We start from the raw sequence: 57,487 nt of genomic DNA, 5'->3' as shown, positions 1-57,487 counted from the left end.
CGTCAGGAATCGAGAGGGAGCGGAACCGTGTCGTACCGGAATCGAACCGCCGCGCTCGCGTCCGTCGCGGCCCTGGCCGGCTCGGCGGTGCTCATGGCCGCCCCCGCGGCCCGGGCCGAGGTCGTCGACGTCAACTACCAGTGCAAGACGCCGATCGGTGACAAGAGCGCCGTATCGCCCATCGACATCAAGGGCGTCGAGAGCGGCGGCGGATACAGGATCACCATGTCCTGGCAGAAGGGCGTCTCCTCCAGCCCGGTCGAGCTGGGCAAGGGCGCGATGAACCCGAGCGCCACCATCAAGCTGGGCGGCGCCGGGAGCGGCACGCTCACGGTGACCGGCCCGGCCAACCAGGAGGCGATCCCCGCCGACACCCCCATCAAGATCAACGACCTCACCGGCACCTGGACCCCGAAGAAGTCCGGCAAGGTCACCTTCACCCCCGGGGTGCTCACCATCAAGGCGCTCGGCACCACGACCACCTGCACCCCGTCCAACAACCCGGGACCGGCGCTCACCCTGGACGTCAAGGCCTCAAGCGGCGGAGGCACCCCGCAGAGCGGCTCGGAATCAGGCTCGGACACCGGATCGGACACGGGATCCGACACCGGCTCCGAACTCCCGCAGACCGGCCCCATGGACTCCGCGGTCGCCCTCGGCACCCTCGGCGGCACCGTGCTCCTCACGGGCGCGGCGGGCGCGCTGTGGCTGACGCGACGCCACCGGACGGTACGCCGCTGACGATCCCGCACCGCGCTTGGAGCCGCCGATGTCCCTGACCGCGCGTGTCCTGCCCCCCGCCCTGCTGCTCCTGCTGGCGGCCGCGCCACCCGCGGCCGCCGCCGACGCGACCTGGTCCGTCGCGCCGGCCGGCGGCGGGCGCCCCTTCCTCTACGCCGAGGGCGCGCCCGGGGCGGTCCGGTCGGACACCGTGTCGGTGACCAACCGGGGCGGCCGTGCGGTCACCGTCCGGCTCACCGGCGCCGGCGCGCGCATCGCCTTCGCCCGCTCCGAGGTCCGCGTCCCGGCCCGCACCCGCGCCGACGTCCCGTTCACGGTGACCGTCCCGGACACCGACCGCTCGGCGGGCATCACCGCCCGCGCCCCGGACGGCCGCACCCAGCGGGTCGCCCTGCACCTGCGGGCCAGGGTCCCGCGGCTGTCCGCGCTGACGGTCGAACGGGTGCGCGTACGCGGCGACCGCATCGCCTACGAGATCGTCAACCGCGGCACCACCCCGCTCGTCCCGCGCCTCGCCGTCCGCGCCGACGGACTGTTCGGCGCGGTCCTGGACCGCCCCGCGCGCACCCTGCCCGTCGAACTCCCGCCGGGCCGCCGGGTGAAGCTCACCGAGCCGTGGCCCGACCGCCCGCCGCTCGACGCGACGACCCTCCGTCTGACGGTGACCGCCGGGGGAGGGGCCCACGACACCGCCCGGGTGTCGGCCCGGTCCGTGCCGTGGGTGCCGGTCGCGAGCGGCGCGGGAGCGGCGGCCTGCCTCGCCCTGGCCGTACGGCGACGGGGGCGCCGTACCCGTATCGCGGGCGAACCACCTTGTACGGACGTCGAGTCGAGGGGAGCGGTGCGGTGAGCGGACGGACGGGGACCTCGGCGCTGCTCGTACTGCTGCTCCTGGCGCTGCTTCCGGCGCCCGCCGCCGCGGCCGACCCGCCCACCGTCGAACTCTCCGAGTCGCAGGCGGGCACCGGCGGTTCGATCACCGTCACCGGGGAGGGCTGGCGGCCGCGCGCGCTGCTGATGATCCTGGTCTGCGGGCAGTCGGTGCCCGCCACGGGGGTGACCGGGGGCACCGACTCCTGCGCCAACGCCGACGGCCGGGCCGTGACGACCGACGCCGAGGGCCGGTTCAGCCGGAGGCTGCCGGTGGCCGAACCGCCGGTGCCCTGCCCCTGCGTGGTGCACGTGGCCACGGTCCAGGGCGCGCGGGCCGAGGCCGACGCGGCGTTCCAGGTGGCCGGGCACGCCGTCGAGCCGCTGCCCGCGGACGCCTCCGGGGGCCGGCTGTCCGTCCTCACCGACACCCGGCTGGACGGCTCCGGAGGACTGCTCACCTGGTTCGGCGCCCCGCCCGCCCGGACCCTGGTCTTCACCGTCGGCAACGTCGGCACCGCGGCGGTGCGGAACCCGGTGTTCCAAGTCGGCACCTCGCACGGCGTGTTCGCCCCCGAGTGGCAGGAACAGCAGTGGCGCGGCACGATCCGGCCCGGCGGGAAGGCGCGCGTCGAGCTGCCCGTCGAACTGGCCGCCGGCGCGCACGGCGACTACACCGTCTCGCTGAAGTACGGCGGCAAGGTGATGGCCGAGCAGCCCTGGGGCGTGGGCCGTCCCTGGGGCGTGACCCTGTTCTGGATCCTGGTCTGCCTGGTCGTGCCGGCCGCGGTGTTCCGCGCCGGGATGGCGGCCGTGGACCGGATACGGCCCCGGCCGCGGGCCCGGCGCCGCCCGCCGCGGCTCTCCGCGCTCGCCCTGCGCCTCCCCGGGCTGAAGCCCCGCCAGGAGGCCAGGCACTCCGTTTCCTCGACCCTGCCGTGGTTCACCCCGGACGCCGATCCGGGCACGGCGGGCCGGCTCTCCGCACCGCACGACGACAGTCCGACGAGTCCCGCGACTCCCACCAGGAAGGGAACTGCGTGAGCAAGCGAAGGAGAGTCATACCGGCCGTGGCGGCGGCGGTGCTGCTGGGTCTGGCCGCCGGTCCGGCCCGGGCCGCCGAGGTGTCGTACGCGACCGAGTGCGTGCCGCCGTCGATCTCGGGGCTGCCGCCGGTCCAGGGCACCACGAAGGTGGAGATCACCGCCCCCGCGACGGCGAAGGTGGGCGACGAGGTCGAGGTGGTGTGGACCTTCGTCCAGGCCGCCTCGAAGAACCCCGACCTCATCGACCTGCCCGCGGACTCGGTGCAGCCGAGCGGCACGCTCAAGGCGGCCGGGGCGCAGACCGCGGACCTCGCGATGAGCGGTCCGCGGGAGAACCCGGCCATCCCCAAGGGGGGCGCCATGGTGCTCTCCGCCATGAAGGGCACGCTGAAGCTGACGGCGCCCGGCGAGGTGACGCTGACGCCGGACGCGTACGCCATCGACGCCATGTCGACGCGGACCAGGTGCACGCCCGAGGAGGCCGTGCGGTCGGCGGCGACGATCACGGTGGCGGCCGGGGACGGGAGCCCGTCGGAGCCGACGCCCGACCCGACGCCGAGCACCACGCCCAGCAACACGCCGAGCCCCTCGCCGTCCCCGTCCGAGAGTGCCGGCGGCGGGCAGACCGACTTCACCGGCAAGGAGGTCCAGGTCGCCTACGCCTGCAAGACGCCCATCGGCGACAAGGACGCGACCTCGCCCGTGCAGATCGACGCGAGGAAGAACGGCGGCAGCTTCGACCTGACGGTGCAGTTCAAGAAGTCGGTGATGGACAGCCCCGCCGACATCCCCGCGGACTCGGTCAAGCCGTCCATGGAGGTGGCCCTCGGCGGCGCCGACACGGGCACCGTCCACGTGGAGGGGCCGATGAACGCCGAGCCGATCAAGTCGGGCGATCCGATGGAGATCCCGGACCTCAAGGGCACCTACAAGCCGGGCGCCAGCGGCCAGTCGACGCTCTCCCCGGGTGTGCTGACCATCGAGGCGCTGGGCACCACGACGACCTGCACCCCCGAGAAGTCCGAGGTCTCCCTGACCCTCGACACGACCGAGCAGGAGGGCGGCGCGTCGGGCGGCGGCTCCACCGGCACGGCGGGCTCCACCGGCACGGCGGGCGGTGCCGCGGGCGGCGGTACGGCCTCGGGCGGCGGGCTCGCGGACACGGGCGCCGGGAACGACGGCGCCCTCAAGGCGCTGGGGCTGGTGGCCGGGACGGCGGTGCTGCTCGGGGCGGCCGTCTTCACCTTCCTGCCGGGGCGAAGGGCACGCTGACGAACGGCGACGGGGCCGCCACGACCCGGGAGGGTCGCGGCGGCCCCGCGGCAGCTCACGGCAGGCGTCAGTTGACGCTGCCCATCAGCTCCTTGACCTTCTTGCGGTACATCCACACCGCCACACCGGCCGCCACGGCGAGCGTGGCCTCCAGGGCGACGACACCGGTCTTGTTGAGGTCCACACCGGCGATGGAGAGCAGGCCGGTCGTGGCGTCACCCGCGGTGACGGCCAGGAACCAGACGCCCATCATCTGCGAGGCGTACTTCGCCGGAGCCATCTTCGTCGTCACCGACAGACCCACCGGGGACAGCAGCAGCTCACCGACGGTCTGGACGAAGTAGATCGCCACCAGCCACATCGCGGCCGCCTTGTGACCGCCCTCGGCGATCGACAGCGGGGCCAGGAAGAGGAAGAAGGACGCGCCGACCAGGACCAGACCCGAGGCGAACTTCACGATCGTGCTCGGCTCCTTGCCGCGCCGGTTCAGCGCGAGCCAGAACCAGGCGAAGACCGGGGCCAGCGCCATGATCAGGACCGGGTTGACCGACTGGTACCAGGAGACCGGGAACTCCCAGCCGAGGACGGAGTTGTCGGCGGAGGAGTCGGCGAAGATCGACAGGGTCGAGCCGCCCTGGTCGTAGATCATCCAGAAGACGGCCGCGGCGACGAAGAACCAGATGTACGCGGACATCGACTTCTGCTCGGTGCGGTCCAGGTCCTTGTCGCGCTTTATGCGCACCAGGACCATCGTCGGGATGATCACGCCGAGCAGGGTCAGCGGAACCAGGATCCAGTTCAGCGTGTAGTGGCCGGAGAAGCCGACGATCGCGTAGAAGACCACGGCGATACCGGCCCAGATCGCGGCCTTGCGCAGGGTGGCGGACTTCTCCGCGGCCGACAGCGGCGTCGGGACGACGCTGGAGCGTGCGGCGAGGTTGCGGCTGCCGATCAGGAACTGGGCGAGGCCGAGCGCCATGCCGAGCGCGGCGAGCGCGAAGCCGAGGTGCCAGTTCACGTTCTCGCCGATGGTGCCGATGATCAGCGGCGCGGCGAAGGCACCGAGGTTGATGCCCATGTAGAAGACGGTGAAGCCACCGTCGCGGCGGGGGTCGTCCGGGCCGTCGTAGAGGTGGCCGACCATCGTGGAGATGTTGGCCTTCAGCAGACCCGAGCCGATCGCGACCAGTCCCAGACCGGCGAAGAAGGTGCCCGAGGAGGGCAGGGCCAGCGTGAGGTGGCCGAGCATGATCACCGCGCCGGCGACCGCGACGGTCTTGCGCGGACCCCAGACCCGGTCGCCGAACCAGCCGCCGGGCATGGCGAGCAGGTACACGAGCGACACGTACACGGAGTAGATCGCGGTGGCCGTCGCCGCGTCGAGGTGGAGGCCACCCGGCGCCACGAGGTACAGCGGGAGCAGGGCCCTCATGCCGTAGTAGGAGAACCTCTCCCACATCTCGGTCATGAAGAGAGTGGCCAGTCCGCGGGGGTGGCCGAAGAAGGTCTTCTCGGAACCGGGGGTGCCCGGGGTGACCGAGTCCTTCGTCAGGCTGGACGCCATGGTCGTTCCTTGCTGGTCGGGACGCGCTGCTGGAGCGTTGCGCGCCCGGTGGGGGGCGGCCGGCACCGGCGGAGTCGCACACGTCCACCCCACGCCCAGGGGAGTCCGCTCCGGGTCACGGAGCGGCGGACGCCGACCACCGGGATCCACGCCTCCCGCGCGTCGATGCGCGGTGAGGCCCGGCCACAGGTCATTCCTTTCGAGGCCGGCGCGAACCGGCCCGCACACAAAAGAGACCCTCAGCGTCAGATACGTCGCCGAAGGTCCCCGTGGTGCTACAGGCGTTCAATCACCATACGGCAGGACAGCGCCTGAAATGGAAGGACTTGAGACACGGATCACAGGTGTCGCCGGAACCGCGCACACTCTTTCGAAGGTCTCACGCATCATGTCACCTCAGGACCAATGGTCTGGACCAAGGTAAGAGCCCGGTGAGGGGGAGGTGTGAATCACTCCCGGCCGTCCCATCCCGGCTCTTGTCCCGGGCGGACTACCATCAGCTCATGACCCGTGTACTGCTCGCCGAGGACGACGCGTCCATCTCGGAGCCGCTGGCCCGCGCACTGCGCCGGGAAGGGTACGAGGTCGAGGTGCGCGAGGACGGACCCACGGCGCTCGAAGCCGGTATGCAGGGCGGCGTCGACCTGGTGGTGCTCGACCTCGGGCTGCCCGGCATGGACGGTCTGGAGGTGGCGCGGCGGCTGCGGGCCGAGGGCCACAGCGTCCCGATCCTCATCCTGACCGCGCGTGCCGACGAGGTGGACACCGTCGTCGGCCTCGACGCGGGCGCCGACGACTACGTCACCAAGCCCTTCCGCCTCGCCGAGCTGCTCGCCCGGGTCCGGGCCCTGCTCCGGCGCGGCGCCGCCGAGCCGCCGCAGCCCCCGGCCACCCACGGGGTCCGCATCGACGTCGAGTCGCACCGCGCCTGGATGGGCGAGGAGGAGCTCCAGCTCACCGCCAAGGAGTTCGACCTGCTGCGGGTCCTGGTCCGGGACGCCGGCCGGGTCGTCACGCGCGACCAGCTGATGCGCGAGGTCTGGGACACCACCTGGTGGTCGTCGACCAAGACCCTCGACATGCACATCTCCTGGCTGCGCAAGAAGCTCGGCGACGACGCGGCGAACCCCCGCTACATCGCGACCGTGCGCGGTGTGGGATTCCGGTTCGAGAAGAGCTGAGCCCCGCGCGATGAGTAGGACGGGGCCATGCGCCGCCGACTGATCCAGTCCACGCTCGCCGTGGTGCTCGTGGTGATCGCCGTCTTCGGGGTCTCCCTGGTCATCGTCGAGACCCGCACGATCAGCAGCACCGCCCAGGAGCGCGTCGACTCCGAGGCGGTGCGGCTCGCGTCCATCGTGGACAGCCGGCTGATCGCGACCGGGGCCGTCACCGCGGACATGCTCCGCGACCAGGTGCCCGAGGACCGGTACGCGGTGATCCGGGTGCCCGGGGAGAAGCCCATCGCGCTCGGCACCAGGCCGACCGGCGACACCATCACCGCCAGCCGCATGGGCGAGGAGGGCGAGACGGTCACCGTCCAGGAGCCCCGCTCCGCGGTGACCCGCGAGGTCGGACGGACCCTGCTGATCATCGGCGCGGTCGCGCTGCTCGCGGTGATCGCGGCCGTCCTGCTCGCCCTGCGGCAGGCGAACCGGCTGGCCTCCCCGCTCACCGACCTCGCCGAGACCGCCGAACGCCTCGGCTCCGGCGACCCCCGGCCCCGGCACAAGCGCTACGGCGTCCATGAGCTGGACCGGGTCGCGGACGTGCTGGACGCCAGCGCGGAGCGGATCGCCCGGATGCTCACGGCGGAACGGCGGCTCGCCGCGGACGCCTCCCACCAGCTGCGGACGCCGCTGACCGCGCTGTCGATGCGCCTGGAGGAGATCACCCTCACCGACGACCCCGACACGGTGAAGGAGGAGGCCACGATCGCGCTGACCCAGGTGGAACGCCTGACCGACGTGGTCGAGCGGCTGCTGACGAACTCCCGCGACCCGCGTACCGGCTCCGCCGTCACCTTCGACCTCGACGAGGTCATCCAGCAGCAGCTCGCCGAGTGGCGGCCCGCCTACCGCAGCGCCGGGCGGGCGGTCGTCAGCTCCGGCAAGCGGCACCTGGAGGCGGTGGGCACGCCCGGGGCGGTCGCCCAGGTGCTCGCGGCGCTCATCGAGAACTCCCTGATGCACGGGGGCGGCACGGTGGCGCTGCGGACCCGGGTGACCGGGAACCAGGCGGTGATCGAGGTGACCGACGAGGGGCCCGGGGTTCCGGCGGACCTCGGGGCGCGGATCTTCGAGCGGGCGATCAGCGGGCGGAACTCCACGGGGATCGGGCTCGCGGTGGCGCGGGATCTCGCCGAGGCGGACGGGGGGCGGCTGGAGATGCTCCAGGCGACACCGCCGGTGTTCGGGCTGTTCCTGTCGCGTACGCCGGCTCGGCCGACGGGGGACGCGGCGCCCACCGTCCGATAGCGCCGGGGCGTTCTTCGGGCGCGGCGCCGTGAGGGCTGGTCGCGCAGTTCCCCGCGCCCCTTGGGGTGGTCGGGCGGCGTGTTCGGGTGCGGCTGTGTGGGGGCTTGTCGCGCAGTTCCTCGCGCCCCTGGGCCGGGGTTACGGGCGGCGGCCGGCTGTCTGCGGGGTGCGGGGGCTGGGGCGTACGGGGGTTTCCGTGGGCTGGTCGTGGGTGGGGAGGGCCCGGAAGACCCAGGTGCGGTACGACCAGAACCGGAACAGGGTCGCGATGCCGATGCCGAGGAACTTGAAGACGTTGCTCTGCACCGGGGTGTCCCAGTGGAAGCCGTACGTCGCGGCGTACAGGACACCGTTCTCGATGACCAGCCCGACACCGCTGAACAGCAGGAACAGGGTCAGTTCCTTGGTGCGCCGGGTCTTGTCGCGGTCGCGGTAGGTGAAGTACCGGAAGCCCACGTAGTTGAAGGCGATGGCCACCACCGTGGCGATGACGCTGGCCCGGACGACCTGGAGGTCGGTGAGATGCCGGACCAGGTTGAACACGCCCAGGTTGACGAGCAGCCCGGCTCCGCCCACGGCGCCGAACTTCGCGGCCTCGCGCGCAAGGCGGCGCACCAGCTCGGAGGAACCACCACGTCCCATGGAGTGAAAGCCCCCGTCGGTCGGTTTCGTCAACCAAGCCATGCTAACCACCCGCCCGAGCCGGTGCCTGTGGACCCGAACACAGGCGCGGAATCCGGCCGCCCCGGCGTGGCCGATACGCTAGGGGTGTGACGTTCCCGGTAGTCGGCATGATCGGCGGCGGCCAGCTCGCTCGTATGACACACGAGGCTGGCATCCCGCTGGGCATCAGGTTCAAGCTCCTCAGTGACACCCCTCAGGATTCCGCGGCCCAGGTGGTGAGCGAAGTCGTCATCGGCGACTACCGCGACCTGGACACGCTGCGTGACTTCGCGCGCGGGTGCGATGTGATCACCTTCGATCACGAACACGTACCCACCGAGCACCTCAGGGCCCTGGAGGCGGACGGCATCCCCGTGCGCCCCGGCCCCGACGCGCTGGTGCACGCCCAGGACAAGGGGGTGATGCGGGCGAAGCTGGACGCCATCGGTGTGCCCTGCCCACGGCACCGCATCGTCTCCGACCCCGCGGACGTGGCGGCCTTCGCGGCGGAGGGCGACGGATTCCCCGTCGTCCTGAAGACCGTGCGCGGCGGCTATGACGGCAAGGGCGTGTGGGTGGTCGACGACGAGACGGAGGCCGAGGCCCCCTTCAAGGCCGGCGTGCCCGTCCTCGCCGAGGAGAAGGTCGACTTCGTCCGCGAACTCGCCGCCAACGTCGTCCGGTCCCCGCACGGCCAGGCCGTCGCCTACCCGGTCGTCGAGTCCCGCCAGGTCGGCGGCGTCTGCGACACCGTGATCGCCCCGGCGCCCGACCTCGACCACGCCCTCGCCCTCGAAGCCGAGGAGATGGCCCTGCGGATCGCCAAGGAACTCGGCGTCGTCGGCCACCTCGCCGTCGAGCTGTTCCAGACCCGCGACGGCCGCGTCCTCGTCAACGAACTGGCGATGCGCCCGCACAACTCCGGCCACTGGACCCAGGACGGCGCGATCACCAGCCAGTTCGCCAACCATGTGCGGGCCGTCCTCGACCTCCCGCTCGGCGACCCGCGGCCCCGCGCCCCCTGGACGGTGATGGTCAACGTCCTCGGCGGCGACTACCCGGACATGTACTCCGCGTACCTGCACTGCATGGCCCGCGACCCCCGGCTGAAGATCCACATGTACGGCAAGGACGTGAAGCACGGCCGCAAGGTCGGCCATGTCAACACCTACGGCGACGACCTGGACGACGTGCTGGAGCGCGCCCGTCACGCTGCCGGCTACCTGAGAGGCACGATCACCGAATGAGCCCGCTTGTTGGCATCGTCATGGGGTCGGACAGCGACTGGCCGGTCATGGAGGCCGCCGCGCAGGCGCTCGACGAGTTCGAGATCTCGTACGAGGTCGACGTCGTCTCCGCGCACCGCATGCCGCGCGAGATGGTCGCGTACGGGGAGCAGGCCGCCGAGCGCGGACTGAAGGTGATCATCGCCGGCGCGGGCGGTGCCGCCCACCTGCCCGGCATGCTCGCCTCCGTGACCCCGCTGCCCGTCATCGGCGTGCCGGTCCCGCTGAAGTACCTGGACGGCATGGACAGCCTGCTCTCCATCGTGCAGATGCCGGCCGGTGTCCCCGTCGCGACCGTCTCGGTCGCCGGTGCCCGCAACGCCGGTCTGCTGGCCGCCCGGATCCTCGGCGCCCACGACGAGGAGCTGCTCGGCCGGATGCGGGAGTTCCAGCAGGAGCTGAACGACCAGGCCACCGAGAAGGGCAAGCGGCTGCGGGCCAAGGTCGAGGGGTCCAACGGCTTCGGCTTCGGGAAGTGACGGCCGTGGGTTCCCTGGACGCGGCCCGCGAGCTGCTGCGCGAGTTCCCCGTGGTCGACGGGCACAACGACCTGCCCTGGGCGTTGCGCGAGCAGGTCCGCTACGACCTCGCCGCCCGTGACATCGCCGTTGACCAGAGCGCTCACCTCCACACCGACCTCGGCCGTCTGCGTGCGGGCGGGGTCGGCGCGCAGTACTGGTCGGTGTACGTCCGCTCGGACCTGCCGGACCCGGTCCCGGCCACACTGGAGCAGATCGACTGCGTACGGCAGCTGATCGAGCGCCACCCGGCCGACCTGCGGGCCGCGCTGACCGCCGCCGACCTGGAGACGGCGCGCCGGGAGGGGCGGATCGCCTCGCTCATGGGCGCGGAGGGCGGGCACTCGATCGCCAACTCCCTCGGCACCCTGCGCGGCCTGTACGCCCTCGGCGTGCGCTACCTGACCCTCACCCACAACGACAACGTCGACTGGGCGGACTCGGCGACAGACGAGCCCGGCGTGGGCGGCCTGTCGCCGTTCGGCCGTGAGGTCGTGCGGGAGATGAACCGGCTCGGCATGCTGGTCGACCTCTCCCATGTCGCGGCGACCACCATGCGCGACGCGCTGGACGCCACCTCGGCGCCGGTGATCTTCTCGCACTCCTCGGCGCGCGCCGTCTGCGACCACCCGCGCAACATCCCCGACGACGTGCTGGAGCGGCTGCCCGCCAACGGCGGCGTGGCGATGGTGACCTTCGTGCCGAAGTTCGTGCTCCAGGCGGCGGTGGACTGGACGGCCGCGGCGGACGAGAACATGCGCGCCCACGGCTTCCACCACCTGGAGACCACCGCGGAGGCGATGCGGGTGCACCGCGCCTTCGAGGAGAGCAACCCGCGCCCGGTCGCCACGGCGGCCACGGTGGCCGACCACCTCGACCACATGCGGGAGGTGGCGGGCATCGACCACCTCGGCATCGGCGGCGACTACGACGGCACCGCCTTCACCCCGGACGGCCTCGACGACGTCTCCGGCTACCCGAACCTGATCGCGGAGCTGCTGGACCGCGGCTGGTCGGCCGCCGACCTGGCCAAGCTGACCTGGAAGAACTCGGTGCGCGTGCTGAGCGCGGCGGAGGACGTCGCGCGCGGTCTCCAGGCCGCGGTCGGGCCCTCCAACGCCACCATCGAGGCACTGGACGGCTGAGCGGCAGCGGGGGCGGGGCATCCGGTTCGGCCGGCGGCCCCGCCCCGGCGCTTCCCGCCCGTACCGTGGAACCCGGCGTCCGCGTGGATCGCGCGGCTTCGAGGCGAGGTGTTCATGCGGATCGGTGAACTGGCCCGGCGCACCGGAGTGAGCGAACGCTCGCTGCGCTACTACGAGACCCAGGGGCTGCTGCCCGCCGACCGCACCCCCGGCGGCCACCGCGACTACCCGGAGACGGCCGTGGACCGGGTCATCCGGATCCAGGAACTGTTCGCGGCCGGACTCCACAGCGGCCGTATCGCCCACCTCCTGCCCTGTATGCGCGACAGCGACGGCGGACCCGCGGCCGCGGCCACGCCCCGCCTCGTCCAGGACCTCACCGAGGAGCGGGAACGCCTCGACCGGATGATCGCCGACCTGGAGCGGTCCCGGGAGACGCTGGACGAGGTGATCGAGGCCGCGGGAGGCAACTGACCCGGCGGGCCCCCGAACGCCCCGGGAGCCGTCCACGGCGCGGAGCGCCGAACCGGACGGCCGAACCCGGACCGGGCCCGGCGCCCGCTCAAGGGTGGTCTATGCGGCACAGGCAGAACGGGTGCCCCGCCGGGTCGGCGAAGACCCGGGCGTCCTCCGTCACCGGGTCCTGCTCGCGTCTGAGCAGCCGGGCCCCCAGCGCCAGCACCCGGCGCTCCGCCGCGTCGACCTCCGCCCAGGTCGCCCCGGCGTCCAGGTCGAGGTGGAACTGCTGGGCGTCCCCGCCCTCCCGGGGCCAGGCCGGCGGCCTGAACCCCGGCTCGCGGTTGAAGGCCAGCCGGGGCACTCCCGGCGCCTCCAGCACCACCCAGTCCTCGTCCTGCACGTGGGGAGTGCCGCCCACGAGGGCCGCGTAGAACTCGGCGAGCGCGAGCGGCTCGGGGCAGTCGATCACGACGGAACGGAAGCGGGCGACGGTCATGCCTCGCCCTCCCGGCCCGGTCGGCACACGGCCACGGTCATGGAGCCGTCCCCCTCAGCAGGCGCACAGGCAGAACGGGTGCCCGGCCGGGTCGGCGTACACCCGGAAGGCGCGCGACCGGTCCTCGGTGTCCAGCGGCCGGGCGCCCAGCTCCAGCACGCCCTTCTCGGCGGTGTCCAGGTCGTCCACGGTCAGGTCGAGGTGGAACTGCTGCGAGTCCTCCGGCGAGGGCCACTTCGGCGGTACGAAGCCGGGGGCCGCCTGGAAGGAGAGCCGGAGTCCGCCCGGCGTGTTGAGGTCCACCCAGTCGTCCTCGCCCTCCACGGTGCCGCCGAGGACACCGGCGTAGAAGTCGGCCAGGGCGCGGGGGTCGGGGCAGTCCAGGACGACGACGTCCAGTCGGGCGAGAGCCATGACGTTGCTCCTCGGGTCAGTGTTACTGGAAAGGGGCTTCATGCGGTAACGCCGTTACTGCATGCTCCCGCATAGGAGGTAACGTCGCAAGCATGAATGCGCGTTCGCCCGCCCCCGGCGGCCTGGAACTGGTCGAGGCCCTGGTCAACACGGCGGACCTCGAATCGGGTGCCGACCGGCTGGACACCCCGGAGGGCCGGGCCGAACTGGGGCTGCGGGAGGACGAGGTCCCGGCCGCCCGGGAGCTGCGCGAGTCCCTGCGGGCGGCCCTCCTGGCCCACGCCGGTCACTCCGCCCACCGCACGGTGACCCCGCTGACGGACCTCCTCGCGCCGGCCCCGCTGCGCCTCGTCTTCGACGCCGGCGACGGCTCGGCGGCCCTCACTCCGGCCGGCCCGCCCACGCTGGCCTCCCGGGTCGCCTCGGCGGTGGCCCAGGCGCTGATCGCCGGCACCTGGGACCGGCTCAAGGCGTGCGAGGCGGCCGACTGCCACTGGGCGTACTACGACCGCAGCCCCGCGGGACGGGGCCGCTGGTGCTCGATGCAGGTGTGCGGGGCGCGCGCCAAGATGCGCCGGTACCGGGCCAAGTAGGCACCGGGCCGAGCAGCGGTACGCAGGAGTCGCTTGAGCACTCCTGGGTCGCCGCGCCCCGGTGTGCGGCAGAATGCGGGCAGACGCCGTTTCGGCCGACTGAGCCTCGGCCGAAGCGGCGTCGCCCGACCGGCGCCCGCTCAGCCCCTCAGGCAGGCCCGGCCCGCTCAGGCCCTCAGGCCGGCCCGGCCCCGCTCAGCCCCTCAGGCTGGCCCGGCCCCCCTCAGCCCCTCAGGCAGCCTCAGCCCCTCGGGCCGTACCCGCCTCTTCAGGCCGTCGGGCGGCCCATCGCCCGGTACGTCCAGCCCGCGGCCCGCCACCGGGCCGGGTCGAGGGCGTTGCGGCCGTCCAGCACGAGCCGGTCCGCCGCGACCGCGCCGAGCGCCGCCGGGTCCAGCTCGCGGAACTCGCGCCACTCCGTCAGATGCAGCACCACGTCCGCGCCGCGGACCGCGTCCACCGCCGAGTCGGCGTAGCCGAGCGTGGGGAAGAGCCGGCGCGCGTTGGCCATGCCCTTGGGGTCGTAGACGGTCACCTGGCCGCCCTGGAGGTGGATCTGCCCGGCGACGTTCAGCGCGGGCGAGTCCCGTACGTCGTCCGAGTCCGGCTTGAAGGTCGCGCCGAGCACCGCGACCCGCTTGCCGAGGAAGGAGCCGCCGCCCAGCGCCTGCCGGGTCAGCTCCACCATCTGGCCGCGCTGGCGCATGTTGATGGAGTCGATCTCGCGCAGGAAGGTCAGCGCCTGGTCGGCGCCCAGCTCACCGGCGCGGGCCATGAAGGCCCGGATGTCCTTGGGCAGGCAGCCGCCGCCGAAGCCGATCCCGGCCCGCAGGAACTTCTTCCCGATCCGGTCGTCGTGCCCGATGGCCTCCGCGAGCCTCGCGACGTCGCCGCCCGCGGCCTCGCACACCTCCGCCATCGCGTTGATGAACGAGATCTTCGTGGCGAGGAACGAGTTCGCCGAGGTCTTCACCAGCTCGGCGGTCGGGAAGTCGGTGACCACGAAGGGCGTGCCCTCGCCGAGGGGTGTCGCGTACACCTCGCGCAGCAGCTTCTCGGCCCGTTCGCTGCGTACCCCGGCCACGATCCGGTCGGGGTGCAGGGTGTCGTTCACGGCGAAGCCCTCGCGCAGGAACTCGGGGTTCCAGGCCAGCTCAGCGCCCTCTCCGGCCGGCGCGTGCTCGGCCAGGTAGGTGGCGAGCCGGTCCGCCGAGCCGACCGGCACCGTCGACTTGCCGACCACCAGCGCAGCTTCCCGCAGGTGCGGGGCGAGCGAGGCGAAGGCGGCGTCGACGTAGCTCATGTCGCAGGCGTACTCGCCGTGCCGCTGCGGGGTGTTCACGCAGACGAAGTGCACGTCGCCGAAGGCGCCGACCTCGGCGAAGTCCATGGTGAAGCGCAGCCGGCCGGTGGAGCCCTCGATGCCGGCGACGTGCTTGCGCAGCAGCTCCTCCAGGCCCGGCTCGAACATCGGGACCTCACCCCGCTGGAGCATCTCGATCTTCTCGGGCACGACATCGAGCCCCAGGACCTCGAAACCGAGTTCCGCCATGGCCGCGGCGTGGGTCGCGCCGAGATAGCCGGTGCCGATCACGGTGATCCTGAGGGCCATGGGTACTCCATTGAGTGGTACGGCAGCGGTGCGCGCCCGAGCATAGTCGGGGCACGGGAGTGCGCCCTACCGGGCACTTTCCCGCTGTCGCCAAGCTCACGTATCACCAGCGTGGGCGGGGCTCTAAAATTTGAGTTACTTAACGGTAGTTAGCGTCAGCATTGCAGCGTCTTTGGAGCGTGAGAGACCTTGGCCGGATCGGCTGACTTCGACCTGTACCGCCCGTCCGAGGAGCACGACATGCTCCGCGACGCCGTCCGCTCCCTGGCCGAGGCGAAGATCTCGCCGTTCGCCACCGCGGTGGACGAGGAGGCGCGCTTCCCGCAGGAGGCGCACGACGCGCTGGTCGCCAACGACCTGCACGCCGTCCACGTGCCCGAGGAGTACGGCGGCGCCGGCGCCGACGCGCTCGCCACGGTCATCGTGATCGAGGAGGTGGCCCGCGTCTGCGCGTCCTCCTCGCTGATCCCGGCCGTGAACAAGCTGGGCTCCCTGCCGGTGATCATCTCCGGCTCCGAGGACCTGAAGAAGAAGTACATGTCGCCGCTGGCCAAGGGCGAGGGCATGTTCTCCTACTGCCTCTCCGAGCCGGACGCGGGCTCGGACGCGGCCGGCATGAAGACCAAGGCGGTCCGCGACGGCGACCACTACGTCCTCAACGGCGTGAAGCGCTGGATCACCAACGCGGGCGTCAGCGAGTTCTACACGGTCATGGCGGTCACCGACCCCACCAAGCGCTCCAAGGGCATCTCCGCCTTCGTGGTGGAGAAGGGCGACGAGGGCGTCTCCTTCGGCGCCCCGGAGAAGAAGCTCGGCATCAAGGGCTCCCCGACCCGCGAGGTCTACCTCGACAACGTCCGCATCCCCGCCGACCGCATGATCGGCGAGGAGGGCACGGGCTTCGCCACCGCGATGAAGACCCTGGACCACACCCGCATCACCATCGCGGCCCAGGCCCTCGGCATCGCCCAGGGCGCCCTGGACTACGCCAAGGGCTACGTCCAGGAGCGCAAGCAGTTCGGCAAGCCGATCGCCGACTTCCAGGGCATCCAGTTCATGCTCGCCGACATGGCGATGAAGATCTCGGCCGCCCGCGCCCTGACCTACCAGGCCGCCGCCGCCTCCGAGCGCGGCGACGCCGACCTGACCTACCTGGGCGCCGCCGCCAAGTGCTTCGCCTCGGACGCGGCCATGGACGTCACCACCGACGCCGTCCAACTCCTCGGCGGCTACGGCTACACCCGCGACTACCCGCTGGAGCGCATGATGCGCGACGCGAAGATCACGCAAATCTATGAAGGCACGAACCAAGTGCAGCGGATCGTGATGGCCAGGAACCTTCCCTAGCTGCGTTTTCGCAGGTCAGAAGCTGTTTCGAAGATCCGGAGGGAGACCCTCGGCTTTCTGCCCGTTGCGGCCCGAGCAGGGCCGTTCCTGGGCGTCATGCTGGGGGAATCCTGGGCAGATGCCGGGCTGAAAACGGCCACTGACCTGTACAAACAACACAGCCCCCGGCATGACGCCGGGGGCTGTTGTCGTACGCGGATCAGGCGACCTCTGACGCCTCCGCGGAGTCGTCGGCGCCGGGTGTCAGCGGTGTAGCCGTTCTTGGCTGATGTGCGCCCCCAGCTCGCCACCGCGTCGCCCCTGGTGAACCGCTCGTGCGCCCTGAACGAGGACGGGCCATCGTGCAACTCGCCGCGGTGAACGGAAGCGGCCGGAAGCGGTCGCAGACTCCAACCCCTTCCGCACACTGCTCCAACCAACCAAAGAAGCAGCCCCGGCCACACGCCGGGGCTGCTTTGTTGCTTCGATCACTGGGCAGGACAACTCAGTTCAGGCTTCGAGCGATTCGGGGAGCACGTCACCACAGCCAGGGACAGGTACGAGGGGCGTTCGAGGTAGAAGCCGCACGACGCATCGGCACCCGAGTGCAGTTGTTCGGCAGCAGCGTTCACCAACTGGGCCAGACACGTGGTGCCCCGGTCCCTCTCCGACGCGAACCGGGGCGCGTACTCCGCCAATCGCTCCCCGAGCCAGGCCGCCGCTTCCTTCGCCTCATCCCACGTGCCACGAACAAGGGAACGGGGCTTGACGAGCCAGAACGCCGTTTCCAGCGGCGGCAGGTCAACGGTTGGGAACTCCGCCGCCACTTCCCGGTAGCGCTGGATCAGTTCCGGCCTACTTCCGGCCGGAGGCGGCTCAGGATGTGGGGGCCGCCGTAGGGCTTCCTGGTCGAAGCGGTCTTTCGGGCCGGTCCATAGATAGCCGTGGTGGTGCACAAGTCGTTCCCGTTCGAGAGGTACCAACCGGGTCGGACCCAGGGACGGGGGACGGACCCGGCCCGGCTGGCGGGAGGGGGAGGAGCAGACGTTGAGGCCGAACCGCGCCGGGTCGATCCCGGCCGCGTCCAGTTCCTCCGTGGTGAACCGCAGCGGCTCATCGCCCGGCCGCTTGCTGTCACCGAGCGCCCAGACGTCCTCACCGATCCGGGCCAGGGTCACGCACCCTTCGGTACAGGGGCCGCCGCACGCCTTCACGAACGCGGCCCCGTCGATGTCGAGCGCGTACAGGTCGGTTCCGTTCAGCATCACTGCACCTTCCTGCTCAACTGATCGCGGCCATGGCTGACCGCCGCCGCCCATGTCGGGCGGGAGTTCAAGGGAGGAGAGGCAGAGACTTCAGCGTCCGGAACCTTGGCCGCGTTCCGCGCAGCGCCAGCACTCGCATGGCGGCCATGCGCTCGTGAGCAGGGGCGGAAGGTCGTCCGTTGTGGCCACGGCTTGCTCCGGCCCCCAGGTCTGCCCTGAGTCGCGAGAGACTCGCATGGTCATCAGGGGGCGGTCCGTGAATAGCCTTGAGCCCGTTCCCTTGCTCATGACGCATGCGCTTCTGCGTGGTGCTGGCGCATCCGTACGTTGGCGTCGGATACGGCGCTGTAGTCAAACGTGGAGCGGGCGTTCTCGCGGGCTACCGATAGGGACAGGCAGTCAGCGCAACCGGGTTTGGGTGACGGCTCGCGAGGTGACTCCGACAGGCACGTCCGTGCTGTCGTGTGGGTTTCAGGATCGGAGGTTCTCTCTTCGCTCTCCATGGCGCCATCTTCGGCGGGCCACGGATGCGGCTCTAGCCTGTTTCCTGTTCCCGCAAGAAGTCATCGCGGATGCCCTCGACCAGGGTGCGCATGTCGTCACCGGACAGCGCCACTCGGGAGAAGCCGTTGAACTTCCTTACGTAGATATCTACGTCCCTGGGGTCGGTAACGAGTACCTCAGCATGGACCGTTTCCACGGTGACCATCCGGTTGTCCCGAATGGAAAAGGAGTGGTTCGCCATGTCCTGCTGCTGAATACTCAGAGGGACCACGCGGATGTCGACATGGGAGAGCCGTGATACGGAAACAATCCGGTCCAGTTGGGCGGCCATCATAGGGGGCGGGACGATCCGCCACCGCAACACGGGTTCTGTGATGACGAACCGCAGTGACTTGGAGCTGTCGTAGAGAACGGCTTGGCGTTCCAGCCGACCGCTGATCGTGCGGGCCAGTGTGTCATCGCTCAGCTCGTGGCGTTGCAGCACGGTTCGGATGTACTCGGGAGTCTGGAGCAGTCCGGGAACCAGGGCCGGTTGGAACATCCGCAGTACTGACATCTGGGCTTCGAGGGCCTTGACCTCCTGCTGACCCTTGTGAACGCCAACCCGCTTCAGCAGCCGCCACTCTGTCGTCTCCGTGCCGGCTGACCGAGCGGCCTCGGTGTACTCGGCCTTGATCTCGGGAGAGACGCCGATGGCAATGAGGATGCGTTCTACGTCCGTCGCGCTGGGCGCCAGCTTCGCGTTCTCGATCTTGGAGAGCTTCGATGGAGACATGAGTGCGCCACGGGCGACTGCTTTGGCCTCCTTTCCCGATGCCTGGCGCAGTGCCCGCAGCGCAGCCCCCAGCTGTGCCCTGTTCACGCCCCGTACTTGGCCCACCATTCGGTGAACGGTTCCGCGTGGGCGAGCGCCGCGTCACGGTGCCCGGTGAATTCCGCGGTTCGTTCCGGTGGTAGGACTTCCGAGCCCAGGTACTTTCCGACGCCGTCATAGTTCATCACGGCCACGGACTGGGAGTCGAAGAGCCAGAAGTCAGGTACGTTCGCCAGGGGGTTCGGCCTGTCGGTGATGTCCAGAATGAAGAACTCCTCACCTCCGGACATATTCCTCTGGTATCCCCATCCGAGTTCGAACCTAAGATAGTCCGTGAGTGGACGACGCAGAATGTGAACGCGGTAGACCCGTTTTCCTTCTCCGGTGTGTGAGCGGAGTTTTTCGACCCAGCCCGTGTTGTAGTCGTCCGGCTGTCGCTCCCCGGCCAGGAACGCGTGATAGGCATCGACGTTCCCGGACTTGCTGTAGTCGTCGAGGGTTTCCAGCCGGAACGCCTCATGCTGGAACGTGTCGAAGAGGTCGCCGAGGGCCCTAGATGAGGTTGTCACGGATGGCCTTCTGGATCAGTTCGATCGGGATCTCGACCAGGGTTTCGTGGGCGGGAATCTGAAGCCCGTGGTCGGTCGGAGTCTCCCCCTGGACCAAGAGCGTGCCGCGATCCGTCGCGTAGATCGTCGGGCAGTCCGTGATGTCGCACGTGCTGACCAGCTTGGTGACCTTCATGGTCTGGGTTTCCCTCTCCCGTGCTGCTGCCAGTACCCCGCATCTGGGTTGATGCTCCCGACGCCAGGGCGCGCGGGTCAAGCGATCACGGTTGACGGAACGGGAAACCGCGTAATCTCCCCGGAGCCTGCCGCTCCTCCGACCGGTCGGTGCGCTGCCGCCAGTACCGCGCCGACCTGGGCAGACTCCTGACGATCATGGGGAAATGCTGAGGAGCGCTCTGTCAAGAGGGGTGTCTGTACAGGTCAGCGCCGTACTACCTGCAAAGCACGCAGATCTACGAGGGCACCAGACAGGTCCAGCGCATCCTCATGGCGCGGAACTTGCCGTAACCCCGCGACCCCGCGACCCCGCCACGACGAGAGGGGCCCCCGGCGCCACGCCGGGGGCCCCTCTCTCGTGTGTCCGTGCCGCTCAGTTCCCGGAGACGGTGACCTTCTCGTCGTTGTTCAGCTGCTGGACCAGCTTCTTCACCTTCGCCTTGTCCCAGACGAGGTTGCCGCCCGTGGAGCCGGAGATCGGCATGTTCATCGACTTGCCCTCGCCGCCCGTGACGCCCTTCATGCCCCAGAACATCGAGGCCAGGTCGAACAGCCCCATCTCCTTGTCCACGATGAGGGTGTCCAGGCCGGCGCTCATCGTCGGGTACAGCTTGAAGGGGTTCAGCACGGTGCTCGGCGTCGCGGTCTGGTTGGCCAGGGCCGCGAGGAACTTCTGCTGGTTCTTCGTACGGTCCAGGTCGGAGCCGGCCAGCGCGTACCGGGTGCGGACGAAGGCGAGCGCCTCCTCGCCGTTCAGGGTCTGCTTGCCCTTCTTCAGGTCCGCGCCGGACTTGGTGTCCTTGATGTCCTGCGGGATGTCGATCTCGACGCCGCCGACCGCGTCCACGATGTTCGCGAAGCCCGCGAAGCCGATCTCGACGTAGTGGTCGATGTGCAGGCCGGTGTTGAACTCCACCGTCCGTACGAGCAGTTCGGGGCCGTCCTCGGCGTAGGCGGCGTTCAGCTTCACCTGCCGGCCCGTGCCCTCGTAGGTCTTGCCGGACTCCGAGCCGACGAAGGTCGGGATCTCCACGTTCGAGTCGCGCGGCAGCGAGATCAGGGTGGGCCCGTTGTCGCCGGTGTGCAGGATCATCATCGAGTCCGTGCGCTTGCCCTCGGCGGAGCCGGTGTGCAGCTTCTTCTTCTCCTCGGCGGTCATGCCCGCGCGGCTGTCGGAGCCGACGATCAGGTAGTTCGTGCCCTCGCCCGCCTCCGGCCGGTCGATGACCTTGGACAGGTCGACCTCGCGGTTGAGCTTGGAGTCGGCCCAGAAGTAGGTGCCGACGGTGGTGACGACGAGCACGGTGACGACCGTGATCGCTGTCCACTTGATCCGGCGCCGCCAGTCCGGGGCCGGCCGCGGCCCGTAGGTGCCGGAGCCGCCGTCGCCGCCACCGGGGGGCGAGCCGTAGACCTGCCCGGTGTTGTACCCGCTGTCGTAACCGCCGTAGCCGTCCTGGCCCCGGTCGTACGACTGCTGGGGCGGCACACCGTGCGGCGGTGCCGACTGGCCCCCGCCCGGACCGCGACGGACCTGCCGCATGACGCGCGCGCCTTCCGGCTCCGCGCCGGCGCTGCCGTAGCCGCTGCCGCGGTTGTCGTCGGACCATCCCTGAGGCCAGTTGTTCATGCGCCCCAGTGTGCAGGGAACGACTGTGCGTCTTACAGGGTCCGGGGGAAATAGCAGCGCGGCTGTTGCGAACCCAACACAAAGTCCGGGGTCGAGGGGCTCGGCATAAGGTGGAGGCCATGACAGACCAGGTCCCCACAGCGGAAGCGGACACCTCGGACATCCCGGGCAAGCCGACTTCCGCGTCCCGCACCACCCTGAGCCACATCATGACCCACAACGACACCAACCTGCTGGGTACGGTGCACGGCGGTGTGATCATGAAGCTGGTCGACGACGCGGCGGGCGCCGTGGCCGGCCGGCACAGCGGGGGCCCCGCCGTGACGGCGTCCATGGACGAGATGGCGTTCCTGGAGCCGGTGCGGGTCGGCGACCTGGTCCATGTGAAGGCGCAGGTCAACTGGACCGGCCGGACCTCGATGGAGGTGGGTGTGCGGGTCCTGGCGGAGCGCTGGAACGAGTCCACCGCGCCCACCCAGGTCGGCTCGGCCTATCTGGTCTTCGCGGCGGTGGACGCCGACGGCAAGCCCCGCAGGGTCCCCCAGGTCGTCCCGGAGACCGAGCGGGACAAGCGCCGCTGGCAGGAGGCGCAGATCCGCCGCACCCACCGCCTGGCCCGCCGCCGGGCCATCATGGAACTGAGGGCGAAGCGCGCGGCCGACGGCATCGAGGACTAGAGCCCGGCCGGGGCGCCGGTACCTACTTGCACCCCACCTCGTCCCCCCGCACCACCCCGGGCTCGCCGCTCTGCGCGGGTGCCGCCGCGCGGACCTTGCGGACCCGTTCGAAGTCCGAGCCCGCGATCACCTTCAGCGTCGCGCCCAGGCCCTTCACGGCCCGCAGCTCGCTGCCCGGCAGCGCCGTCGCCAGCGACTTGGCGGAGCGGTCCCAGCGCGGGTCGTAGGCCACCACGGTCCGCCGTACCGTCCGCTCCTTGGCGTTCACCGGCATCCGGGTGGTACGGAAGCCGGTGGACGCCAGCGCCGCGTCCACCCGCTTGCCCAGGCCCGCCGTGCCGGTGCCGTTCTCCACCTGCACCCGGATCTGCTGCGGGGCCACGTCCACCGTCACCGCGTCGCCCCTGGCGCGGTGCGCGGTGAGCGGCCGGTCCTCGCGCAGCGCGGCGAACAGGCCGGCCGCCTTCTCCTGGTCCCAGCGCAGCGTCGAGCCGACACCCTTGACCACGTAGCCCATCCGCCCGATGGGGACCGTGGTGAACTCCGACGACGAGGGGGAGAAGTTCCGCATCGCCCGCCCGAGGTCGAGCAGCTCGTCCGTGCCGAACCCCTTGTCCGCCCGTACCGATCCGAGCACCGCCCGGGTCACGTCCCGGAACTTCATCGGGTTCAGCAGGATCCCGGACGACGTGGCCCGCTCCACCAGCGCCGCCATGAACCGCTGCTGCCGCTGCATCCGCCCGAGGTCCGAGGCCCCGTCGACATGCCGGGCGCGGACGTACTGGAGGGCCTCGCCGCCCTTGAGGTCGTGGGTGCCGGCGGGCAGGTCGAGCCCGGTGTAGGAGTCCTTCAGCGGCTGCGAGGTGCAGATCTTCACCCCGCCCAGCACGTCCACCGTCTTCATGAAGCTGGTGAAGTCGACCTCCAGATAGTGGTCGATCTTCACCTTCGTCATCGCCTCGACCGTCCGCACGGTCAGCTGCGGCCCGCCCTCCGCGTACGCCGCGTTCAGCTTGAGCGGGTGCCCGTGATGCTGCTTGCCGCTCGTGGCGTCGCGGTGCGCCGGCGTCATCGCGTACGAGTCGCGGGGCAGGCTCACCACGCTCGCCCGGTTCCGGTCCTCCGAGATGTGCACGATCATGATCGTGTCCGTGCAGTGGCAGGGCGCCCCGCCCAGCCGGTACGCGCGCCGCTCGGCCTGCGAGATCCGGTCCCGGCCGTCGGTGCCGACCAGCAGCACGTTCATCCCGTGCCCGGCCCGCGGCCGGTTCTTCATGTCCTTGAACGGGTCCACCCGCGCGATGTCCGCGTCCAGGCTGGTCACCACCGCGTGCCCGATGCCGGCGGAGGCCAGCACCACCACCGACAGCGAGGTCACCGCCCGCATGGCCCAGCGCGGCCTCCGTTTCCGCGGCTGGGGCGGCCGCGGGGGACGTCTGCGGCGCTGAGGGGGTCGGGATGCGGGGGATGCGGGCACGGCGACACCTCCGCCAAGGCCGTACTACGGGGACGTGGGATTGTGAGCACCGTAGGCCGATACGATCTCCCGCCCGGTGCACCGCCCCGGGCGGGCGCGAGCGTGTCCCCCGTTCGCGGTAACGTGAGCCCCCTATGAACGCCAATCCCGACGTGCAGCTCCCCGCCGTGTCCGTCATCATGCCCGTCCTCAACGAGGAGCGGCATCTGCGCGGCGCCATCGAAGCGATCCTCGCGCAGCGCTACGCCGGCGAGATGGAGGTCGTGATCGCCCTCGGTCCGTCCACCGACCGCACGGACGAGATCGCGGCCCAGCTGGTCCGGGAGGACCCGCGCGTGCACACGGTGCCCAACCCCACCGGCCGCACGCCCGCCGCCCTCAACGCCGCGATCAAGGCGTCCCGCCATCCGATCGTCGTCCGCGTCGACGGCCACGGCATGCTCTCGCCGGGCTACATCGAGACCGCCGTGCGCCTGCTGGAGGAGACCGGCGCGCAGAACGTCGGCGGCATCATGCACGCCGAGGGCGAGAACGACTGGGAGCACGCGGTCGCCGCCGCGATGACCTCGAAGATCGGCGTCGGCAACGCCGCCTTCCACACCGGCGGCACGGCCGGCCCGGCCGAGACCGTCTATCTCGGGGTCTTCCGCCGGGAGGCGCTGGAGCGCCAGGACGGCTACAACGTGGAGTTCATCCGCGCCCAGGACTGGGAGCTGAACTTCCGGATCCGTGAGGCCGGCGGGCTGATCTGGTTCTCGCCCGAGCTGAAGGTGTCGTACCGCCCGCGCCCGAGCGTGAAGGCGCTGGCCAAGCAGTACAAGGACTACGGCCGCTGGCGGCATGTCGTCGCCCGCTACCACGAGGGCTCCATCAACCTGCGCTACCTGGCCCCGCCGACCGCGGTCTGCGCCATCCTGGCCGGGCTGCTGGTGGGGGTCACGCTGAGCCCGCTCGGGTTCGTGATCCCCGGCGGCTACCTCGCGGCGATCGTCCTCGGCTCCCTGCCCGCGGGCAAGGGGCTGCCGCTGAAGGCGCGGCTCCAGATCCCCGTGGCCCTCGCCACCATGCACATGTCGTGGGGCTGGGGCTTCCTGACCAGCCCCCGCGCCCTCGCCCGCAAGGTGATCGCCTCGCGCCGTCCCGCCGTGCTCAGCACCGGAAGCTGAGCCCGGCGGCTCGACCGCACCGCGGCCCCGCGGGGCCGCCGCCCGGAACCCGGCCTAGGGCTGGCCCTAGAAGGTGAAGGCCGGGTTCACGTGCATACAGGCCGACTCGTCGGCGCCGTTGAGCGCCTTGTCGGCCTCGGGCAGCTTGTCGTCCTGCTCGGGCGCCTTGTACGCGGTGCCCTCCCGCCAGTCCGCGCCCACCACGAGCGTGACACCGGTGACCGATGTGGACTGCTTCACCGAACCCAGCGGGATTCCGAGGGACTTGGCCACTCGCTGGGCGTCGCCCTCCAGCTCCGCGCTCGGGTAGCGGACGACCGTGACGTCCTCGCTCCGGATCACCGTGGCGTCGGAGACGGCCCGCGTGAAGCCCTCGGCCCGGAGCAGCCCGGCCACCGTGCCGGCCCGTCCGTTGGCGGGCCCCAGGGCGTCGGTGGCGGTGCCGTTCTGGACCTGCACGCCGATCTCGGCGTCGTCGGCCGCGGGGTCGTCGGAGAGCTCCTCCGTCGCCTTCTTCTTCTTGTCCTTGCCGTCCAGCGCGATGTCCTCGCGCACCAGCCGGAACAACTGCTCGGCCTCCTCGGTCGGCTCCACCCGGGCGCCCACGTACCGGTTCGGCATCGTGGTCATGGTGATCCGCTCCGGCTTCACCTTGCGCAGCTCGTTGCTGAGGTCGTAGAGCTTCTTGACGTCGCCGAGGCCGGGGTCGACGGTGAGCGCGTCGGTGGCCTCCTCGGCGAGCCGGCGCAGCTTCATCGGGCTGCCGAGGGTGGCGTTCTCGCGCAGCTCACGGACCATCGAGGTCATGTACATGTGCTGTGCCTTGGCGCGGGCGAGGTCGCTGCCGTCCTCGAAGCCGTACCGGGTGCGCAGCCACTGGAGGGCCTGCTTGCCCTTGATGGGGTGCGTGCCCTCCTCCAGCTTCAGACCGGAGCCGTGCCCCTGGCTGTCGCGGGAGTGGATGTTGGCGTCCACGCACACCGGCACGCCCCCGATGGCGTCCGCCATCGACACCACGCCGGAGAAGTCGACCATGACGAAGTGGTCGATGTGGATGCCGGTCAGCTCCTGCCAGGTGGCCACCGTGCAGCCGGGGCCGCCGTGGCCGAGGCTCTGGTTGGTCATGGTCCGGCCGTCGCTCGCCGGGTAGACCTCGTCGTCGTCCGGGTCGGTGCACTTGGGGATCTGGACGAGGGTGTCGCGCGGCATGCTGACCACCGACATGTTGGAGCGGTCGGCCGACAGGTGCAGCAGCATCTGGACGTCCGCCAGGGGCGCCGACCCGAAGGTCTCCTTGGCGCCCCCGAGCTTCTGGTTCTCCTCGGTGTCCCGCGCGTCGGATCCGATCAGCAGGATGTTCAGCGGGGTCTGCCCGGCCGCGTTCGGCGTGGGCTGGGCGACCTTGTTGTCCCCGAGGTTGAGGTCGTCGTGCTTGATGTTGCCGTTCAGGTGCCGGTAGTAGAGGTAGCCGGCCCCGGCCGTGCCCACTATCAGGACCGCGAGGACCGTCGCGGACCACTTCAGGAACCGCCGTCCACGGGCCGGCCGCTGTCCGCGGCGCCCGCCCATGCCCTCCCCGCCGTCGGCCGCTCCCGTGCCGCCCCCCTCGGCGACCGGTGCGGCCTCCCGCACACTGCTCTGCGTCACTGCTCGTCCCTCCCCACCCATGCCGGTCGAACCACCCCACCCTTGTGCCATGCAACGGGGCCCGCCACACGTCGGTTCAGACGTGCGGCAGGCCCGTAAGGTCACCTCAGAGGCTCAACCGGAGCACTGGACCTTGTCGGCCGTCGACTTCTCCACATCCGGCGTCTCCGCCGAGGAGGCGTCGAGCTTCACTCCCGCTCCCTTGAAGTCCTTGCCCAGGATCAGTGTCATCGTCGGCAGACCCTGTGCGTTCGGCTCGCTCTCGCCGGGCTTCATCGCGGAACCGGACAGACCGAGGATCTCAGCCAGCCGACGCGCCTGATCTGCCTGGTCAGGAGCGTACTCCAGGGTGGTCCTGGCCTGTTCGGCGTCCGCGTTGCCGCCGTTCTCGGACTTGGCCACGCCGGCCTCGGTCTGGAGCCAGGTCAGCTCGGCCTGCGCGCTGCCGGAGGGCGCGCCGCCGTTGAGGATCCGCACGCGCACCTCGGAGGCGTCGGACCTGGTGCCCTTCAGGCGGGCCGCGACGGCCGCCTTCTCCTTCTTCTTCTGCGCCTTCACCTCGGTGAACGACACATCGCTCTTGATCATGTCGAAGACCTGGGGTGCCGTCGCCTCGTTGACGACGACGGTCGCCTTGACCACCTCGGCCGGGTTGTCCTTGACCGGCACGGTGGTGAAGGTGATGTTCTTCGGCGGCACCTTCTTCAGTTCCAGGGCGATGTCCTTGAGCGTGCCCACCTTGCCTATGGCCTTGTCGACGGTGAGCGCCTCGGTGGCCGCCTCGGCCAGCTTCAGCAGCTTGGTCGGGCTGGTGAGGGTGTCGCTGGAGGACATCTTGCGCATCAGTGAGCCCAGGAACTGCTGCTGGGCCTTGATGCGGTCCAGGTCGCCGCTGTTGCCGAAGCTCTTGCGGGTCCGCAGGAAGGCGAGCGCCTCCTCGCCCTCCACCGTCGACTCGCCCGCGGGCAGCTTGAGGTGGGAGTCGTCGTCGTCGACGGCGCGCTCCAGGCACACCTCGACCCCGTCCACGGCCGTCGTCAGCGTCTTCACGGCGTTGAAGTCGGCCATCATGAAGTGGTCGACCTGGATGCCGCTGAACTCCTTGACGGTCTGCATGGTGCAGCCGGGGTCGCGGCCGCTCTCCCCGAGACTGCGGTTGAAACGGACGCCCTGGAGCCCGGGGACCGTGTCCTTGGAGCCGTCCTCCAGCGTGGTCTCGCACTCCGGGATGTCGACGATCAGGTCCCGCGGGATGCTGAGCGCGGTCGCGTTCGACCGGTCCTCGGCGACGTGCAGCAGGATGGTGGTGTCGGCGTGGCCGGAGCTGCCCTTGTCGCCGTAGCCCTCGTTGCCCTCACCGGTGCGCTTGTCGGTACCGATGATCAGGATGTTGAAGGCCTCGTCCTTCTTGAAGCTGCTCGCCCCCGCGGAGCCCACGTCGATGGTGTCGACGTTGCCCTCCAGGTGCTTGAGGTAGAGGTAGCCGCCGGCTCCGGCGGCCACCAGCACGAAGGCCATCGTGCCGCCGGTCCACAGCAGCACCTTCTTCGTCCGGGACCTGCCCGGCCCGCGCCGGCCCGGCGGCTCCTCGGGGGCCGAACGGCGTCTGCGCTGCGGGGGTACCTGGCGGCCGGGGGCCGCGGGCGGGGCGGTGCCCGCGCCCGGATCCGGAACCGCGCGTCTGCGCGGGCCGGGGACGGGCCTCTGCGGCGCATACGGTGACTGCGGTGCGGAATTGCTCAGTCGCAGTTCGTATTCGCCGGTTTCCGGATTGAGCACCCATTGGTCTGCGGGGTCGATGTTCTCCGACCGCCCACGGCCTGCGTCCACGGTTGTCCGAATCCTCCGTCGGGAAGGCGACGCGCGGGACTTGCCGCGCGGCCCGATGCACCGGATCGCTCACACTATCCGCACACTTCGGCGTCAAGGGGCCGTCGGTGAGATTTTCCACGGGAGGGCAACCAAAAGGCATGTCCCTACAAGCGGTCAATTCGCTCCATTTCCCTGAACTGACCGCTCACGTCGGGTCACTTGGCGCACTGCACCTCATCGGCGGTGGACTTCTCCACACCCTCCGGGGTCGTCCCGGACGAGGAGGCGTTGAGCTTCACTCCCGCTTCCTTGAAGTCCTTGCCCAGGATCAGCGTCATGGTGGGCAGGCCCTGGGAGTTGGTGACGCTCTCGCCGGGCTTCATCGCCGAACCGGACAGCCCCATGATGGCGGCCAACCGCCGTGCCTGGTCGGCCTGTTCGGGCGCGTACTCCAGGGTGGTCTTGGCCTGTTCGGCGTCCGCGTTGCCGCCGTTCTCGGACTTGGTGACGCCGGCCTCGGTCTGGAGCCAGGTCAGCTCGGTCTGCGCGCTGCCGGAGGGCGCGCCGCCGTTGAGGATCCGCACGCGTACCTCGGAGGCGTCGGACTTGGTGCCCTTCAGGCGGGCCGCGACGGCCGCCTTCTCCTTCTTCTTCTGGGCCTTGACCGCGGTGAACGACACATCGTTCTTGATCATGTCGAAGACCTCGGGGGCGGTCGTCTCATTGACCACGACCGTCGACTTCACCGTCTCGGCCGGGTTGTCGATGACCGGCACGGTGGTGAACGTCAGGTTCTTGGTGTTGAGCTTGCCCATCTCCAGCCCCAGGTCCTTCAGTTTCCCGATGGAGTCGAGGTTGGAGTCGACGGTGAGCGCCTCGGTGGCCGCCTCCGCCAGCTTCACCATCTTGGTCGGGCTGGTGAGGGTGTCGTTGGACTTCAGCTTGCGCATCAGCGAGCTGAGGAACTGCTGCTGGAGCCCGATCCGGCTGAGGTCGCCGCCGAAGCCGACGGAGTGCCGGGTGCGCACGAAGGCCAGCGCCTCCTCGCCCTCGATGGTGTGGGTGCCCTTGGACAGCTTCAGATGCGAGTCCGGGTCGTCGATGTCCTTGTCCAGGCACACCTCGACCCCGCCGACCGCGCTGCTCAGTGTCTTGACCGCGTTGAAGTCGGCGACCACGAAGTTGTCCGGGGTGATCCCGGTCAGTTCGGTGACGGTCCGCATGGTGCAGCTGGGGGTACGGCCGCCCTGGCCGAGGCTGGTGTTGAAGCGGACCCCGGCGGAACCGGCGATGACCTCCTTGGTGCCGTCCTCCTGCGTGGTCTCGCAGTCCGGGACGTCGACGATGAGGTCGCGCGGGATGCTGAGCGCGGTGGCGTTCGACCGGTCCTTGGAGACGTGCAGCAGGATCGTGGTGTCCGCGTGCCCCACACTGCCGCTGTCGCCGTAGTTCTCGTTGCCCGCGCCGGTGCGCTTGTCGGTGCCGATGACCAGGATGTTGATGGCCTGGTCCGTCTTGAAGCCACCGGTGCTCGCGCCGTCGTCGGAGACGCTGTCGATGTTGTCGTTGAGGTGCTCCAGGTACAGGTACCCGGCCCCGGCCCCGGCGACGAGCAGGAAGGCCATGGACCCACCCGTCCACAGCAGGAACTTCTTGACCCCGGAACCCTTTTTCGCGGGCCGCCGCGAACGGCGTCCGGGCGGCGGCTCCTCGGGCGCGCCGCGCCGCCTGCGCGGCGGCGGGACATCACGCGCCGGACGCGGCTCGCGCACGGGGGCGGAGGTCCGGGAGGCGGTTCTGCGGGGAGTCGGTACGGGTGACTGCGGTGCGGAATTACTCAGTCGCAGTTCGTATTCACCGGTGTTCGGATTGAGCACCCACTGGTCTGCGGGGTCGATGTTCTCCGCCCGCCCACGGCTTTGCGCGTCCACGGTTGTACGAATCCTCCGTCGGGGCCACGCGGCGCCTTCCCCCTTCAGGCGCTCGGGTCACGGTCAGACAGTGCGCGACCTGGTGGCCGGTGCACCGAGGCGCTCACCCTAGCCGCCCTCTTCGACCTGGAACGACGTCGGTGAGAAATTCCACGCCCCTACAACCGGTCAATACGGAGCATTTCCCTGAACAAAGGTTCGCCACCTTGGTGAGCGCTTTACCCACAGCTGTCCTGGGCGGCGGTGTTGCCACTGAAAGTGGGGGCGGGGGACGAGGTGTCGGGGGAGGAGTCCGTCTTCTCGCCACTCGCCTGCGCGCGGGCCTTTTGACTGACTTCGACGGGCGTGTCGGTCCGCAGGCGCTCGAACAGTCGTTCTGCCTCGGGTTCGACGAGCTGGTCGCGGTTGGCGTTGTAGACGTACGACTCCCGCGGCACGGTCAGAAATTGCACACGTTCGGTGGGGATGTCGCGCACCCCTCGGACGAGTTCGTACAAACCGCGCAAACTGGCCAGTCCGGGGTCGGTGGTCAGTGACGAGGTCGCCGCATCGAGCACGGGGTAAAGGCGTACCGGGTTCAGCAGGACGTCATTGCTCTTCACCTTGTTGACGAGGGCGCCGAGGAACCGCTGCTGGCGGTCCATCCGGTCGGTGTCACTTCCGTTCCCGAGGGTCTTGCGGGCGCGGACGTACCCGAGCGCCTGCTCCCCGTTGAGCTCGACGCGCCCGGCGGGCAGCCGGAGCTTGGCGTCCTTGTCGTTGATGGGCTTCTTCAGGCACACCTCGACCCCGCCCACCGCGTCGACCATCTCCTTGAACCCCTGGAAGTCGACGACCATGTGGTGGTCGATCCGCACACCGGTGAGCTTCTCGACGGTACGGATGCTGCACGCCGAACCGCCCATCTCGAAGGCGTAGTTGAACATCGCGAACATCGGCTCGGTACGGCCCCCGTCGGGCCGCCGGCACGAGGGGATGTCCACCATCAGGTCCCGGGGCAGGGAGACGGCGGTGGCGCTGCGCCGCCCGGCCGACAGATGGAGCAGGATCGTGGTGTCGGACCGCTCGGTCCCGGAGTCCCGGCCGTAGCGCCGGTTGCCCTCGCCGGCCCGGGAGTCGGAACCGATGAGCAGGATGTTCTGCGCGTCCTTCACCAGGGAGGTCGGCCGCTCGCTCTCGTACCGGGCCAGTTCCGCCGCCGCCGCGCTGTCCGGCGTGATGTTCCCGTCGAGCTTCACATAGACGGCCCACCCCGCCCCGAGAGCCGCCAGCACCAGCACACCCGCCCCGATCCCGACCCCCCGGACCCAGCGCCGTCGCCGCCGGCGTATGAGCCCCACACCACTGGCGCGGGCCCCTGCTCTCTCGCTCACGACTAGGTCCACCCCTTCCCTGGTCTCCCTCACGACCATGCCGCGAAAGCCCCGGGGAAGCGGGATGCAACTAGGCCGAACGAGTTACGCCTTCCAGCCCGTCCGGCGTGGTCTTTCAGCCTGTCCGGCGTTTGAGGACAAGGCCCTTTCGGGGCCGAAGGGGGGTCCGGGGGCGGCAGCCCCCGGGGGCGGGACGGGAAGGGGCGGCGGGGGCGAAACAAACCCGGCGCCCGCCACACCGCCCCGCTCCCCAAAGGATCGGCGAACCGCCGAACCTCACCGCACCACGGCAGTGACCCGCTCACTCTCGATCCGCCGGGCGAGCGCCTCCTCGCCCACCTCCCCGAGGTTCCGGCACAACACCACGGACCCCCCGGTGGCCAGCGCCCCGTACAACCCCGCGCTCAGCCCCTCCCACGTCTCGAACCCGTCCCCGGACAGAATCCGGGACCCGGGCCCGGTCAGCCCGAGCCCCTCGGCATCGCGTCGAGCCCGCTCGACCACCTCCGCCCCCGTGAACTCCCGCCCGGCGACGATCAGCGCGGCCTCCTCGGGATCCACCGGCGAGAACGGTACGAACCGGTCCCCCTGCCCCGGCACCTCCACCGCGTAGTCCACGAACCCCTCGGGCACCTGGGGGAACCGCCCGCCCAGCGGCCGCAGCGCGAGCGCCACCCGCTCTCCGCCGCAGGCCCGCGCCGCGTCCAGCGCGTCCGGACCGCTCACCACGACATCCGCGGCCGCCGCGTCCCCGGCCATGTCGGCCACGGTTCCGACGGACGAACAGGCCAGCAGCCACACGGCCGTCTGCCAGTGCGCGGGCAGCAGCAGGGCGACCCGGTCCCCGGGCCCGGCGCCGAGATCGCCCTGGAGCAGGTTCGCGGTCTTGGCCACCCAATTGGCGAAGGTGGCCACGGACAATTCGACCCGCTCGCCGGTCGCGTCGTCGTAGAAGGTCACAAGGGGGCGCCCGGGATCCGCGGCGAGCGCGGAACGCAGCAGGTCGGCAGGGGTGCGATCGGTGGCATTCACCCGAGTCAGCGTACGCGCGCCCCGCGCCGCACAGGTCCCGCGCCCGCCACCGTTCGGCCGAACACGGTCCGACAGACCGTCAATTCACCGATAGAAAGATATGTATGACTATGCCCAACATAGGTGGCATGCGTGGATTCCTTGCCTCCTCGATCGGTGTCACCTGCGCGGCCGCCCTGGCCCTTCCCCTGACCCCAACCGCGGTCGCGGCGTCGACGAGACCCGCCTCCACGGCGGAAGCGGCCACGATCCCCGGTGACAGACCGTCCCCCGGCCACACCGAGTCCCTCCCCCTCGAACCCCTCGGCTCCACCCGGGCGACCCCCTCCGCCCCCGGCGCCCCCGAGCAGGGCCTGTCCCGCCGGGACGTGCGGCGCTTCTCGATGGTCGGCGTCATCTGGGACGACCCCGACGTCGAACTCCACGGCCAGGTGCAGGTCCGCACCCGCGCGGCCGACACCGGCGAGTGGTCCGCCTGGCAGGACGTCGAGACCCACAACGCCGAACACGCGGCCGACCCGGACACCGCCGAACGCGCCTCCGGCCGGGTCCGCGGCGCCACCGCCCCCCTGTGGGTCGGCGACTCGGACGGAGTGGAGGTGCGGGTCCGCGCCGAGTCGACGGAGAAGACCGCCCCCGTGCTCCCCGAGGGCCTGCGTCTGGAACTCGTGGACCCGGGCGCCGAGGCGTCCACCGCCACCGCGACCCGTGCGGCCGCCCTCCCCGCGGACGCCCCCGGAACCAACGCCCTCACCTCCGGAACCAGCGCCCTCGCCCCCGGGACCGCCGCCCTCACCGCCGAGGCCGCGGCCGCCTCCGCCGCCAACGCCGAACTCGCCCCGCCGGGCGCGCTGGAGATCCCCGAGCTGAGCGCCGACGGGACCCGCGCGGAGCTGTTCGCGCTGCGCGGCGCGCAGCTGACGGAGGAACAGCGGGCGCAGCCGTACATCGGCCCCCGCCCGAAGATCGTCACCCGCAAGGGCTGGGGCGCCAACGAGTCGTGGCGGGAGAAGGCGTTCGTCTACACCAAGAAGGTGAAGGCGGCCTTCGTCCACCACACGGCGTCCGGCAACGGATACAAGTGCTCGCAGGCCCCCTCCGTCATTCGCGGTATCTACCGCTACCACGTGGTGAGCATGGGCTGGCGGGACATCGGCTACAACTTCGTCGTCGACAAGTGCGGAAACATCTACGAGGGCCGTGCCGGTGGCGTGGCGAAGGCCGTTCTCGGCGCACACACGCTCGGTTTCAACAGCGACAGCATGGGGATCGCCCTCCTCGGCAGCCACGCCACGGCCAAGCCCTCCGCCGCCTCGGTGACGGCCGTGGCCCGGCTCACGGCCTGGAAGCTCGGTCTCTTCGGCGCCAATCCCAAGGGAAAGACATACCTGAAGTCCGGGGGTGGCAATCTGTACGCAAAAGGCAAGAACGTACGACTCAATGTGATCTCCGGTCACCGTGACGGCTTCGCCACGGAGTGCCCGGGAGCGCAGCTCTACAAGAAGCTCGGCACCGCCCGTTCGAAGGCGGCCGGACTTCAGGGCCGCTGACCCCGGGAACCGCCGGACGAACACAGGTACCGCCATCGGGGGGGAAGGCGGATCAATGACGAACTCCGCACTGCCGTCGACGGCACCAGACACGGTCCGCACACCACGGTCTGCATACACTGACCGGCCGAAAGACAGTTCGGCCGGTCCCGGCAGGAAGCGGAGACAACAGGTGACAGAAGCGATCCTCCTGGTCGGCGGCAAGGGCACACGGCTGCGTCCGCTCACGGTGTACACGCCCAAGCCCATGGTCCGGGCGGCAGGCGTCCCCTTCCTCACCCACCAGCTCGCGAGAGCCAGAGCGGCGGGCGTCGACCACATCATCCTGGCCACCTCGTACCTGGCCGACGTCTTCGAGCCGTACTTCGGCGACGGATCGTCGCTCGGGCTGCACATCGAGTACGTCACCGAGGAGGAGCCCCTCGGCACGGGCGGGGCGATACGCAACGTCGCCTCGCGTCTCCACTCCGCCCCCGACGACCCCGTACTGATCTTCAACGGCGACATCCTGACCGGCCTGGACATCCGGGCCCTGGTCGACACCCACCAGCGCACCGCGGCCGATGTCTCCCTGCACCTGACCAAGGTGACGGACCCCCGGGCCTACGGCCTGGTCCCCACGGACGAGACGGGCCGGGTGACGGCCTTCCTGGAGAAGCCGCAGACGCCCGAGGAGATCGTCACCGACCAGATCAACGCCGGCGCCTACGTCTTCCGGCGCTCGGTCATCGACGCGATCCCCAGCGGCCGCCCGGTGTCGGTCGAACGCGAGACCTTCCCCGACCTCCTCTCGGCCGGCGCCCATCTCCAGGGCATGGTCGACTCCACGTACTGGCTGGACCTGGGCACGCCCGCGGCCTTCGTGCGCGGTTCCGCCGACCTGGTCCTCGGCAGGGCCCCGTCCCCGGCGGTGCCCGGCCGCTGCGGCGACCGTCTGATCCTCCCGACGGCCCGGGTCGCCCCGGACGCGAAGCTCGCGGGCGGCACCGTGGTGGGCGAGGGGGCGTTCGTGGCGGAGGGTGCCCGTGTCTTCGGCAGCACGATCCTGCCCGGCGCGGTGATAGAGCCCGGCGCGGTCATCACCGACTCCCTGATCGGCACCCGGGCCCGCGTCGGCGAACGCTCCGTCCTCACCGGCACGGTCATAGGCGACGGCGCGGTGGTGGGCCCCGACAACGAGCTGACGATCGGCGCCAGAGTCTGGTGCGACGCCCAGATCCCCCCAGCCTCCCTCCGCTTCTCCCCGGACCGGTAGCCGACCCGCAAGACGCCGTCGCCCGCACCGACGGCGTGGTCCTTCAGCCCGTCCGGCGTGGTCCTTCAGCCCGTCCGGCGTTTGAGGACAAGGCCCTTTCGGGGCCGGAAGGGGGGTCCGGGGGCACAGCCCCCGGGGACGGGACGGGACGGGACGGGGCGGCGGGGGCGAGAACCCTCGGCGGAGGCCCCGCTCACAACCGCCCGATATCCCCCCGAGGCATCCGCGGCGCCCGCCGCCCCGGCACCCGCCCACTCAACAGAATCAACCGAGCGGCCCGATGCCGCTGCCCCGCATAAGGCTCCAGCAACGACAACATCACGGAGTCGTCCGCATCCCGGTCCCCGGCCAACGCGAACCCCACGATCCCCGGCAGATGCAGATCCCCGGTCGTCACCGCGTCCGCCGCCCCATGACTGCGCTGCACCACCTCCGCCGAAGTCCACGGCCCCACCCCCGGCACGACCTCCAACCGCGCCCGCGCCGCCTCCGGCACCAGCCCCACCGCCTCCTCCATCCGCGAAGCGACCCGCACGGCCCGCAGAATCGTCGACGCCCGCTTGTTGTCGACCCCCGCCCGATGCCACTCCCACGACGGGATCAGCGCCCACGTCCGCGGCTCCGGCATCACGGACATCCGCTCGGGCGCGGGCCCGGGAGCGGGCTCCCCGAACTTCCGCACCAGCGCCCGCCACGCCCGGTACGCCTCGTCGGTGGTGACCTTCTGCTCCAGGATCGAGGGGATCAGCGACTCCAGCACCAGCCCGGTGCGGGTCAGCCGCAGCCCCGGCCGCCGGTGCCGGGCGAGAGCGACCACCCGGTGCCGCGGCACGAACGCCTCCGGATCGTCCTCGGCCCCCAGCAGCCGGGGCACCCCGTCCAGCAGCCACTGGGCCCCCGGCCCCCACGCCTCGGCGTGCACGGTCGTGCCCCGCAGGGCGACGCGCAGCGTGCCGGGCCCCGCCGGCGTCCGGCTGACCCGCCACACGGAGCCGTCCGGCGTCGCGCGGAACGTCGGATCCCCGGGCCCGCGCCGCAACGGCCCGAGCACCAGCCCCAGATCCAGCGGCCCCTCGGGCACCCAGGTCCGCGCCCGCCCGGCCACCGCGGCCTGCCGCGGCACCCCGGCGGGCACACCGACATGCCCACCGCGCACGGTCGTACGGGTGGGCCGAGGGGGGAAGCGTCCAGCCACGAATGAGGTCCCGGGGGTGAGGGGGTCGGCCCTACGAGGTTAGGCCGAGGCCGCCGTACGTCAGCGCACCTCGATGAAGTCCCCGGCGTCCCGCTCCGGGCGGGGCCGCGGCTCCTCCGCGGGATGCCCCACGGCCACCGCGCCCATCGGATCCCAGTCCCCGGGCAGCCCCAGCACCTCGCGCACGACGTCCCGGCAGAACATCGTCGAGGAGACCCAGGCCGAGCCCAGCCGTTCACCGGCCAGCGCCACCAGGAAGTTCTGCACCCCGGCGCCGGCCGCCACCACGAACATCTCCCGCTCGGCCGCGTCCCGCCGGGCGTGGTCGTAGGTGTGCGAGCCGTCCATGACGAGGCACGGCACCACCAGGTAGGGCGCGTTGCGCAGGACGTCCCCGCGCCGCACCCGCTTGGCGATCGACTCCTCGCTCTTGCCGTCCCGCCGCAGGTCCGCGATCCACGCGTCCCGCATCGCGTCCAGCAGCCGGACCCGGGACTCCGCCGACTCCAGCAGGACGAACCGCCAGGGCGTGGTGTGGTGCGGCGCGGGCGCGGTGACGGCCGCGGCGACCGCCCGCCGCACCGCACCGGGGTCGACGGGCTCACCGGTGAAGGCCCGGACCGTACGGCGCTGGGTCACCGCCAGCCGTACCGCCTCCGAGGTACCGAGCCGGAACATGTCGTCGTGGCCGCCGCGCACCATGGCCCGCGCCCCCGTGCCGTGCCCGTCGCCGTCCCCGGTCACCACGTGCGGCAGTCCGCGCACCACGGCGACGGGCAGCCCGGCGGCCTTGCCCTTGACGAGGTCGCCCGCTGCGGCCAGTTCGTCGGCGGTCGCCACGACGGTCGCGCTGAGCGGATTGCCGTACCCGTCGGTGCCCCCGCGCAGATCGTCGAGGACGCGCACCCCGGCGGCGCCGATCGCCACGTCCGTGAGCCCCGAGCGCCAGGGACGTCCGAAGGTGTCGGTGACGATCACCCCGACCTCGACGCCGAGGGCGTCGCGCAGCCCCTCCCGGACCGCCCGCGCGGACGCGTCCGGGTCCTCGGGCAGCAACAGGACCGTCCCGGCCGGGGTGTTGGAGGCGTCGACGCCGGCCGCGGCCATGACCAGGCCCTGCCGGTTCTCCACGATCCGCAGCGTGCCGCGCCGGGCCACGACCCGGACGGTCTCGGCGTCGATCGCGGCCTCCCGGTCGACGGCCTCGACGATCCGGCCCTCGGCCTTGGAGACGATCTTGGAGGTGACGAGCAGCACGTCACCGTCGGCCAGCGCGGGCTCGGCCGCCGCGATCAGCTTGGCGAGGTCGTCGCCCGCCGCGACCTCGGGGATCCCGGGCACGGCCCAGACGCGGTACCCGCCGGAGGACGCCTCGCTCACGCTCCCCGCACCTCCTCGGCCAGGTCCAGCGCCTCCCGGGCCATCCGCGCGGTCGCGTCGAGGTCGGTCATCATCAGCGGCACGGCCCGGCAGCGGATGCCGGCCGCCTCGATCCGCTCCACGGAAGCCGCGTCCACGGTGTCGACGAGCCAGCCGTCGAGCAGCCCCGAGCCGTAGTGCTCGGCGACCGCCGCGGCCGTCGACTCCACGCCGACCGCCGCGAGCACCTTGTCGGCCATCCCGCGCACGGGCGCGTCCCCGACGATGGGGGAGAGGCCGACCACCGGCACGCCCGCCTCCGCGATCGCCTCGCGGACGCCGGGCACGGCGAGGATCGTCCCGACGGAGACGACGGGGTTGGACGGCGGGAACAGCACGACGTCGGCCTCGGCGATCGCCTCCAGCACGCCCGGCGCCGGCTTGGCCTGCTCGGCGCCCACCGGCACCACGGCCTCGGCGGGGACGGAGGCCCGCAGCCGCACCCAGTACTCCTGGAAGTGGATGGCCCTGCGCTCGCCGTCGATCTCGACGGCGACATGGGTCTCGACCCGGTCGTCGGTCATCGGGATGAGCCGCACCCCGGGCTTCCAGCGGTCGCACAGCGCCTCGGTCACCGCGCTCAGCGGGAACCCGGCACCGATCATCTGGGTCCGCACGATGTGCGTGGCGAAGTCCCGGTCGCCGAGCCCGAACCACTCCGGGCCCACGCCGTAGGCCGCGAGCTCCTCCTTGAGGTGGAAGGTCTCCTCGGCCCGCCCCCAGCCCTGCTCCTCGTTGATGCCGCCGCCGAGGGTGTACATCACCGTGTCGAGGTCGGGGCAGACCTTCAGCCCGAAGAGGTGAATGTCGTCGCCGGTGTTGCCGATGACGGTGATGTCCGCGTCCGGCGCGGCCTGCTTCAGACCACGCAGGAACCGGGCACCGCCGATGCCGCCTGCCAGAACCACAATGCGCATGGGAGCAAGCATGGCAGGCGGGTCCGACAGCGCGACGGGCGGTCAGGGGACCCGGACGGCCTCCGCGGCGCACCGGCTGTGCATCGGCATCTCGGTCAGGCCGGGGAAGTAGACGTGCAGGCTGACCGCGGGCTCCAGCGCGTCATTGATCACCTCGTGCGCGTACCCCGGTGCGAACACCCGCTGCGATCCCGGAGCGAGGGTGCGCGTGCCGCGGTCGGTGCGCTCGGTGAGGGTGCCCTCCAGGACGGTCAGGACACCGGAGGAGGGGCCGTGGTCGTGCAGTCCGCTGCCCTGTCCGGGCACCCAGGACAGCAGCCAGACCTCGTAGCCGGGGCCGGTGCGCAGCCGGTGGTACCAGCGGGTGGTGGCGTCGTAGCGGACGAGGTGCTCCCACTGGGAGCGGTCGGCGGCGACGGAGCGGGCCAGGCCGGCGAACTCGGCGACGGTGGCCGGGTGCTCGCGCGGAGCCTGGAGGAGGTGCGGGACTTCGAGGATGTCGCCGGCGATCTGGAGGTCGCTGTCGCTGTTCATGGGTGCGGTGGTTCCTCGGCGGAGAGTGGGGGGTGGCTGGGTGTCACGGACCGTCTGCCCGGATCACGGGCGACAGGGGTGCCCGGGTCCGGGCGTGGGGAACAAGCAGCCGAGTCACGGTGGACTCAGGGCGGCCGGAGCGCGATGGGCTCAACAGCCGGGACAGCAACAACAGCTACGGCGAACGTGGGCAGCACCGGTGGACCCGGCGGTGCGGGTCGAGGTGAGTGCCAAGTTCGCGAGCATGCCCACAAGGACAGCGGCTCACACCTTCACTGTCAACTCGACGCCCGGTATGTGGGACATGTTTCACCTCATCCGGTTCATCTGGCTGGCGAAAGGTTTGTTCATGGGGTGGCCGGGACACATGGCGCACAACCGGGTGCGCGAACCCCGCTGTCGTCCCGTGATCCGACTGTGATCCGGTTCGCTTCGTCGCGCGTGTCGGAACGAGATCGAACGCCTGGGCGTCCTTCTCCGTACTAGGTCTGTACGGCCCGGAGCCCTCGTGGGTTCTGTCTGCATGTCAAGGTTTATGCCGATTTGAACACTTTCCGCTAGGCCTTGGTTCCGCAGAGTGAATAAGGGACCCAATAGCAGATCTCGGCTTGACTCGCCCGGAGCAGCACACTTGTAATTTCACTCGTGTCGTTCAGCCGACTTCGGTAACGGCTACATCACGGGGACGCGAAAGACAGACGAGGGGCGCAGCATGACCGAGCTGGTGCAGCAACTGCTGGTCGACGACGCGGACGAGGAACTCGGCTGGCAGGAGCGCGCGCTGTGCGCCCAGACCGACCCCGAGTCCTTTTTCCCCGAGAAGGGCGGCTCCACCCGCGAGGCCAAGAAGGTCTGCCTCGCCTGCGAGGTCCGCTCCGAATGCCTTGAGTACGCCCTCGCCAACGACGAACGCTTCGGCATCTGGGGCGGCCTGTCCGAACGGGAACGCCGCAGGCTGAAGAAGGCCGCCGTCTGACCGGACGGCACGGGCGAACGGCACACAGGGACGTGATCAGCGGCCCGTCGCAGGTGGGTTGTCCACAGGCGGCGGGCCGCCGTCATGCCCAGCCGATAGTGTGGGCGCTCGTCCGAGACGCCCCGCTGCCCTCCTGGGGCACAGGCGTCCACCACAGTCCACCGAACCGGGGCCCGTACCTCGATGTCCGTGCACAGCCACTCGGCAGCCCATCAAGACGCCGCTGCCACGCCAGAGTTCCCGCGTCACGTGGTGACCGCGGTCCTCGTCACCCACGACGGTGCCCGCTGGCTCCCCGACGCGCTCGCCGGGCTGCTCGGCCAGGACCGCCCGGTGCAGTCCGTGGTGGCCGCCGACACCGGCAGCGCGGACGACTCCGCCCAGCTGGTCACCGAGGCCCTCGGCGCCGACAGCGTGCTGCACCTCGCCCGGCGCACCGGCTTCGGCCAGGCCGTCGAGGAGGCGGCCCGCACCGCGCCGGTCCTCACCCCCGACGACCTGCCGTACCTGAAGCGGCCGAGCGGCTGGGACCCGGTCACCCGCTCCTGGCGCGACGACGCCTACGACATGCCGGAGCTGCCGCACGGCGAGCCCGTGCAGTGGCTGTGGCTGCTGCACGACGACAGCGCGCCCGAACCCGACGCCCTCGCCCAGCTGCTGCGCGTCGTGGAGAACGAACTCGAACTGGGCCGCGACGACGTCGCCGTGGTCGGCCCCAAGCTGCGCGGCTGGTACGACCGCCGCCAGTTGCTGGAGGTCGGCGTCTCCATCGCCCACTCCGGCCGCCGTTGGACCGGCATCGACCGCCGCGAGCAGGACCAGGGCCAGCACGACCACGTACGGTCCGTGCTGTCGGTGTCCACCGCGGGCATGCTGATCCGGCGCGACGTCTTCGAGCAGCTCGGCGGCTTCGACCGGCGGCTGCCCCTGATGCGTGACGACGTCGACCTGTGCTGGCGCGCCCAGTCGGCCGGCCACCGCGTCCTGATCGCCCCCGAGGCGGTCGTACGCCACGCCGAGGCGGCCTCCCGCGAGCGCCGCGCGGTCGACTGCGCGGGCCGCACCACGGCCTCCCCGCACAAGGTCGACAAGGCGGGCGCCGTCTACACCCTCCTCGTCAACAGCCGCTCGGCGGTGCTGCCCTGGGTGCTGCTGCGCCTGGTCGTCGGCACCCTGCTCAGAACCGTCGCCTACCTGGTGGGCAAGGTGCCCGGACAGGCCGTCGACGAGATCCGCGGTCTGCTCGGCGTGCTGCTGCGGCCCGAGCGGATCATCGCCGGACGGCGCGGCCGGGGCCGCCCGGTCGTCGACAAGGACGAACTGCGGCCCCTGTTCCCGCCGCCCGGCGCGACCGTCAGGGCCACCGTGGAACAGGCCGCGGGCAGCCTCTTCGGCAGCTCCGACGCGGAGGCGACCTCCGGTGCCGGACGGCACGGCGGCGGCATCGAGTCCGGACCCGGCGGCGACGACGCCGACTTCCTGGAGATCGAGCAGTTCGCCCGGCTCAAGCGCGTCGCACGCAAGCCCGGCCCGGTGCTCTTCCTCGCGCTGCTGCTCGTCTCCCTCGCCGCCTGCCGTGAACTGTTCGCCGCAGGCTCCCTCGCGGGCGGCTCCCTGCTGCCCGCGCCGGCCGACGCGGCGGACCTGTGGTCGCGCTACCTCGACTCCTGGCACCCGGTCGGCGCCGGCGGCACCGCGGCCGCGCCCCCGTACCTGGCGGTCGTGGCCGCGCTGGCCTCCCTGCTGTTCGGCTCGACCGGACTCGCGATGACCGTGCTGCTCGTCTGCTCGGTGCCGCTGGCCGGCCTCACCGCCTACTTCGCCTCCCGCCCGCTCGTCGAGTCCCGGCTGCTGCGCGCCTGGGCCGCGGTCGCCTACGCCTTCCTGCCCGCGACGACCGGCGCGCTGGCCGGCGGCCGGATCGGCACCGCCGTCCTCGCCGTCCTGCTGCCGCTCCTGGCGCGCGCGGGCGTCGCCGCGGCCGGCCTGGCGAACACCTCCCAGGCACGCGGCAGTTGGCGCGCCACCTGGGCGTACGCCCTGCTGCTGACCGTGACCACCGCGTTCACGCCGATCGTGTGGCCGATCGCGCTGGTGCTCGGCGTGGCCCTGCTGGCCGTCCGCCGCGGTGACCTGGCCGCCTACGGCGTGCGTTTCCTCGCCCAGTTCGGCACCCCGCTGCTGGTCCTCGCGCCCTGGTCGCTGACCCTGCTCCCGTTCGGCTTCTTCGAAGAGGCCGGCCTGGAGTACGGCTCGTCCGCGGCCTCCGCGCTCGACCTGCTCGGCGCGGTCCCCGGCGGCCCCGGCACGGTCAGCGGCCTGATGCTGATCGGCGTCGTGCTGGCCGCGCTGGCCGCGCTGCTGCGCGCGGAGCGTCAGTTCGGGATCTGGGCCGCCTGGGCGGTCGCCCTGGTCGGCCTGGTCTTCGCGGTCCTGTCCAACGGCTCCACCTGGGCCGGCCCGGCCACCCTCGTCTACGGCATCGCGCTGCTGGCGGCCGCCGTGCTCGGCGCAGACGGGGCACGCTCGCGTGTGGCGGAGCAGAGCTTCGGCTGGCGCCAGCCGGTCGCCGCGCTGATCGCCTTCGCGGCCGCGGCGGGCCCGCTGCTGCTCGCCGCCGGCTGGATGATCCGCGGTGCCGACGGGCCGCTGGAGCGCCGCGACCCGGTGCAGGTGCCCGCGTTCGTCGCCGAGGAGAGCGGCAGCCGCGACCAGGCCCGCACCCTCGTCCTCGACAGCGACTCCGCTTCCCATGTGAGCTACACCCTGGTCCGCGGCTCCGGCGCCCGCCTCGGCGACGCCGAACTCGCCGCCGCCGCGGGGGGGAACAGCGGACTGGACAAGGTCGTCGCCAACCTCGTCGCCGGCTCCGGCGCCGACCAGGCCGACCAGCTCGGCCAGTTCGCCGTGGCCTACGTCCTCGTCCACAAGGGCGCGCCCCGCGACGTCACCCGGGTGCTGGACGCCACGCCGGGCCTGAACCGGCTCAGCGAGCAGAACGGCAGCGCGCTGTGGCGGGTCGACCAGGAGGTCGCCCGCGCCACGATCGTCACCGACTCCGGCGAACCGCAGCCCATCGCCGCGGGCCCGGTGGAGATCCACACCGACCTTCCCGCGGGATCGGACGGCCGGACCCTGCGCCTGGCCGACACGGCCGACGAGGGCTGGACGGCCACCCTGGACGGCAAGCCGCTCACCCGCACCACCGTCGACGGCTGGGCCCAGGGCTTCGAACTCCCCGCCTCCGGCGGGCGGCTGGACGTCACCTTCGAGGACTCCTTCGGGCACACCGCCTGGCTGTGGACGCAGGGCTCGCTCGCCCTGGTCCTGGTCGTCCTCGCGCTGCCCGGCCGTCGCCGCGACATCGACGACGACCTCCCGGAGGAGCCGTCCCTCCCCGCCCAAGATGTCACCGGTGACGGCCGCCGCGCCCGCCGCCTGCGCGCCCAGGCCGAGGCGGAGGCCGAGGAGCGGGACGGGTCCGAGGAGTTCCCCGCCCCGGAGCGGCCGGACACCCCCGCTCCGATCCCGCAGCAGCAGTCCTACGGCGACTACGACGGCCCCAGCTACGCGGACGCCCCCGGGTACGGCGACTACGGCGACCAGTACCAGCAGGGCCAGGCCTACCCGGCGGGCGGCTACGACCAGAACTACCCGGCCGACCCGTACCAGGCCGGCCAGTACGACCCGTACGGGTACGGCGGTCCGGGGCAGCAGGGCGGGTACGACCGGACCACGTACGACGGGTCCTACCAGCAGGGCTACGACACCGGGTACGACCCGGCGCAGCAGCCGCACCAGCACGGGGCCGAGCGTCCGGACGGGAGCCAGCAGTGAACCGCACCACCCTCTCCCTGATCGCCGGCGCGACCGCGCTCGCCGCCGTCACCGGCTTCGCCTCGATGAGCGCCCCGGAGGCGTCCGGCGAGGACCGCGCCGAGGCGGCCGCGGTCCTGCCCGTGGAGCGCACGAGCCTGCTCTGCCCCTCGCCCAGCAGCTCCGACCTCGCCGAGACGACGTACACCTCGTTCACGCCCGTCACGAAGGGCACGGACGGCGAGGGCGAGGCCGAACTCCGCGCCGCGGGAGACGCGGAGGCCACGGAGGACGCGGACGCCCAGGACGCCCAGGACGCCGAGGACGCCGAGGACAAGGACAGCAAGAAGGACAAGCCCGTCCTGGCGCCGAAGGAACCCGGCAAGCCGGTGGCCGAGGACGTCTCCGGCGCCGACGCGCCCGCGCTCGTGGGCACCGCCGAGGGCAGGTTCGCACCCGGCTGGACCGTGCAGCAGACCACGGAGGTCGCGGCCGGTACCGGACGCGGCCTCCAGGGACTCAACTGCGCCGCGCCCGACACGGAGTTCTGGTTCCCCGGCGCCAGCACGGCACCGGACCGCACGGACTACGTGCACCTGACCAACCCGGACGACTCGGCGGCCGTCGTCGACATCAAGCTGTACAGCAAGGACGGCGCGCTGGAGACGACCATTCCGGACGGCATCACGGTCAAGCCGCACTCCACCGAGCCGGTCCTGCTCTCCACGCTCACCGCCGAGAAGCAGACCAACCTCACCGCGCACGTCACCGTCCGCAGCGGGCGGGTCGGAGCCGCGGTGCAGGCCCTGGACGACAAACTCGGCGGCGACTGGCTGACCGCCTCCACGGACCCCGCAGGCAGCCTGGTCCTGCCCGGCATCCCCGAGGACGCCACCGCGGTCCGTCTGATCGCCTTCACTCCCGACGGCTCCGACGCCGACCTGAAGGTCCAGCTGGCCTCCCCGACCGGCCTGATCACCCCGGCCGGCCACGAGACGCTGCACGTGAAGGAGGGCATGACGGCCGCGGTCGACCTCGGCGACGTGACCCGCGGCGAGGCCGGCTCGCTGGTCCTGACCCCCACCTCCCGGTCGGTTCCGGTGGTGGCCGCCCTGCGCGTGGTGCGCGGCAAGGGCGGGGCCCAGGAGACGGCGTTCATCCCGGCCACCCGGCCGGTCGGCACCCGCGCGAGCTCGGCGGAGAACACCGCCAAGGGCACCACCCTGTCCGTGACGGCCCCGACCGCCACGGCCCAGGTGAAGGTCACGGCCTCGGCGGGCACCGAGGGGGGCGAGGCGGCGACCAAGACGTTCACCGTCAAGAAGGGCACGACCCAGAAGATCGGCGTCCCGGTCCCGAGCGGACTGAAGGGCACCTACGCCCTGACCGTCGAGACGGTCTCGGGCGGCCCGGTGTACGCCTCCCGCACCCTGACGTCCGCCCAGGGCGACGTCCCCGCCTTCACCACCCAGACCCTCCCGGACGACCGGGGCATGGTGAAGGTGCCCGAGGCGGACGAGGACCTGTCGGTCCTTCAGGAGTAGCCGGGCCGGGGGCGCCCGCGGCCGTCGGGCCGTCGGCGCCCCGGCTCAGTCCTCCCCGTAGCGGGGATCCACGGTCTCCGGAGTGAGGCCGAGCAGTTCCGCCACCTGCTCCACGACCACCTCGTGCACCAGTGCCGCGCGCTCGTCGCGTCCCTTGGTGCGGATCTCGACCGGGCGCCGGTAGACGACCACGCGCGCGGGGCGTCCCTCCCGGGCCGCGATCGAGCCGCCGAGCGGGACGGCCTCGTCGTTCCAGGTCTGTCCCGACCCGCCGGCGGGCGGCACTTCGAGCACCAGGAAGTCGAACTCGGCCAGTTGTGGCCAACGGCGCTCCAGGCGCTCCACGGAGTCCTGCACCAGATCGGCGAACGCCTCGGCCCGGCTCGCGGCCAGCGGCACCTGCGGCGGAGCGATCGGCCCCCGCATGCCCCGGCCGTGACGATCACGACGGCGGGGCCCGGGGCCTGCGGCACGGGGCGGTACGGGGTTGTCCATCACCGGTGAAGCCTAGTCCTCGCCGCGACGGCGCGCCCCGCCCCACACGGCCGCGAGGCCATGATCCGTACCGGTCGAAGCCGATGTCGCCCCATGACCATTCCAGCCAAGGTTGGGCTCGATTCCATATCGCTCAGTGACCGGTGATTCAAGTCAAATGACGTTGTTTGTACCGACTGTTGACTGGACCAGATCCGGCCCGATCGGCTGAAAATCGCTGTTACCGCAGGTCAGGCAGGTGTGCCGGACGGGCTGAGGGAGGTGTTTCGCGGCACGACACGGTGGAGTGACCTGAGGGAGAGTCGTCGCGGCCCGCTCAAGAGTGCGGTACCGTCCAACGTCGTGAGCCCTGTACGTCGCTGTTCGCGCACCGCTTGCGGCCGTCCCGCCGTAGCGACGCTGACGTACGTCTACGCCGACTCGACCGCGGTCCTCGGCCCGCTCGCCACCTACGCCGAACCCCACTGCTACGACCTGTGCGCCGAGCACTCCGAGCGCCTCACCGCACCGCGCGGCTGGGAGGTCGTCCGGCTCCTCGACGGCTCCGCTCCGGCCCGCCCCAGCGGCGACGACCTGGAAGCGCTTGCCAACGCCGTGCGCGAGGCGGCCCGCCCGCAGGAACGTGCCGCGGAGGCCGGCGGCGGGGCCCGTACGGCGGACCCGATGGAGGTCGCCCGCCGAGGTCACCTCAGGGTCCTGCGCTCCCCGGACAACTGACCCGCCTTCGTTCCGCCCGATTCAGGATGCCGCCCCGACGTTACGGCTGCGGGTCCACTCGGTGATCGCTCGTCGCCCGCCCGGCCGGTGAAGGTAGTTTGGGCAGTCCGATGGGACTTTTCAGGAAGGTTGGCCGTGGCTGCTGATCTGTCACAGCTCGTGAAGGCTTACGACGTGCGCGGAGTCGTCCCCGACCAGTGGGACGAGGCGCTCGCCGAGCTGTTCGGGGCCGCCTTCGCCCGGGTGACCGGCGCGGACGCCATCGTGACCGGGCACGACATGCGCCCCTCGTCCCCCGGACTGTCCGCCGCCTTCGCGCGCGGCGCGGCCGCCCAGGGCGTCGACGTCACCGAGATCGGCCTGTGCTCCACCGACCAGCTGTACTACGCCTCCGGCGCCCTCGACCTGCCCGGCGCGATGTTCACCGCCTCGCACAACCCGGCCCAGTACAACGGCATCAAGATGTGCCGCGCCGGAGCCGCCCCGGTCGGCCAGGACACCGGCCTGAGCGAGATCCGCGCCCTGGTGGAGGAGTGGAGCGAGACGGGCGCCCCGCCGGCCGCCGACCGCACCGGCACGGTCACCCGGCGCGAGACGCTGGACGACTACGCCGCCCACCTGCGCTCCCTCGTCGACCTGACCTCCATCCGCCCCCTGAAGGTCGTCGTCGACGCGGGCAACGGCATGGGCGGCCACACCGTGCCCACCGTCCTCGCCGGGCTGCCGCTGGACGTCGTACCCATGTACTTCGAGCTGGACGGCACCTTCCCCAACCACGAGGCCAACCCGCTCGACCCGGCCAACCTCGTCGACCTCCAGCGGCGCGTCCGCGAGGAGTCCGCCGACCTCGGCATCGCCTTCGACGGCGACGCCGACCGCTGCTTCGTCGTGGACGCCCAGGGCGAACCGGTCTCCCCCTCCGCCATCACCGCCCTGGTCGCCTCCCGCGAACTCGCCCGCAACGGCGGCAAGGGCACCGTCATCCACAACCTGATCACCTCCTGGTCGGTCCCCGAGGTGGTCCGGGAACACGGCGGCACCCCGGTGCGCACCCGCGTCGGCCACTCCTTCATCAAGGCCGAGATGGCCAAGTCCGGCGCGATCTTCGGCGGCGAGCACTCCGCGCACTACTACTTCGCCGACTTCTGGAACGCGGACACCGGCATGCTCGCCGCCCTCCACGTCCTCGCCGCCCTCGGCGGGCAGGACGGCCCGCTCTCGGCGCTGGTCGAGCAGTACGACCGCTACGTCGGCTCCGGGGAGATCAACTCCACCGTCGCCGACCAGCAGGCCCGCCTGGCCGCGATCCGCGAGACCTACGGCGGCCGGGACGACGTCACCCTCGACGAGCTCGACGGCCTCACCGTCACCTCCGCCGACTGGTGGTTCAACGTCCGCCCCTCCAACACCGAACCCCTCCTGCGGCTGAACGCGGAGGCCCGGGACGAGGCGACCATGACGAAGATCCGCGACGAGGTCCTGGCACTGATCAGGGTCTGACCGTCCCCGACGGGTGCCCCTCGGCGGCGGCGCCCGTCCCGGCGGCACCCCCCTGCAAACCCCTGCACCCCCCGAGGAACCCGTCCCGGCGGTAACCTGACCAGGCACGTCCGCGACACCGAAACCCCGGAAGGGACCACCCATGCCGCTCGAAGCCGGTCTCCTGGAGATCCTCGCCTGCCCGGCCTGCCGCGCCCCGCTCACCGAGCAGGAGGCCGAGCTGATCTGCACCGGCCAGGACTGCGGCCTGGCGTACCCCGTCCGCGACGGCATCCCGGTCCTCCTCGTCGACGAGGCCCGCCGACCCGCGTAACCCACCCGGCGATCGGAGGCTGCCGACCGTGCTCGACGAATCGCTGCTCGACACCCCCGAGGCCCTCTCGGAGGCCGACCGCCGCGGACTGCTCCGCGGCGCCGCCGAGGCGGGCGCCAGGGTCCGCACCGCCGCCCGGCTCGCCGCCGAGGCGGGCGTGAAGGACCTCAAACCCGACGGCCGCCCCCGAGCCGTCCTCATCGCGGGCCCCGGCGCCGCCGCCACCTGCGCCGCCGACCTCCTCGGCACCCTCGCCGGGGCGGGCAGCCCCGTCACCCGGCTGGCCCCCACCGGCGTGGCCCCCGCCGCCGGCGCCCTGCGCTGGGAGCTGCCCGGCTGGGCCGGCTCCGTCGACCTGCTCCTCATCGCCACCCCGGACGGCACCGAACCGGGCCTGTCCCTCCTCGCCGAGCAGGCCTACCGCCGCGGCTGCACCGTCGTCGCCGTGGCCCCGGCCCGCACCCCGCTCGCCGAGGCACTGGCCGCCGCGCACGGCCTCTTCGTACCGATGGCCACCGCGCCGTACGAGCAGGACACCCCGCTCGCCGCCTCCGCGCCCGGCGTCCTGTGGGCGCTGCTCACCCCGCTGCTCGCGCTGCTCGACCGCGTCGGGCTGCTGACCGCGCCCGCCGAGGCCCTGGAGAAGGCCGCCGACCGCCTCGACCGCGTCGCCGAGCGCTGCGGGCCCGCCCTCGCGACCTACGGCAACCCCGCCAAGACCCTGGCCGCGGAGCTGGCCGACGCCCTCCCGGTGATCTGGACCGAGGGCACCTCGGCCGGTCCGGCCGGCCGCCGGTTCGCCGCCGCCCTCGCCGAACTCTCCGGCCGCCCCGCGGTCGTCGCCGAACTCCCCGAGGCACTCGACGCCCACAGCGCCCTCCTCGCCGGCCCGCTGGCCGCCAGCGCCGACCCCGACGACTTCTTCCGCGACCGCGTGGAGGAGGCACCCGCGCTGCACGCCTGCGTGGTGCTGCTCAGGGACCGCCCCAGCGGCGGGCTCAGTGCCGCACCCGGCGCCCGCGAGCTGGCCCTGAGCCACGACACGCCGATCAGCGAGCTGGAACCGGAGGCCGGCGACGAACTGGAGACGCTCGCCGAGCTGATCGCCATCACGGATTTCGCCGCCGTTTACCTGGCGCTCGCCTCGGGCGCCTGATCTGGCCCGGACGCCCCGACCGACGCACGCGGAGCACCCCCGCGTCGTACGCAGAGAGAACCGCATGGACCGCCTCGACAACACCGTCCGCCCCTACGCCTGGGGTTCCACCACCCTGATCCCGCACCTGCTCGGGACCGAACCGACCGGCGAACCCCAGGCGGAGATGTGGATGGGCGCCCACCCGGGCGCACCCTCGCACACCGGCCGCGGCACGCTCGTCGACCTCGTCGACGCGGACCCGGAGAAGGAACTCGGCAAGGCGGGCGTGGCCAAGTTCGGCCCGCGCCTGCCCTTCCTGCTGAAACTGCTCGCCGCCGGCGCGCCCCTCTCCCTCCAGGTCCACCCCGACCTCACCCAGGCGCGGGAGGGCTACGCCGACGAGGAGCGCCGCGGCGTCCCCCTCGACGCCGCCCACCGCAACTACAAGGACACCAACCACAAGCCCGAACTGATCTGCGCCCTCACCGAGTTCGACGGCCTGTGCGGCTTCCGCGACCCGGTCCGTGCCGCCGACCTGATCGACGGCCTCGGCGTGGACTCCCTCAAGCCCTACGTCGACCTGCTGCACGCCCACCCCGAGGAAGCGGCCCTGCGCGAGGTGCTCACCGCGATCCTCTCCGCGGACCGCGAGGACATGGCCCGCACGGTCACCGAGGCCGCGGCCGCCTGCGACCGCCTGGGCGGCCCCTACACGCCGTACGCCGCACTCGCCCACCACTACCCGGGCGACCCCGGCGTCATCGCCGCGATGCTCCTCAACCACGTCCGGCTCCAGCCCGGCGAGGCACTCTTCCTCGGCGCGGGCATCCCGCACGCCTACATCAGCGGCCTCGGCGTCGAGATCATGGCCAACTCCGACAACGTCCTGCGCTGCGGACTGACCCCCAAGCACGTCGACGTCCCCGAACTCCTGCGCATCGTCCGCTTCGAGGCCGCCGACCCGGGCGTCCTGCGCCCCGAGGCGTCCCCGGACGGCGAGGAGGTCTACGAAACCCCCATCGACGAGTTCCGGCTCTCCCGCTACGTCCTGCCCGAGGACTCCGCCGTACACGACCTCACCCGCGACACCGCACAGATCCTGCTGTGCACCGCGGGCTCGGTGCGCGCGGGCGAACTCACCCTCGCCCCGGGCGAGTCCGTGTTCGTCCCCGCGGGCGAAAAGGCCCAAGTGTCCGGCACCGGCACGGTCTTCCGGGCCACCGTCGTCGCCTGACCCGGGCCGGAGGTCACAAAGCGGTTGCCCCGCCGGGCCCTTGGGGCGGACCGGCGTCCGACCGCCTCACCGGGCTGCAACAATGACCCACCGGCAAAGGCCCGGCAAAGCCCCCGACGGGGCGACCGGCCCCGCGAGGCGTACGTACGAAGGGACAACGCGAACACATGAGCGCGTCAGGCGGCACCAAGGCAATCGTCGCGGCACTCGCCGCCAACCTCGCGATCGCCGTAGCGAAGTTCGTGGCGTTCCTGTTCAGCGGCTCGTCCTCGATGCTCGCCGAGTCGGTCCACTCGCTGGCCGACTCCGGCAACCAGGGCCTGCTGCTCGTCGGCGGCAAGAAGGCCCAGCGCGAGGCGACCCCGCAGCACCCCTTCGGCTACGGCCGCGAACGCTACATCTACGCCTTCCTCGTCTCGATCATCCTCTTCTCCGTCGGCGGCATGTTCGCCCTCTACGAGGGCTACGAGAAGATCAAGCACCCGCACGAGATCGAGCACTGGTACTGGCCGGTGGGCGTCCTCGTCTTCGCGATCATCGCCGAGACCTTCTCCTTCCGGACGGCCATCAAGGAGTCCAACGTCCTGCGCGGCAAGAAGTCCTGGAAGGAGTTCGTCCGGCACGCCAAGGCGCCCGAGCTGCCCGTCGTCCTCCTGGAGGACCTCGGCGCCCTGGTCGGCCTGGTCCTCGCCCTCGGCGGTGTCGGCCTCGCCCTCGCCACCGGCGACGGCGTCTGGGACGGCATCGGCACCCTGTGCATCGGTGTGCTCCTCATCCTGATCGCGGTCGTCCTCGCCGTCGAGACCAAGTCCCTGCTGCTCGGCGAGGCCGCCGGCGTCGAGAACGTCCACCGCATCGAGGCCGCGATCGTCGACGGCGACACCGTCACCCGCATCATCCACATGCGCACGCTGCACCTCGGCCCCGAGGAACTGCTCGTCGCCGCCAAGATCGCCGTCCGGCACGACGAGACGGCCGCCGAGGTCGCCGCCGCCATCGACGCCGCCGAGGCCCGTATCCGCGAGGCGGTCCCGATCGCCCGTGTGATCTACCTGGAGCCCGACGTCTACAGCGAGACCGAGGCCGCCCGCGGCTCCGACCCCGAGGCCAGCCCCGGCGGCCCGGCCCCGGAAGGCGCCGGTCACTGACACCTCGCACGGACCGAAGGGCCCGCCGGAACACTCCGGCGGGCCCTTCGCCGTCCCCACGGCAACCCGCCGAGGGCCCACACCCCGCCCGGAACGGCTTGATCCGCTCCGAGGCGGACTGGGGCGCCCGCGCCGACCGGTGTAGCTTGGGACGGAGCCAGACGTCGCTGCTGATGGCGGTCGGGCGGTCCCGACACGGACCGGCCGAGGGAGAGAGGGCCTCCGACGGACTGCGCTGCGCGCACGCGGGCATGCCTGTGTCCTCTTTCGGCACCCCTGTGTCCGCCGCCGCGCAGAACAGCCCTACCCACCTCGCCCCGATTCCGAGGAGCAGCTCGCAATGACGACTGTCGACAGCCGACAGGACTTCAAGGTCGCCGACCTCTCCCTGGCCGAGTTCGGCCGCAAGGAGATCACCCTCGCCGAGCACGAGATGCCCGGCCTGATGTCGATCCGCAAGGAGTACGCCGAGGCCCAGCCCCTCGCCGGCGCCCGCGTCACCGGCTCCCTGCACATGACCGTGCAGACCGCCGTCCTCATCGAGACCCTCGTCGCCCTCGGCGCCGAGGTCCGCTGGGCCTCCTGCAACATCTTCTCCACCCAGGACCACGCGGCCGCCGCCATCGCCGTCGGCCCGAACGGCACGCCCGACAACCCGCAGGGCGTCCCGGTCTTCGCCTGGAAGGGCGAGACCCTGGAGGAGTACTGGTGGTGCACGGAGCAGGCGCTGACCTGGCCGAACAGCCCCACCGGCGGCCCGAACATGATCCTCGACGACGGCGGTGACGCCACCCTCCTCGTCCACAAGGGCGTCCAGTACGAGAAGGACGGCAAGGTTCCCGCCGTCGACACCGCCGAGAACGACGAGCACCGCGTCATCCTCGAACTCCTGCACCGCACCATCACGGACGGCTCGCAGAAGTGGACCCAGCTGGCCTCCGAGATCCGCGGCGTCACCGAGGAGACCACGACCGGCGTCCACCGCCTGTACGAGATGCAGCGCGACGGCCAGCTGCTGTTCCCGGCGATCAACGTGAACGACGCCGTCACCAAGTCGAAGTTCGACAACAAGTACGGCTGCCGCCACTCCCTGATCGACGGCATCAACCGCGCCACCGACGTCCTGATCGGCGGCAAGACCGCCGTCGTCTGCGGCTACGGCGACGTGGGCAAGGGCTGCGCGGAGTCCCTGCGCGGCCAGGGCGCCCGCGTCATCGTCACCGAGATCGACCCGATCTGCGCCCTCCAGGCGGCGATGGACGGCTACCAGGTCACGACCCTGGACGAGGTCGTCGACAAGGCCGACATCTTCATCACCACGACCGGCAACAAGGACATCATCATGGCCGCCGACATGGCCAAGATGAAGCACCAGGCCATCGTCGGGAACATCGGCCACTTCGACAACGAGATCGACATGGCCGGCCTCGCCAAGGTCCCGGGCATCGTCAAGGACGAGGTCAAGCCGCAGGTCCACACCTGGACCTACCCCGACGGCAAGGTCATCATCGTCCTGTCCGAGGGCCGCCTGCTGAACCTGGGCAACGCCACCGGCCACCCCTCGTTCGTCATGTCCAACTCCTTCGCGGACCAGACCCTGGCCCAGATCGAGCTGTTCACCAAGCAGGCCGAGTACCCCATCGGCGTCTACACGCTGCCCAAGCACCTCGACGAGAAGGTCGCCCGCCTCCACCTCGACTCGCTCGGCGTGAAGCTCACGACCCTCCGCCCGGAGCAGGCCTCGTACATCGGCGTCGAGGTCGACGGCCCGTACAAGTCCGACCACTACCGCTACTGACCCGAACTCCGTGACGGACGCGCCCACCCACGGCGGCGCGTCCGTCCCGCAGCAGGTCCTTCAGGGCAGGCCCCCGCACCCCCGTGTCGGGGGCCTGCCCGTCTGGCGTGCGCGGCCGGAGCACCCCGTCAAGACCCAGGACTCCCATGCCCCGCGGCCGTTATTCGCTCCACGATCCGCACGATCACACCCCCCTCGCGGAAGAGCACTTCCACTGCGCCCCCGGTCCCTCCGGCTGGCGCTACGTCTCCCAGCTGACCGCCCCCACGGGCGATCACAGCGGCTCCGTCGACCTCGCCCTCGACGAACTCGGCCGCCCCATCCGCCTCGAACTGCACGCCGGCGGCTGGCAGGTGCGCGGCGCCGCCCTCGACGGCGTCACCTGGGTCCGCACGGACCCCACCGGCGCCCACGCCACGGAAGGCAATGTGCGCGCGCACGCCTTCACCGGCACGTCCCCCGCGTTCCTGATCGCCACCACCCGTCTGCTGCGCCTCACCCCTTCCGGATCCGCCACCCGCGTACGCCTCGTCGCCTTCACGGACCCGGTGCTCGCCCCACGCACCGTCGACCAGTCCTGGGCCCTGCTGAAGAGAGAAGCACACGCCACTGACAACGGCCCCCTGACCGTGGAGGAATACCAGGTCACCGCCCTGGACACCGGCGAACAGCACGCCGTGCACATCGCGGGCGACGTGGTCCTCGCGGCGCCCGGCATCGAGCTGGAGGACCTCGAAACCCCGCCCTCGACCTTCGCCTGAGCCGGACGGCCCGGATCAGGCGGGCGGAACGAACCCGGTGCCCGGCCGGGTGGAGGAGGAACCCTCCCCGGACTCCGGAACGGGATGCGAGGGAGCGCCCCCGGGGGCCGTGGGCGCGACGAAAGCGGGCCCGGACCGGTCCTCGTACGCGGGACCGGCCGGAGCCGAGGGGACCGCGGCCTGCGCCTGCGCCTGCCCGGCCTGAGGGCTCGCCACCGGCGCCGGCGCGAAGGCCCGACGAGCCTCCCGCGCCTGCCGCTCCTGCAACAAGGCGGCCAGGTACGCCGCGGCCGGCACCCCCTGCGGCACCGGAACACCCGTACGGCCGGCCAGATCGGCCGAGAGCCGCTCCGCCATCGACCACCCCACCTGCGGATCCAGCTGCCGCATCCGCGTCAGGTACTGCCGGACGGCGAGCCACAGCCCATCGGGGACCGCGGAGAGGTCCAGCTCCGAGAACCGACCCGCCAGCCACGGCGGGGGCGGCGGCACAGAACCGTTCCGGGCCATCGGCACCCGCTCCCGCACGACGAGGGTCCCCGCGAAGACGTCCCCGAGCCGCCGCCCCCGCGCCGACACCAGCGACGCGACACACGCGACGACGCCGAAGGTCAGCAGAATCTCGATGACACCGATCGCACCCCGCACCAGCGCGTGCCGGAACCTGATCGGCCCGCCGTCGTCCCGTACCACCCGAAGCCCGCAGGCCAGCTTCCCGAGCGAGCGGCCCTGGCTGAGCGTCTCCACCGCGATGGGAGCACCCACGAGCACCAGGACGAACGTCGCGATCGACACCGCGATCCGAGCCGCCTCGTCCAGCGAAGCCGTGGCCGCGACCAGGGCGATCGTCACGGCGACATAGACGGTCACGGCCACGACGAGATCGAGCAGCACGGCCAGCGCCCTGCTCGGCAGCCTCGCGGGGCTCACCTCCAACGCCACCGCCTCGCCCGTCACCAGCTCACTCACGCCCGCGCCACCCTTCCCCCACCTGCCTCCGGAACCGCCAGTCTGCCAAGCTGAGGGCGCATCGCGCCTCAGTACGACAAGCTGACATCCATCACGAGCGACCCACGACGAGCCGCAGACGAACAGCCGAGGAGCAGGCACACCGATGGACCTCGACGTCTTCGTCACCGCGCACCGCGCCGAGTGGGACCGCCTCGACGCCCTGCTCCGGCGCCGGCGCCGTCTGACCGGTGCGGAGGCGGACGAACTCGTCGCCCTGTACCAGCGCACGGCCACCCACCTCTCCCTGATCCAGACCAGCGCCCCGGACCCCCAGCTCACCGGCCGGCTCAGTCAACTGGTGGCACGCGCGCGGAGCGCGGTGACCGGCACCAGGCGCGCCACCTGGCGCGACGCCACCCGCTTCTTCACCCACGGGTTCCCGGCCGCCGTCTACAGGTCGCGCCACTGGTGGGTGCCCACGGCCCTCCTGTCGACCCTCGTCGCCGCGCTCCTGGGCTGGTGGATCGGCGCCACCCCCGAAGTGCAGTCCGCCATCGCGGCCCCGGACGAACTCCGCGAGCTCACCCGCCCCGGCGGCCAGTACGAGACCTACTACTCCAGCCACCCGGCGGCGTCCTTCGCGGCCCAGGTGTGGACGAACAACGCCCAGGCAGCCGCGCTCTGCCTGGTCCTGGGTGTCTTCCTGGGCCTGCCGGTGCTCTGGATCCTCTTCCAGAACATGCTGAATCTGGGCGTCGGAATCGGCCTGATGTCCTCCGCGGGCCGACTCGACACCTTCCTCGGACTGGTGCTGCCGCACGGCCTGCTCGAACTCACCGCGGTGTTCGTCGCCGCCGGCACGGGCCTGCGTCTCGGCTGGACCGTCATCGACCCGGGCCCCCGAACCCGGCGCACGGCCCTGGCGGAGGAAGGCCGTGCCGCCGTGGGCATGGCGATAGGACTCGCCGCGATCCTCTTCGTCTCGGGCGCCATCGAAGGCTTCGTCACCCCCTCCGGCCTGCCCACCTGGGCCCGCATCGCCATCGGCGTCGCGGCCGAGCTGGCCTTCCTGACCTACGTCTATGTCGTCGGCGGCCGAGCCGCGCGGGCCGGTGAGACAGGAGACGTGGAGGAGGCCGAGCGAGGCGCCACGCTCCCGACGGCGGCTTGATGTGCGAGCACGGCTGATGAGCTGCTAGTCTCCTCTTCGCCCCGGAAAACCCGTTGACACGGATGGATCGGGGAGGTAGATTCGAACAGTTGCCTGGACTGGACCTGATCCGGTCGGCGACCGTGAAAATCCAACCGCTTCTGTAAGCGTCGATCATGTCGACTGCCGAGAAGCACTCCCGATGAAATCGGAAAAGGACAGCCGGTCAGACCGGCTCGAAACTTCTGATAAAGTCGGAACCGCCGGAAAGGGAAACGCGAAAGCGAGAACCTGGAAAGCACCGAGGAAATCGGATCGGAAAGATCTGATAGAGTCGGAAACGCAAGACCGAAGGGAAGCAGCCCGGAGGAAAGCCCGAGAGGGTGAGTACAAAGGAAGCGACCGTTCCTTGAGAACTCAACAGCGTGCCAAAAGTCAACGCCAGATATGTTGATACCCCGTCTCCGGCATCAGCCGGGAC

General features: G+C 71.4%; 51 protein-coding genes and 1 pseudogene. 28 read left to right on the top strand and 24 right to left on the bottom strand.

The genetic code is table 11. From position 1 onward, the window contains the following. The first annotated feature begins 27 nt into the window (after positions 1 to 27). The 4 genes from AB0E07_RS03275 to AB0E07_RS03260 are packed head-to-tail and all read left to right on the top strand — an operon-like array spanning position 28 to position 3,929. Positions 28 to 741: an LPXTG cell wall anchor domain-containing protein gene (locus tag AB0E07_RS03275; RefSeq protein ID WP_362245876.1), complete on the top strand. Its 714-nt coding sequence runs from the start codon at positions 28 to 30 to the stop codon at positions 739 to 741. A 28-nt stretch (positions 742 to 769) separates the two neighbouring features. Beyond that, positions 770 to 1,591 (top strand): hypothetical protein, encoded by an 822-nt coding sequence (locus AB0E07_RS03270; protein WP_362245874.1) that lies wholly within the window; start codon positions 770 to 772, stop codon positions 1,589 to 1,591. Further along, the gene (locus AB0E07_RS03265) at positions 1,588 to 2,655 is read left to right on the top strand and encodes a hypothetical protein (RefSeq protein ID WP_362245872.1); all 1,068 of its coding nucleotides are present in this window, start codon (positions 1,588 to 1,590) and stop codon (positions 2,653 to 2,655) included. Before AB0E07_RS03270 ends, AB0E07_RS03265 begins: the two co-directional genes overlap by 4 nt. Further along, positions 2,652 to 3,929 carry a hypothetical protein gene (locus tag AB0E07_RS03260; protein WP_362245870.1) on the top strand — a complete coding sequence of 426 codons (1,278 nt, stop codon included), beginning with the start codon at positions 2,652 to 2,654 and terminating at the stop codon, positions 3,927 to 3,929. Before AB0E07_RS03265 ends, AB0E07_RS03260 begins: the two co-directional genes overlap by 4 nt. A 67-nt stretch (positions 3,930 to 3,996) precedes the next feature. Here AB0E07_RS03260 and AB0E07_RS03255 read toward each other — a convergent pair whose 3' ends face one another. Next, on the bottom strand, positions 3,997 to 5,493 hold the full coding sequence (locus AB0E07_RS03255; protein WP_362245868.1) for an oligopeptide:H+ symporter: 1,497 nt from the start codon (positions 5,491 to 5,493) through the stop codon (positions 3,997 to 3,999). A gap of 503 nt (positions 5,494 to 5,996) precedes the next feature. On the opposite strand from AB0E07_RS03255, the gene AB0E07_RS03250 reads away from it, so the two are divergent. After that, positions 5,997 to 6,674, top strand: a complete 678-nt coding sequence (locus AB0E07_RS03250) for a response regulator transcription factor (RefSeq protein ID WP_351928142.1) — start codon at positions 5,997 to 5,999, stop codon at positions 6,672 to 6,674. Between the two features lie 27 nt (positions 6,675 to 6,701). Further along, positions 6,702 to 7,970, top strand: a complete 1,269-nt coding sequence (locus AB0E07_RS03245; RefSeq protein ID WP_362245866.1) for an ATP-binding protein — start codon at positions 6,702 to 6,704, stop codon at positions 7,968 to 7,970. Between the two features lie 138 nt (positions 7,971 to 8,108). Here AB0E07_RS03245 and AB0E07_RS03240 read toward each other — a convergent pair whose 3' ends face one another. Then, positions 8,109 to 8,612 carry a GtrA family protein gene (locus tag AB0E07_RS03240; protein ID WP_362246794.1) on the bottom strand — a complete coding sequence of 168 codons (504 nt, stop codon included), beginning with the start codon at positions 8,610 to 8,612 and terminating at the stop codon, positions 8,109 to 8,111. A 128-nt stretch (positions 8,613 to 8,740) separates the two neighbouring features. Between AB0E07_RS03240 and AB0E07_RS03235 the strand changes: the two genes are divergently transcribed. The 4 genes from AB0E07_RS03235 (at position 8,741) to AB0E07_RS03220 (ending at position 12,056) form a co-directional block, all read left to right on the top strand. Further along, complete coding sequence (locus AB0E07_RS03235) at positions 8,741 to 9,880, top strand: 5-(carboxyamino)imidazole ribonucleotide synthase (RefSeq protein ID WP_362245864.1); 1,140 nt, start codon at positions 8,741 to 8,743, stop codon at positions 9,878 to 9,880. A 20-nt stretch (positions 9,881 to 9,900) separates the two neighbouring features. After that, on the top strand, positions 9,901 to 10,398 hold the full coding sequence (purE, locus tag AB0E07_RS03230; protein ID WP_362246792.1) for a 5-(carboxyamino)imidazole ribonucleotide mutase: 498 nt from the start codon (positions 9,901 to 9,903) through the stop codon (positions 10,396 to 10,398). Then, positions 10,395 to 11,582: a dipeptidase gene (locus AB0E07_RS03225; RefSeq protein WP_362245862.1), complete on the top strand. Its 1,188-nt coding sequence runs from the start codon at positions 10,395 to 10,397 to the stop codon at positions 11,580 to 11,582. Before purE ends, AB0E07_RS03225 begins: the two co-directional genes overlap by 4 nt. A 114-nt stretch (positions 11,583 to 11,696) precedes the next feature. After that, on the top strand, positions 11,697 to 12,056 hold the full coding sequence (locus AB0E07_RS03220) for a MerR family transcriptional regulator (RefSeq protein WP_362245860.1): 360 nt from the start codon (positions 11,697 to 11,699) through the stop codon (positions 12,054 to 12,056). Positions 12,057 to 12,144: 88 nt separating this feature from the next. On the opposite strand, the gene AB0E07_RS03215 is transcribed toward AB0E07_RS03220, so the two are convergent. Further along, positions 12,145 to 12,537: a VOC family protein gene (locus AB0E07_RS03215; RefSeq protein ID WP_362245858.1), complete on the bottom strand. Its 393-nt coding sequence runs from the start codon at positions 12,535 to 12,537 to the stop codon at positions 12,145 to 12,147. 54 nt (positions 12,538 to 12,591) lie between these two features. Next, positions 12,592 to 12,951, bottom strand: coding sequence for a VOC family protein (locus AB0E07_RS03210; protein WP_362245856.1), 360 nt, complete (start codon positions 12,949 to 12,951; stop codon positions 12,592 to 12,594). 92 nt (positions 12,952 to 13,043) lie between these two features. On the opposite strand from AB0E07_RS03210, the gene AB0E07_RS03205 reads away from it, so the two are divergent. After that, a complete protein-coding gene (locus AB0E07_RS03205; protein WP_362245854.1) occupies positions 13,044 to 13,544 on the top strand; it encodes a CGNR zinc finger domain-containing protein in 501 nt (166 codons plus the stop codon). A 268-nt stretch (positions 13,545 to 13,812) separates the two neighbouring features. On the opposite strand, the gene AB0E07_RS03200 is transcribed toward AB0E07_RS03205, so the two are convergent. Beyond that, positions 13,813 to 15,156, bottom strand: coding sequence for a UDP-glucose/GDP-mannose dehydrogenase family protein (locus AB0E07_RS03200; RefSeq protein ID WP_362245852.1), 1,344 nt, complete (start codon positions 15,154 to 15,156; stop codon positions 13,813 to 13,815). Between the two features lie 189 nt (positions 15,157 to 15,345). Between AB0E07_RS03200 and AB0E07_RS03195 the strand changes: the two genes are divergently transcribed. Further along, positions 15,346 to 16,503 (top strand): acyl-CoA dehydrogenase family protein, encoded by a 1,158-nt coding sequence (locus tag AB0E07_RS03195; RefSeq protein WP_362245850.1) that lies wholly within the window; start codon positions 15,346 to 15,348, stop codon positions 16,501 to 16,503. Positions 16,504 to 16,970: 467 nt separating this feature from the next. On the opposite strand, the gene AB0E07_RS03190 is transcribed toward AB0E07_RS03195, so the two are convergent. The 6 genes and pseudogenes from AB0E07_RS03190 to AB0E07_RS03165 all read right to left on the bottom strand — a co-directional run bounded on the left by AB0E07_RS03190 (position 16,971) and on the right by AB0E07_RS03165 (position 21,480). After that, entirely contained in the window at positions 16,971 to 17,438 is a 468-nt protein-coding gene (locus AB0E07_RS03190) for a hypothetical protein (RefSeq protein WP_362246790.1), read from the bottom strand. 87 nt (positions 17,439 to 17,525) lie between these two features. Then, positions 17,526 to 17,747 (bottom strand): annotated as a pseudogene (locus AB0E07_RS03185) (DUF397 domain-containing protein); the annotation flags it as partial. A 535-nt stretch (positions 17,748 to 18,282) separates the two neighbouring features. After that, entirely contained in the window at positions 18,283 to 19,113 is an 831-nt protein-coding gene (locus AB0E07_RS03180) for a helix-turn-helix transcriptional regulator (RefSeq protein WP_362245848.1), read from the bottom strand. Then, on the bottom strand, positions 19,110 to 19,634 hold the full coding sequence (locus AB0E07_RS03175) for a DUF6879 family protein (RefSeq protein ID WP_362245846.1): 525 nt from the start codon (positions 19,632 to 19,634) through the stop codon (positions 19,110 to 19,112). Before AB0E07_RS03175 ends, AB0E07_RS03180 begins: the two co-directional genes overlap by 4 nt. Then, positions 19,618 to 19,809: a hypothetical protein gene (locus AB0E07_RS03170; protein WP_362245844.1), complete on the bottom strand. Its 192-nt coding sequence runs from the start codon at positions 19,807 to 19,809 to the stop codon at positions 19,618 to 19,620. Before AB0E07_RS03170 ends, AB0E07_RS03175 begins: the two co-directional genes overlap by 17 nt. Positions 19,810 to 20,223: 414 nt before the next feature. Further along, on the bottom strand, positions 20,224 to 21,480 hold the full coding sequence (locus tag AB0E07_RS03165; protein WP_362245842.1) for an LCP family protein: 1,257 nt from the start codon (positions 21,478 to 21,480) through the stop codon (positions 20,224 to 20,226). Between the two features lie 119 nt (positions 21,481 to 21,599). On the opposite strand from AB0E07_RS03165, the gene AB0E07_RS03160 reads away from it, so the two are divergent. Beyond that, on the top strand, positions 21,600 to 22,157 hold the full coding sequence (locus AB0E07_RS03160) for an acyl-CoA thioesterase (RefSeq protein WP_362245840.1): 558 nt from the start codon (positions 21,600 to 21,602) through the stop codon (positions 22,155 to 22,157). Between the two features lie 22 nt (positions 22,158 to 22,179). Here AB0E07_RS03160 and AB0E07_RS03155 read toward each other — a convergent pair whose 3' ends face one another. Beyond that, complete coding sequence (locus AB0E07_RS03155) at positions 22,180 to 23,544, bottom strand: LCP family protein (protein WP_362245838.1); 1,365 nt, start codon at positions 23,542 to 23,544, stop codon at positions 22,180 to 22,182. Positions 23,545 to 23,768: 224 nt separating this feature from the next. On the opposite strand from AB0E07_RS03155, the gene AB0E07_RS03150 reads away from it, so the two are divergent. After that, positions 23,769 to 24,800 (top strand): glycosyltransferase family 2 protein, encoded by a 1,032-nt coding sequence (locus AB0E07_RS03150; RefSeq protein WP_362245836.1) that lies wholly within the window; start codon positions 23,769 to 23,771, stop codon positions 24,798 to 24,800. A 66-nt stretch (positions 24,801 to 24,866) separates the two neighbouring features. On the opposite strand, the gene AB0E07_RS03145 is transcribed toward AB0E07_RS03150, so the two are convergent. The 5 genes from AB0E07_RS03145 to AB0E07_RS03125 form a co-directional block, all read right to left on the bottom strand. Beyond that, positions 24,867 to 26,369 carry an LCP family protein gene (locus tag AB0E07_RS03145; RefSeq protein ID WP_362246788.1) on the bottom strand — a complete coding sequence of 501 codons (1,503 nt, stop codon included), beginning with the start codon at positions 26,367 to 26,369 and terminating at the stop codon, positions 24,867 to 24,869. 192 nt (positions 26,370 to 26,561) lie between these two features. Continuing rightward, a complete protein-coding gene (locus tag AB0E07_RS03140; protein WP_362245834.1) occupies positions 26,562 to 28,277 on the bottom strand; it encodes an LCP family protein in 1,716 nt (571 codons plus the stop codon). A 197-nt stretch (positions 28,278 to 28,474) separates the two neighbouring features. After that, on the bottom strand, positions 28,475 to 30,190 hold the full coding sequence (locus tag AB0E07_RS03135) for an LCP family protein (RefSeq protein ID WP_362245832.1): 1,716 nt from the start codon (positions 30,188 to 30,190) through the stop codon (positions 28,475 to 28,477). A 218-nt stretch (positions 30,191 to 30,408) separates the two neighbouring features. After that, positions 30,409 to 31,563: an LCP family protein gene (locus AB0E07_RS03130; protein ID WP_362245830.1), complete on the bottom strand. Its 1,155-nt coding sequence runs from the start codon at positions 31,561 to 31,563 to the stop codon at positions 30,409 to 30,411. A gap of 276 nt (positions 31,564 to 31,839) precedes the next feature. Continuing rightward, positions 31,840 to 32,595 carry a TIGR03089 family protein gene (locus AB0E07_RS03125; RefSeq protein WP_362245828.1) on the bottom strand — a complete coding sequence of 252 codons (756 nt, stop codon included), beginning with the start codon at positions 32,593 to 32,595 and terminating at the stop codon, positions 31,840 to 31,842. 128 nt (positions 32,596 to 32,723) lie between these two features. Here AB0E07_RS03125 and AB0E07_RS03120 point away from each other — a divergent pair, with 128 nt between their 5' ends. Then, positions 32,724 to 34,145, top strand: coding sequence for a peptidoglycan recognition protein (locus AB0E07_RS03120; protein ID WP_362245826.1), 1,422 nt, complete (start codon positions 32,724 to 32,726; stop codon positions 34,143 to 34,145). 172 nt (positions 34,146 to 34,317) lie between these two features. Then, positions 34,318 to 35,400 carry an NDP-sugar synthase gene (locus AB0E07_RS03115; RefSeq protein WP_362245824.1) on the top strand — a complete coding sequence of 361 codons (1,083 nt, stop codon included), beginning with the start codon at positions 34,318 to 34,320 and terminating at the stop codon, positions 35,398 to 35,400. A gap of 193 nt (positions 35,401 to 35,593) precedes the next feature. Here AB0E07_RS03115 and AB0E07_RS03110 read toward each other — a convergent pair whose 3' ends face one another. The 4 genes from AB0E07_RS03110 to AB0E07_RS03095 are packed head-to-tail and all read right to left on the bottom strand — an operon-like array spanning position 35,594 to position 39,465. After that, a complete protein-coding gene (locus AB0E07_RS03110) occupies positions 35,594 to 36,595 on the bottom strand; it encodes a DNA-3-methyladenine glycosylase 2 family protein (RefSeq protein WP_362245822.1) in 1,002 nt (333 codons plus the stop codon). Positions 36,596 to 36,655: 60 nt separating this feature from the next. Continuing rightward, the gene (locus tag AB0E07_RS03105; RefSeq protein WP_362245820.1) at positions 36,656 to 37,975 is read right to left on the bottom strand and encodes a coenzyme F420-0:L-glutamate ligase; all 1,320 of its coding nucleotides are present in this window, start codon (positions 37,973 to 37,975) and stop codon (positions 36,656 to 36,658) included. Continuing rightward, on the bottom strand, positions 37,972 to 38,931 hold the full coding sequence (cofD, locus tag AB0E07_RS03100; RefSeq protein WP_362245818.1) for a 2-phospho-L-lactate transferase: 960 nt from the start codon (positions 38,929 to 38,931) through the stop codon (positions 37,972 to 37,974). Before cofD ends, AB0E07_RS03105 begins: the two co-directional genes overlap by 4 nt. A 42-nt stretch (positions 38,932 to 38,973) precedes the next feature. Beyond that, positions 38,974 to 39,465: a cysteine dioxygenase family protein gene (locus AB0E07_RS03095; protein WP_362245815.1), complete on the bottom strand. Its 492-nt coding sequence runs from the start codon at positions 39,463 to 39,465 to the stop codon at positions 38,974 to 38,976. A 712-nt stretch (positions 39,466 to 40,177) separates the two neighbouring features. Here AB0E07_RS03095 and AB0E07_RS03090 point away from each other — a divergent pair. The 3 genes from AB0E07_RS03090 (at position 40,178) to AB0E07_RS03080 (ending at position 45,801) form a co-directional block, all read left to right on the top strand. Then, positions 40,178 to 40,441, top strand: a complete 264-nt coding sequence (locus AB0E07_RS03090) for a WhiB family transcriptional regulator (protein WP_003975777.1) — start codon at positions 40,178 to 40,180, stop codon at positions 40,439 to 40,441. A 183-nt stretch (positions 40,442 to 40,624) separates the two neighbouring features. After that, positions 40,625 to 44,278: a glycosyltransferase gene (locus AB0E07_RS03085; protein ID WP_362245813.1), complete on the top strand. Its 3,654-nt coding sequence runs from the start codon at positions 40,625 to 40,627 to the stop codon at positions 44,276 to 44,278. Next, positions 44,275 to 45,801, top strand: coding sequence for a DUF5719 family protein (locus tag AB0E07_RS03080; RefSeq protein WP_362245811.1), 1,527 nt, complete (start codon positions 44,275 to 44,277; stop codon positions 45,799 to 45,801). Before AB0E07_RS03085 ends, AB0E07_RS03080 begins: the two co-directional genes overlap by 4 nt. 45 nt (positions 45,802 to 45,846) lie before the next feature. Here the strand turns inward: AB0E07_RS03080 and AB0E07_RS03075 are convergent, their stop codons facing one another. Further along, complete coding sequence (locus tag AB0E07_RS03075) at positions 45,847 to 46,296, bottom strand: metallopeptidase family protein (RefSeq protein ID WP_362246786.1); 450 nt, start codon at positions 46,294 to 46,296, stop codon at positions 45,847 to 45,849. 342 nt (positions 46,297 to 46,638) lie between these two features. Between AB0E07_RS03075 and AB0E07_RS03070 the strand changes: the two genes are divergently transcribed. From AB0E07_RS03070 to AB0E07_RS03035, 8 genes are all read left to right on the top strand, one after another. Then, positions 46,639 to 47,013 carry a DUF3499 domain-containing protein gene (locus AB0E07_RS03070; protein WP_037660842.1) on the top strand — a complete coding sequence of 125 codons (375 nt, stop codon included), beginning with the start codon at positions 46,639 to 46,641 and terminating at the stop codon, positions 47,011 to 47,013. Positions 47,014 to 47,148: 135 nt separating this feature from the next. Further along, positions 47,149 to 48,513 (top strand): phosphomannomutase/phosphoglucomutase, encoded by a 1,365-nt coding sequence (locus tag AB0E07_RS03065; protein ID WP_362245809.1) that lies wholly within the window; start codon positions 47,149 to 47,151, stop codon positions 48,511 to 48,513. Positions 48,514 to 48,655: 142 nt separating this feature from the next. Further along, on the top strand, positions 48,656 to 48,826 hold the full coding sequence (locus AB0E07_RS03060) for a Trm112 family protein (RefSeq protein ID WP_362245807.1): 171 nt from the start codon (positions 48,656 to 48,658) through the stop codon (positions 48,824 to 48,826). 28 nt (positions 48,827 to 48,854) lie between these two features. After that, positions 48,855 to 49,982 carry an SIS domain-containing protein gene (locus AB0E07_RS03055; RefSeq protein WP_362245805.1) on the top strand — a complete coding sequence of 376 codons (1,128 nt, stop codon included), beginning with the start codon at positions 48,855 to 48,857 and terminating at the stop codon, positions 49,980 to 49,982. A gap of 64 nt (positions 49,983 to 50,046) precedes the next feature. Next, positions 50,047 to 51,198 carry a mannose-6-phosphate isomerase, class I gene (manA, locus tag AB0E07_RS03050; RefSeq protein WP_362245803.1) on the top strand — a complete coding sequence of 384 codons (1,152 nt, stop codon included), beginning with the start codon at positions 50,047 to 50,049 and terminating at the stop codon, positions 51,196 to 51,198. Positions 51,199 to 51,365: 167 nt separating this feature from the next. Further along, a complete protein-coding gene (locus AB0E07_RS03045; RefSeq protein WP_362245801.1) occupies positions 51,366 to 52,346 on the top strand; it encodes a cation transporter in 981 nt (326 codons plus the stop codon). A 340-nt stretch (positions 52,347 to 52,686) separates the two neighbouring features. Continuing rightward, the gene (gene ahcY, locus AB0E07_RS03040; RefSeq protein WP_362245799.1) at positions 52,687 to 54,144 is read left to right on the top strand and encodes an adenosylhomocysteinase; all 1,458 of its coding nucleotides are present in this window, start codon (positions 52,687 to 52,689) and stop codon (positions 54,142 to 54,144) included. Positions 54,145 to 54,290: 146 nt separating this feature from the next. Beyond that, positions 54,291 to 54,905 (top strand): hypothetical protein, encoded by a 615-nt coding sequence (locus AB0E07_RS03035; RefSeq protein WP_362245797.1) that lies wholly within the window; start codon positions 54,291 to 54,293, stop codon positions 54,903 to 54,905. 15 nt (positions 54,906 to 54,920) lie between these two features. Here the strand turns inward: AB0E07_RS03035 and AB0E07_RS03030 are convergent, their stop codons facing one another. Continuing rightward, positions 54,921 to 55,874 (bottom strand): RDD family protein, encoded by a 954-nt coding sequence (locus tag AB0E07_RS03030; RefSeq protein ID WP_362245795.1) that lies wholly within the window; start codon positions 55,872 to 55,874, stop codon positions 54,921 to 54,923. 145 nt (positions 55,875 to 56,019) lie between these two features. Here AB0E07_RS03030 and AB0E07_RS03025 point away from each other — a divergent pair, with 145 nt between their 5' ends. Then, complete coding sequence (locus tag AB0E07_RS03025; protein WP_362245793.1) at positions 56,020 to 57,027, top strand: stage II sporulation protein M; 1,008 nt, start codon at positions 56,020 to 56,022, stop codon at positions 57,025 to 57,027. Between the two features lie 205 nt (positions 57,028 to 57,232). On the opposite strand, the gene AB0E07_RS03020 is transcribed toward AB0E07_RS03025, so the two are convergent. Continuing rightward, on the bottom strand, positions 57,233 to 57,487 hold a 255-nt coding region (locus AB0E07_RS03020; protein WP_362245791.1), incomplete at its 5' end, for a hypothetical protein.

Source organism: Streptomyces sp. NPDC048002, from assembly GCF_040653275.1.
Taxonomy (GTDB): Bacteria; Actinomycetota; Actinomycetes; order Streptomycetales; family Streptomycetaceae; genus Streptomyces.
The sequence above is the reverse complement of the archived record's forward strand: the minus strand, read 5'-3'. Positions and strand labels throughout refer to the sequence as shown.

Coding starts and splice junctions, on each gene's coding strand:
- AB0E07_RS03220 (WP_362245860.1), top strand. CDS start 11,697: ATGCGGATCGGTGAACTGGCCCGGCGCACCGGAGTGAGCGAACGCTCG.
- AB0E07_RS03120 (WP_362245826.1), top strand. CDS start 32,724: ATGCGTGGATTCCTTGCCTCCTCGATCGGTGTCACCTGCGCGGCCGCC.
- AB0E07_RS03045 (WP_362245801.1), top strand. CDS start 51,366: ATGAGCGCGTCAGGCGGCACCAAGGCAATCGTCGCGGCACTCGCCGCC.
- AB0E07_RS03250 (WP_351928142.1), top strand. CDS start 5,997: ATGACCCGTGTACTGCTCGCCGAGGACGACGCGTCCATCTCGGAGCCG.
- AB0E07_RS03095 (WP_362245815.1), bottom strand. CDS start 39,465: ATGAACAGCGACAGCGACCTCCAGATCGCCGGCGACATCCTCGAAGTC.
- AB0E07_RS03085 (WP_362245813.1), top strand. CDS start 40,625: ATGTCCGTGCACAGCCACTCGGCAGCCCATCAAGACGCCGCTGCCACG.
- AB0E07_RS03155 (WP_362245838.1), bottom strand. CDS start 23,544: ATGCGGGCGGTGACCTCGCTGTCGGTGGTGGTGCTGGCCTCCGCCGGC.
- AB0E07_RS03160 (WP_362245840.1), top strand. CDS start 21,600: ATGACAGACCAGGTCCCCACAGCGGAAGCGGACACCTCGGACATCCCG.
- AB0E07_RS03090 (WP_003975777.1), top strand. CDS start 40,178: ATGACCGAGCTGGTGCAGCAACTGCTGGTCGACGACGCGGACGAGGAA.
- AB0E07_RS03210 (WP_362245856.1), bottom strand. CDS start 12,951: ATGGCTCTCGCCCGACTGGACGTCGTCGTCCTGGACTGCCCCGACCCC.
- AB0E07_RS03255 (WP_362245868.1), bottom strand. CDS start 5,493: ATGGCGTCCAGCCTGACGAAGGACTCGGTCACCCCGGGCACCCCCGGT.
- AB0E07_RS03145 (WP_362246788.1), bottom strand. CDS start 26,369: ATGGGCGGGCGCCGCGGACAGCGGCCGGCCCGTGGACGGCGGTTCCTG.
- purE (WP_362246792.1), top strand. CDS start 9,901: ATGGGGTCGGACAGCGACTGGCCGGTCATGGAGGCCGCCGCGCAGGCG.
- AB0E07_RS03240 (WP_362246794.1), bottom strand. CDS start 8,612: ATGGGACGTGGTGGTTCCTCCGAGCTGGTGCGCCGCCTTGCGCGCGAG.
- AB0E07_RS03170 (WP_362245844.1), bottom strand. CDS start 19,809: ATGAAGGTCACCAAGCTGGTCAGCACGTGCGACATCACGGACTGCCCG.
- AB0E07_RS03215 (WP_362245858.1), bottom strand. CDS start 12,537: ATGACCGTCGCCCGCTTCCGTTCCGTCGTGATCGACTGCCCCGAGCCG.
- manA (WP_362245803.1), top strand. CDS start 50,047: ATGGACCGCCTCGACAACACCGTCCGCCCCTACGCCTGGGGTTCCACC.
- AB0E07_RS03270 (WP_362245874.1), top strand. CDS start 770: ATGTCCCTGACCGCGCGTGTCCTGCCCCCCGCCCTGCTGCTCCTGCTG.
- AB0E07_RS03060 (WP_362245807.1), top strand. CDS start 48,656: ATGCCGCTCGAAGCCGGTCTCCTGGAGATCCTCGCCTGCCCGGCCTGC.
- AB0E07_RS03200 (WP_362245852.1), bottom strand. CDS start 15,156: ATGGCCCTCAGGATCACCGTGATCGGCACCGGCTATCTCGGCGCGACC.
- AB0E07_RS03245 (WP_362245866.1), top strand. CDS start 6,702: ATGCGCCGCCGACTGATCCAGTCCACGCTCGCCGTGGTGCTCGTGGTG.
- cofD (WP_362245818.1), bottom strand. CDS start 38,931: ATGCGCATTGTGGTTCTGGCAGGCGGCATCGGCGGTGCCCGGTTCCTG.
- ahcY (WP_362245799.1), top strand. CDS start 52,687: ATGACGACTGTCGACAGCCGACAGGACTTCAAGGTCGCCGACCTCTCC.
- AB0E07_RS03075 (WP_362246786.1), bottom strand. CDS start 46,296: ATGGACAACCCCGTACCGCCCCGTGCCGCAGGCCCCGGGCCCCGCCGT.
- AB0E07_RS03035 (WP_362245797.1), top strand. CDS start 54,291: ATGCCCCGCGGCCGTTATTCGCTCCACGATCCGCACGATCACACCCCC.
- AB0E07_RS03165 (WP_362245842.1), bottom strand. CDS start 21,480: ATGAACAACTGGCCTCAGGGATGGTCCGACGACAACCGCGGCAGCGGC.
- AB0E07_RS03205 (WP_362245854.1), top strand. CDS start 13,044: ATGAATGCGCGTTCGCCCGCCCCCGGCGGCCTGGAACTGGTCGAGGCC.
- AB0E07_RS03025 (WP_362245793.1), top strand. CDS start 56,020: ATGGACCTCGACGTCTTCGTCACCGCGCACCGCGCCGAGTGGGACCGC.
- AB0E07_RS03150 (WP_362245836.1), top strand. CDS start 23,769: ATGAACGCCAATCCCGACGTGCAGCTCCCCGCCGTGTCCGTCATCATG.